General features: G+C 62.3%; 50 protein-coding genes and 1 tRNA gene (1 of these 51 running past the window's edge). 28 read left to right on the top strand and 23 right to left on the bottom strand.

The genetic code is table 11. The features are described from left to right. Positions 1–190: the start of an NAD-dependent epimerase/dehydratase family protein gene (locus tag CIW50_RS00255; RefSeq protein WP_149529314.1), read on the bottom strand. The gene continues 665 nt to the left of window position 1, outside the view; 190 of the gene's 855 nt are visible here — the first part of the coding sequence; it begins with the start codon at positions 188–190; its stop codon lies off the left edge, out of view. 158 nt (positions 191–348) lie between these two features. Between CIW50_RS00255 and garD the strand changes: the two genes are divergently transcribed. Beyond that, complete coding sequence (gene garD, locus CIW50_RS00250; protein ID WP_149529313.1) at positions 349–1,893, top strand: galactarate dehydratase; 1,545 nt, start codon at positions 349–351, stop codon at positions 1,891–1,893. A gap of 2 nt (positions 1,894–1,895) precedes the next feature. Here the strand turns inward: garD and CIW50_RS00245 are convergent, their stop codons facing one another. Next, positions 1,896–3,236, bottom strand: coding sequence for a PQQ-dependent sugar dehydrogenase (locus tag CIW50_RS00245; RefSeq protein WP_149529312.1), 1,341 nt, complete (start codon positions 3,234–3,236; stop codon positions 1,896–1,898). 127 nt (positions 3,237–3,363) lie between these two features. Between CIW50_RS00245 and CIW50_RS00240 the strand changes: the two genes are divergently transcribed. Together CIW50_RS00240 and CIW50_RS00235 are read left to right on the top strand one after the other, a co-directional pair. Continuing rightward, a complete protein-coding gene (locus CIW50_RS00240) occupies positions 3,364–4,416 on the top strand; it encodes a hypothetical protein (RefSeq protein ID WP_149529311.1) in 1,053 nt (350 codons plus the stop codon). Between the two features lie 130 nt (positions 4,417–4,546). Then, positions 4,547–5,992: an MATE family efflux transporter gene (locus CIW50_RS00235; protein ID WP_149529310.1), complete on the top strand. Its 1,446-nt coding sequence runs from the start codon at positions 4,547–4,549 to the stop codon at positions 5,990–5,992. A gap of 7 nt (positions 5,993–5,999) precedes the next feature. On the opposite strand, the gene CIW50_RS00230 is transcribed toward CIW50_RS00235, so the two are convergent. From CIW50_RS00230 to CIW50_RS00220, 3 genes are read right to left on the bottom strand one after another with little or no spacing between them, the layout of a single operon-like run. Beyond that, on the bottom strand, positions 6,000–6,527 hold the full coding sequence (locus tag CIW50_RS00230; RefSeq protein WP_149529309.1) for a hypothetical protein: 528 nt from the start codon (positions 6,525–6,527) through the stop codon (positions 6,000–6,002). After that, positions 6,524–6,925 carry an SRPBCC family protein gene (locus tag CIW50_RS00225; protein WP_149529308.1) on the bottom strand — a complete coding sequence of 134 codons (402 nt, stop codon included), beginning with the start codon at positions 6,923–6,925 and terminating at the stop codon, positions 6,524–6,526. Before CIW50_RS00225 ends, CIW50_RS00230 begins: the two co-directional genes overlap by 4 nt. 35 nt (positions 6,926–6,960) lie before the next feature. Then, positions 6,961–7,803 carry an AraC family transcriptional regulator gene (locus CIW50_RS00220; protein WP_149529307.1) on the bottom strand — a complete coding sequence of 281 codons (843 nt, stop codon included), beginning with the start codon at positions 7,801–7,803 and terminating at the stop codon, positions 6,961–6,963. Between the two features lie 146 nt (positions 7,804–7,949). Here CIW50_RS00220 and CIW50_RS00215 point away from each other — a divergent pair. Together CIW50_RS00215 and corA are read left to right on the top strand one after the other, a co-directional pair. Then, a tRNA-Gly gene (locus tag CIW50_RS00215) sits at positions 7,950–8,023 on the top strand. A 110-nt stretch (positions 8,024–8,133) separates the two neighbouring features. Next, a complete protein-coding gene (gene corA, locus CIW50_RS00210; protein ID WP_149529306.1) occupies positions 8,134–9,141 on the top strand; it encodes a magnesium/cobalt transporter CorA in 1,008 nt (335 codons plus the stop codon). A 12-nt stretch (positions 9,142–9,153) separates the two neighbouring features. Here corA and CIW50_RS00205 read toward each other — a convergent pair whose 3' ends face one another. After that, the gene (locus CIW50_RS00205; RefSeq protein ID WP_149529305.1) at positions 9,154–10,812 is read right to left on the bottom strand and encodes an FAD-binding dehydrogenase; all 1,659 of its coding nucleotides are present in this window, start codon (positions 10,810–10,812) and stop codon (positions 9,154–9,156) included. A 256-nt stretch (positions 10,813–11,068) separates the two neighbouring features. On the opposite strand from CIW50_RS00205, the gene CIW50_RS00200 reads away from it, so the two are divergent. The 3 genes from CIW50_RS00200 (at position 11,069) to CIW50_RS00190 (ending at position 12,505) form a co-directional block, all read left to right on the top strand. Beyond that, complete coding sequence (locus CIW50_RS00200) at positions 11,069–11,527, top strand: Clp protease/crotonase-like domain-containing protein (RefSeq protein WP_149529304.1); 459 nt, start codon at positions 11,069–11,071, stop codon at positions 11,525–11,527. A 177-nt stretch (positions 11,528–11,704) separates the two neighbouring features. Beyond that, positions 11,705–11,866, top strand: coding sequence for a hypothetical protein (locus tag CIW50_RS00195; RefSeq protein ID WP_246664089.1), 162 nt, complete (start codon positions 11,705–11,707; stop codon positions 11,864–11,866). 45 nt (positions 11,867–11,911) lie between these two features. Next, positions 11,912–12,505: an SCO family protein gene (locus CIW50_RS00190; RefSeq protein WP_149529302.1), complete on the top strand. Its 594-nt coding sequence runs from the start codon at positions 11,912–11,914 to the stop codon at positions 12,503–12,505. Here the strand turns inward: CIW50_RS00190 and CIW50_RS00185 are convergent. Beyond that, positions 12,496–14,469, bottom strand: a complete 1,974-nt coding sequence (locus tag CIW50_RS00185) for a glycosyltransferase (protein ID WP_149529301.1) — start codon at positions 14,467–14,469, stop codon at positions 12,496–12,498. The two genes, CIW50_RS00190 and CIW50_RS00185, sit on opposite strands and share 10 nt — an antisense overlap. A gap of 182 nt (positions 14,470–14,651) precedes the next feature. Here CIW50_RS00185 and CIW50_RS00180 point away from each other — a divergent pair, with 182 nt between their 5' ends. After that, entirely contained in the window at positions 14,652–15,482 is an 831-nt protein-coding gene (locus CIW50_RS00180) for a transporter substrate-binding domain-containing protein (protein ID WP_502707337.1), read from the top strand. 71 nt (positions 15,483–15,553) lie between these two features. Next, complete coding sequence (locus CIW50_RS00175) at positions 15,554–17,197, top strand: lysine--tRNA ligase (protein WP_149529299.1); 1,644 nt, start codon at positions 15,554–15,556, stop codon at positions 17,195–17,197. 63 nt (positions 17,198–17,260) lie between these two features. Here the strand turns inward: CIW50_RS00175 and CIW50_RS00170 are convergent, their stop codons facing one another. Then, positions 17,261–17,770, bottom strand: a complete 510-nt coding sequence (locus tag CIW50_RS00170) for an SgcJ/EcaC family oxidoreductase (protein WP_149529298.1) — start codon at positions 17,768–17,770, stop codon at positions 17,261–17,263. An 83-nt stretch (positions 17,771–17,853) separates the two neighbouring features. Further along, on the bottom strand, positions 17,854–18,483 hold the full coding sequence (locus CIW50_RS00165) for a S24 family peptidase (RefSeq protein ID WP_149530334.1): 630 nt from the start codon (positions 18,481–18,483) through the stop codon (positions 17,854–17,856). A gap of 235 nt (positions 18,484–18,718) precedes the next feature. Here CIW50_RS00165 and CIW50_RS00160 point away from each other — a divergent pair, with 235 nt between their 5' ends. Further along, positions 18,719–19,063 carry a DUF952 domain-containing protein gene (locus tag CIW50_RS00160; RefSeq protein ID WP_149529297.1) on the top strand — a complete coding sequence of 115 codons (345 nt, stop codon included), beginning with the start codon at positions 18,719–18,721 and terminating at the stop codon, positions 19,061–19,063. Next, positions 19,060–20,154 carry a quinone-dependent dihydroorotate dehydrogenase gene (locus CIW50_RS00155; RefSeq protein ID WP_149529296.1) on the top strand — a complete coding sequence of 365 codons (1,095 nt, stop codon included), beginning with the start codon at positions 19,060–19,062 and terminating at the stop codon, positions 20,152–20,154. The genes CIW50_RS00160 and CIW50_RS00155 overlap by 4 nt, the downstream gene beginning before the upstream one ends. Here the strand turns inward: CIW50_RS00155 and CIW50_RS00150 are convergent. From CIW50_RS00150 to CIW50_RS00135, 4 genes are all read right to left on the bottom strand, one after another. Further along, the gene (locus CIW50_RS00150; RefSeq protein ID WP_149529295.1) at positions 20,129–21,478 is read right to left on the bottom strand and encodes an MATE family efflux transporter; all 1,350 of its coding nucleotides are present in this window, start codon (positions 21,476–21,478) and stop codon (positions 20,129–20,131) included. The genes CIW50_RS00155 and CIW50_RS00150 overlap by 26 nt on opposite strands. A 30-nt stretch (positions 21,479–21,508) precedes the next feature. Next, positions 21,509–21,829 (bottom strand): DUF6460 domain-containing protein, encoded by a 321-nt coding sequence (locus CIW50_RS00145; RefSeq protein ID WP_116664735.1) that lies wholly within the window; start codon positions 21,827–21,829, stop codon positions 21,509–21,511. A gap of 72 nt (positions 21,830–21,901) precedes the next feature. Next, a complete protein-coding gene (locus CIW50_RS00140; RefSeq protein WP_149529294.1) occupies positions 21,902–23,578 on the bottom strand; it encodes a cisplatin damage response ATP-dependent DNA ligase in 1,677 nt (558 codons plus the stop codon). Continuing rightward, positions 23,575–24,615 (bottom strand): ligase-associated DNA damage response exonuclease, encoded by a 1,041-nt coding sequence (locus CIW50_RS00135; protein ID WP_149529293.1) that lies wholly within the window; start codon positions 24,613–24,615, stop codon positions 23,575–23,577. The genes CIW50_RS00140 and CIW50_RS00135 overlap by 4 nt, the downstream gene beginning before the upstream one ends. A 73-nt stretch (positions 24,616–24,688) precedes the next feature. On the opposite strand from CIW50_RS00135, the gene CIW50_RS00130 reads away from it, so the two are divergent. Further along, the gene (locus CIW50_RS00130) at positions 24,689–25,615 is read left to right on the top strand and encodes a class I SAM-dependent DNA methyltransferase (RefSeq protein WP_149529292.1); all 927 of its coding nucleotides are present in this window, start codon (positions 24,689–24,691) and stop codon (positions 25,613–25,615) included. 71 nt (positions 25,616–25,686) lie between these two features. On the opposite strand, the gene CIW50_RS00125 is transcribed toward CIW50_RS00130, so the two are convergent. Both CIW50_RS00125 and CIW50_RS00120 read right to left on the bottom strand, forming a co-directional pair. After that, a complete protein-coding gene (locus CIW50_RS00125; RefSeq protein WP_149529291.1) occupies positions 25,687–27,093 on the bottom strand; it encodes an outer membrane protein in 1,407 nt (468 codons plus the stop codon). 197 nt (positions 27,094–27,290) lie between these two features. Next, positions 27,291–28,640 carry an outer membrane protein gene (locus CIW50_RS00120; RefSeq protein WP_149529290.1) on the bottom strand — a complete coding sequence of 450 codons (1,350 nt, stop codon included), beginning with the start codon at positions 28,638–28,640 and terminating at the stop codon, positions 27,291–27,293. Between the two features lie 347 nt (positions 28,641–28,987). Here CIW50_RS00120 and CIW50_RS00115 point away from each other — a divergent pair, with 347 nt between their 5' ends. The 4 genes from CIW50_RS00115 to pdeM all read left to right on the top strand — a co-directional run bounded on the left by CIW50_RS00115 (position 28,988) and on the right by pdeM (position 34,940). Further along, a complete protein-coding gene (locus CIW50_RS00115; protein ID WP_149529289.1) occupies positions 28,988–30,208 on the top strand; it encodes an ABC transporter substrate-binding protein in 1,221 nt (406 codons plus the stop codon). Positions 30,209–30,313: 105 nt separating this feature from the next. Then, entirely contained in the window at positions 30,314–31,531 is a 1,218-nt protein-coding gene (locus tag CIW50_RS00110; RefSeq protein ID WP_149529288.1) for an ABC transporter substrate-binding protein, read from the top strand. 95 nt (positions 31,532–31,626) lie between these two features. Then, positions 31,627–34,209: a ligase-associated DNA damage response DEXH box helicase gene (locus tag CIW50_RS00105; protein WP_149529287.1), complete on the top strand. Its 2,583-nt coding sequence runs from the start codon at positions 31,627–31,629 to the stop codon at positions 34,207–34,209. Between the two features lie 38 nt (positions 34,210–34,247). Beyond that, on the top strand, positions 34,248–34,940 hold the full coding sequence (gene pdeM / locus CIW50_RS00100; protein ID WP_149529286.1) for a ligase-associated DNA damage response endonuclease PdeM: 693 nt from the start codon (positions 34,248–34,250) through the stop codon (positions 34,938–34,940). A gap of 19 nt (positions 34,941–34,959) precedes the next feature. Here the strand turns inward: pdeM and CIW50_RS00095 are convergent, their stop codons facing one another. Both CIW50_RS00095 and CIW50_RS00090 read right to left on the bottom strand, forming a co-directional pair. Beyond that, positions 34,960–35,493, bottom strand: a complete 534-nt coding sequence (locus tag CIW50_RS00095) for an ureidoglycolate lyase (protein WP_149529285.1) — start codon at positions 35,491–35,493, stop codon at positions 34,960–34,962. Positions 35,494–35,573: 80 nt separating this feature from the next. Continuing rightward, positions 35,574–36,437: a LysR substrate-binding domain-containing protein gene (locus CIW50_RS00090; protein ID WP_149529284.1), complete on the bottom strand. Its 864-nt coding sequence runs from the start codon at positions 36,435–36,437 to the stop codon at positions 35,574–35,576. 95 nt (positions 36,438–36,532) lie between these two features. On the opposite strand from CIW50_RS00090, the gene CIW50_RS00085 reads away from it, so the two are divergent. From CIW50_RS00085 to CIW50_RS00075, 3 genes are all read left to right on the top strand, one after another. Next, entirely contained in the window at positions 36,533–37,459 is a 927-nt protein-coding gene (locus CIW50_RS00085; RefSeq protein WP_149529283.1) for a DMT family transporter, read from the top strand. 3 nt (positions 37,460–37,462) lie between these two features. Beyond that, entirely contained in the window at positions 37,463–38,227 is a 765-nt protein-coding gene (locus CIW50_RS00080) for an MBL fold metallo-hydrolase (protein ID WP_149529282.1), read from the top strand. Between the two features lie 74 nt (positions 38,228–38,301). Next, positions 38,302–39,606 carry an NRAMP family divalent metal transporter gene (locus tag CIW50_RS00075; protein ID WP_149529281.1) on the top strand — a complete coding sequence of 435 codons (1,305 nt, stop codon included), beginning with the start codon at positions 38,302–38,304 and terminating at the stop codon, positions 39,604–39,606. Positions 39,607–39,651: 45 nt separating this feature from the next. Here the strand turns inward: CIW50_RS00075 and CIW50_RS00070 are convergent, their stop codons facing one another. The 5 genes from CIW50_RS00070 to CIW50_RS00050 all read right to left on the bottom strand — a co-directional run bounded on the left by CIW50_RS00070 (position 39,652) and on the right by CIW50_RS00050 (position 46,704). Further along, positions 39,652–40,425 (bottom strand): TIGR02186 family protein, encoded by a 774-nt coding sequence (locus CIW50_RS00070; RefSeq protein ID WP_149529280.1) that lies wholly within the window; start codon positions 40,423–40,425, stop codon positions 39,652–39,654. Further along, the gene (locus tag CIW50_RS00065; protein WP_149529279.1) at positions 40,422–41,351 is read right to left on the bottom strand and encodes a sulfite exporter TauE/SafE family protein; all 930 of its coding nucleotides are present in this window, start codon (positions 41,349–41,351) and stop codon (positions 40,422–40,424) included. Before CIW50_RS00065 ends, CIW50_RS00070 begins: the two co-directional genes overlap by 4 nt. A gap of 215 nt (positions 41,352–41,566) precedes the next feature. Further along, on the bottom strand, positions 41,567–42,211 hold the full coding sequence (locus CIW50_RS00060) for a COG3904 family protein (RefSeq protein WP_246664087.1): 645 nt from the start codon (positions 42,209–42,211) through the stop codon (positions 41,567–41,569). 294 nt (positions 42,212–42,505) lie between these two features. Beyond that, complete coding sequence (locus CIW50_RS00055) at positions 42,506–45,889, bottom strand: tetratricopeptide repeat protein (protein ID WP_149529278.1); 3,384 nt, start codon at positions 45,887–45,889, stop codon at positions 42,506–42,508. Positions 45,890–46,116: 227 nt separating this feature from the next. Then, a complete protein-coding gene (locus CIW50_RS00050; protein ID WP_349636729.1) occupies positions 46,117–46,704 on the bottom strand; it encodes a TetR/AcrR family transcriptional regulator in 588 nt (195 codons plus the stop codon). 92 nt (positions 46,705–46,796) lie between these two features. Between CIW50_RS00050 and CIW50_RS00045 the strand changes: the two genes are divergently transcribed. From CIW50_RS00045 to CIW50_RS00025, 5 genes are all read left to right on the top strand, one after another. Further along, positions 46,797–47,132: a hypothetical protein gene (locus CIW50_RS00045; protein ID WP_197738337.1), complete on the top strand. Its 336-nt coding sequence runs from the start codon at positions 46,797–46,799 to the stop codon at positions 47,130–47,132. Positions 47,133–47,216: 84 nt separating this feature from the next. Further along, complete coding sequence (locus tag CIW50_RS00040) at positions 47,217–47,603, top strand: nuclear transport factor 2 family protein (RefSeq protein WP_149529276.1); 387 nt, start codon at positions 47,217–47,219, stop codon at positions 47,601–47,603. 98 nt (positions 47,604–47,701) lie between these two features. Beyond that, positions 47,702–49,492 (top strand): acyl-CoA dehydrogenase C-terminal domain-containing protein, encoded by a 1,791-nt coding sequence (locus CIW50_RS00035; RefSeq protein ID WP_149529275.1) that lies wholly within the window; start codon positions 47,702–47,704, stop codon positions 49,490–49,492. Positions 49,493–49,671: 179 nt separating this feature from the next. Next, positions 49,672–50,880: an acetyl-CoA C-acetyltransferase gene (locus CIW50_RS00030; RefSeq protein ID WP_149529274.1), complete on the top strand. Its 1,209-nt coding sequence runs from the start codon at positions 49,672–49,674 to the stop codon at positions 50,878–50,880. 12 nt (positions 50,881–50,892) lie between these two features. Beyond that, positions 50,893–53,109: a 3-hydroxyacyl-CoA dehydrogenase NAD-binding domain-containing protein gene (locus CIW50_RS00025; RefSeq protein ID WP_149529273.1), complete on the top strand. Its 2,217-nt coding sequence runs from the start codon at positions 50,893–50,895 to the stop codon at positions 53,107–53,109. 80 nt (positions 53,110–53,189) lie between these two features. Here the strand turns inward: CIW50_RS00025 and gstA are convergent, their stop codons facing one another. Next, entirely contained in the window at positions 53,190–53,804 is a 615-nt protein-coding gene (gene gstA / locus CIW50_RS00020; protein ID WP_149529272.1) for a glutathione transferase GstA, read from the bottom strand. Positions 53,805–53,929: 125 nt separating this feature from the next. Between gstA and CIW50_RS00015 the strand changes: the two genes are divergently transcribed. The 3 genes from CIW50_RS00015 (at position 53,930) to CIW50_RS00005 (ending at position 56,562) form a co-directional block, all read left to right on the top strand. Next, positions 53,930–54,430, top strand: coding sequence for a MarR family winged helix-turn-helix transcriptional regulator (locus tag CIW50_RS00015; protein ID WP_149529271.1), 501 nt, complete (start codon positions 53,930–53,932; stop codon positions 54,428–54,430). Between the two features lie 96 nt (positions 54,431–54,526). Further along, positions 54,527–55,897 (top strand): glutamate--cysteine ligase, encoded by a 1,371-nt coding sequence (locus tag CIW50_RS00010; RefSeq protein ID WP_149529270.1) that lies wholly within the window; start codon positions 54,527–54,529, stop codon positions 55,895–55,897. Positions 55,898–56,046: 149 nt separating this feature from the next. Continuing rightward, positions 56,047–56,562, top strand: coding sequence for a PAN domain-containing protein (locus CIW50_RS00005; RefSeq protein ID WP_149529269.1), 516 nt, complete (start codon positions 56,047–56,049; stop codon positions 56,560–56,562). Positions 56,563–57,254: the final 692 nt, after the last annotated feature.

Raw genomic sequence — 57,254 nt, 5'->3', positions numbered from 1 at the left:
CGAGATGATCGACAATACGCGGGTCGCTTGCGTCGGAATGAAAGACGAGTGTCTCGGCATCCGCGGCTGAGGGTAGCGCAACGGTCTTTCCGGCGGTGCGGACGGTGCCGGCCACCGCAGTAAATCGACCGCCATGCCGGGCGATGAACTGGTTTGCGCTGTAGCCGAGCCCGAAGACAAAAAGGCGCACGATCATCTCATTTCTGCATGAACTGGGCGTAAAGCCCTTCGAAAAGCATCATTCGGGCTGCAGAGCGAGCCGGTCAAGTGCGCGACTCCGACATCTTTTATGCTACTGCTCTCCTGTGAGGCCGGGGCAGCGCCGGCAGATTTGGGAAGGACGAGGCGATGACGATCACGCTGGCAGCAGACACATATGCGCCGCGCTACATCAAACTGAATGCGCGCGACAACGTCGCCATCATCGTCAATGATTTCGGCTTGCCCGCGGGCACCATGATGACCGGTGGCCTGAAGCTGCGTAACTTTGTGCCGCAGGGCCACAAGGTGGCGCTGGAAGATATCGCAAAGGATGCGCCTATCATCCGTTACGGCGAAATCATCGGCTATGCGCTGGATATGATTTCGGCCGGCGAATGGGTTGAAGAGGCGCGTATCCATATGCCCGACGCGCCGGATCTCGACAGTCTCGAGATCGCCAATGCGGTTCCGGAACCGCAGTCGCCGCTGACCGACTACACGTTCGAAGGTTTTCGCAATCCCGACGGCTCCGTCGGCGTGAAGAACATTCTCGCCATCAGCACCTCGGTGCAATGCGTCGCCGGCACGCTCGAATTTGCGCTCAAGAAGATCAAGGCCGAGCTGCTGCCGCGCTATCCGAATGTCGATGACGTTTTCGCCGTCACCCACGGCTATGGCTGCGGCGTCGCCATCAATGCGCCGGATGCCTATATCCCGATCCGCACGCTGCAGAACATCGCGCGCAATCCCAATTTTGGCGGCGAGGTGATGGTGGTCGGCCTCGGCTGCGAGAAGCTCGCACCGGAGCGTTTGCTGCCGAAGGAAGATCCCGGCAGCATGATGCGCCTTCAGGATGAGAGCAATCAGAGCTTTGGCGACATGGTGGATACGATCATCGCCATGGCTGAAGTGCGCTTGAAAATACTGAACCAGCGTAAGCGCGAAACCTGCCCGGCCTCCGATCTCGTGATTGGATTGCAATGCGGCGGCAGCGACGCATTTTCCGGCGTGACCGCCAATCCGGCGCTCGGCTTCGCGAGCGATCTGCTGGTGCGCGCCGGCGCCACGGTGATGTTCTCCGAAGTTACCGAAGTGCGTGACGCCATCGAATTGTTGACGCGCCGTGCGGTCAACGAGGATGTCGGCCGCGCGCTGATACGCGAGATGGACTGGTACGATTCATATCTGGCACGCGGCGGCGCCGATCGCAGCGCCAATACGACGCCCGGCAACAAGAAGGGCGGTCTCGCCAATATCGTCGAAAAATCATTGGGCTCGATCGTAAAGTCCGGATCATCCGCGATCACTGGCGTCATCGGCCCCGGCGAACGCGCCACGACGAAGGGGCTGCTGTTCGCAGCAACGCCAGCCAGCGATTTCGTCTGCGGCACGCTGCAGCTCGCCGCCGGCATGCAGATGCAGATATTCACCACGGGCCGCGGCACACCTTATGGCCTGGCGCAGGCACCTGTGATCAAGGTCTCGACGCGCACCGAACTGGCAAAGCGCTGGTCGGACCTGATCGATTTCGACGCCGGCCGCATCGCCAGCGGCGAGATGACTATTGAGGAAGCCGGCTGGGAACTGTTCCAGCTGATTCTCGACGTGGCCAGCGGCCGCAAGCAAGTGTGGGCGGACAAATGGGGACTGCACAACGATCTGGTGCTGTTCAATCCCGCACCGATCACCTGATCTTATTGCAGTGCCGCTGCCTTCGCGCCCGATGGCGTCACGCGCCAAATTGTGTTGCCGACATCGTCGGCCACCAGCAGCGCACCCTTGCTATCGATGCGCAAGCCGACCGGGCGTCCCTGCGCTTCACCACTGTCATTGAGGAAGCCGGTGAGCACATCCTGTGGCTTGCCGGAGGGCTTGCCGTCGGTGAAGGGCACGAAGATCACCTTGTAGCCACTTTGCGGGCGCCGATTCCACGATCCATGCTGGCCGATGAAGGCGCCATTCTTCATGTTGGCCGGGAAGAGATCACCGGTGTTGAAGGTCAACCCGAGCGACGCGGTATGCGCGCCGAGCGCATAATCCGGCGCGATGGCTTTGGCCACCATCTCAGGGCGCTGCGGCTGCACGCGGACATCCACATGCTGGCCGTAATAGCTGTACGGCCAGCCATAGAAGCTGCCGTCCTTCACCGACGTCATGTAATCCGGCACCAGATCGCTGCCGATCTCGTCGCGCTCGTTCACGGTCACCCACAGCGCGCCGCTTTGTGGCTGCCATGATGGGCCGTTGGGATTGCGTAGACCCGATGCGAAGACGCGCTTTGCACCTGTCGTGCGGTCGATCTCAAGCACCGCGGCGCGATCCTTCTCGGCCTCGATGCCGTTCTCGCCGACATTGCTGTTGGAGCCGACGGTGGCATAGAGCTTGGTGCCGTCAGGGCTGGCGGTGAGATCCTTGGTCCAGTGATGGTTGATCGGGCCGCCGGGCAGGTCCACGACCTTGGTCGCCGCTGCGGTGATCCTGGTTTCGCCGGTGGTGTAGGGGAACGCCACGACGGCGTCGGCATTGGCGACATAGAATCTGTCACCGACCAGCACCATGCCGAAGGGCGAATTCAATCCCTCAAGAAACGCTGTCTTGGTTTCGGCGACGCCGTCGCCATCGGCGTCGCGCAGCAGCGAAATGCGGTTTGCCGTCGGCGTGCCTGCGCCGGCATGACCCATCACCTGCTTCATGACCCAGCCCCTGATGCCTTTGCCATCTTCCGGCTTCGGCGGTGCATTGCTTTCGGCCACCAGCACGTCTCCATTGGGCAGCACATAGACCGTGCGTGGATGATCGAGCCCGGTCGCGAATGCATTGACCGTCATGCCCTCGGCAGCTTTCGGCTTGCCTCCGGCAGACCAGCCGATGGCCTTGGAGACATTGACGGTCGGAATGAGCGACTTGCTGGGCTCGACAAGTTTCGGTGACGGTCCGAAATCTTCGCCGGATGCGAGGGTGGATTTTTCGTTGCATCCGGCCAGCGGCAGCGCCAGGGCGACGAGACAGGCGGAAAGCAGGAATTTCTGGCGCATGGAATGTCCTTGTGACTGAGGAACCTTAATGCGGCCAATGCAGGAACGTTCGACCTCCCTGCATGAATTTCATGTGAAGCCGGAGTGATGCGCGGCTATGGTCCGTCCAACAATCAGGGAAGAAACGATGACCGGGCCAAGAAACACGAGCGACGAAGCTACATGGACGCGCTGGCGCAGCGTTGCCGATCTCTATCACGCCTATTTCACTGGCCTGATCCTGACCACGGTCACCCGCCGCGGCACCGCCGACGCTGCGGAATTCATGTTTCGCATCTTCCGCCGGCAACAGCAGGAGCGCTTTCTGCCTGGCCTCGAGAAGCTCGGCCTGTCCGGTCTGCCCCCGGCGGTCGCGGCGGCGCAGTATCACTATCTCTCGAACTGGATCGGCGGCGTCTCGGTCGAATACATGCATGAGAGCGACCGCAAGGCCTGGATTCGCTATCCGCCGCCGCGCTGGATCTGGCGCGGCACAGCGATTTGCGGCGTGCCCGGTGAAGTCTCGCGCGCGATGCTGCGCGGCTGGCACGCCAATAACGGCGTGTCGCTCGGCAATCCGCGCATGGGCTTCGTCTGCACCAAGCAGAGCGTCGACGGGCAGGATGGGCTCGAAGGCTATTACTGCGAATACGACCATGATCTCGATATCGATCAGCGGCTGGTCTTCGCACGCCATCTGGAAGCGCCGATGTTCGATCCCGCCAAGGCGCCCGCGCTGCCGGTGGATAGCTGGCCGAAAGCACGTCTTGAAAAGGCCTATCGCAACTACGCCATGGAATATGTGCGGACCGCAGCGCCGGTGGCCGTGCAACTGTTCGGTCCCGTCGATGCCGGCTATTTGCTGCATCTCACCGGCAAGCTGATCGGCATGCAGTATTTTGACGAGGTCTCCGCGGGCTTCGGCTTGCAGCGCGGTGATGCCAAAGTCTTCGTGGAATTTCTCGGCGCCCTGTTCGCGGCGCAGGATGATGTCGTGGAGATCAGCGTGTCGGAGGGCGCCTTCCAGATCCGGCAGAAGAGCTGGAAACTGATGGACGGCGTCGCCGATAACAACTTCGCCTGCGTGCGGGCATTGGAGGGACTGGTCGAAGGCCTCGCTGCGGGCTGTGGTCGCAACATACCCGTCACGATGACGCCGGGCGCAGGCGGTGCGCTACCGTTCATCTGGACGATCAGTTAACGCCCACGCTCGCTAATACTGCAGTGCAAATCGAGTATCCCCCATGCATGCGCCGCGCATGGCATTGGCCGTGATCGGTGCTAGGAACGGGTATGCCCGGCATGCAAGACCGGAAGCTCAGGGAGAATGCATGTCCGACGCCGTCGTCGCCGAACCCCGATTGGTCGATGCCGACAAGCAGCCGCTCCCGAGCCTGAACGCGCCGGCCAGGAATCCCCTGCTGGATCATCCCATTCTGCCGACCATCCTGCGGCTGGCCTGGCCCAATGTCGTGGCGCTGACGGCCGGCACAATCGTGGTCATAGCGGAGACCTCCTATATCGGCCGGCTCGGCACCGAAGCGCTGGCAGCGATGGCGCTGGTGTTTCCCTTCGTCATGCTGACCATGACTATGTCCGGCGGCGCCATGGGCGGCGGCGTGTCCTCGGCAATAGCCCGGGCGCTCGGCGCCGGCGATCGCGAGCGGGCCGCGACGCTGGCCGGGCACGCGTTGCTGATAGGCATCTGCCTTGGACTGGTCTTCACCGTCGGCATGCTGAGTTTCGGGCCGACATTGCTGGAGGCCCTGGGCGGCCGCGGTAGCGTGTTGTCGCAGGCGGTCGGCTACATCACCATCTTCTTCGCCGGTGGCGTGATCCCGTGGCTGATGAACACTTTCGCCGCGATCCTGCGTGGCACCGGCAATATGAAACTGCCATCGGCGATCACGCTGAACTCGGCGGTGCTGCAGATCATCCTCGGCGGCACGCTCGGTCTCGGGCTTGGACCTTTTCCCCAATTTGGCATGGCCGGTGTTGCGGCGGGCTCGCTGATCGCTTTCAGCGTCGGCGCAGCGATCATGGGGTGGTATGTCTTCTCCGGCCGTGCGCGGGTGCGGCCGACGCTTAACGGTTTCAAGATTCAGCGTGGCATGTTCTTCGACATTCTTAAAGTGGGCGCGATTGCCTGCTTCTCGCCGCTGCAGGGCGTGCTGACGCTGACGATCTTCACCCACATGCTGGCGCGGTTCGGCACCGAGGTGCTGGCCGGTTATGGTGTCGGTGCGCGGCTCGAATTCATGCTGACGACGCTGGCCTTCGCCGTCGGTGTCGCCTCGGTCCCCATTGTTGGTATGGCGATTGGCGCCGGCCGCGTCGCACGCGCCCGGCGTGTCGTGTGGACGGGAAGCCTGATCTCGTTCAGCGTCGTCGGTCTGCTCGGCACGCTGATTGCGTTTTTCCCGGATGCCTGGGTCAACCTGTTCACCAATGACGTGGGCGTCCGGCTGGCCAGCCAGCAATATCTCGCCACCTGCGCGCCGATGTATGCCTTTCTCGGTCTGGCGACGGTCACCTATTTTGCGTCGCAGGGAGCCGCGAAGGTGTTGGGCCCGGTGCTGGCGCAGACCGCGCGGCTGGTCTTCGTCAGCGTCGGTGGCTGGTATCTGCTGTCGATCGATGCGTCGGCCATGAGCTTCTTCTGGCTCGCGGCGGCGTCCATGGTGTTGCTTGGCCTGTTGTCTGCGCTGAGCGTGCTGCTCACGCCTTGGGGACCGAAGGCTGGTCCCGTGCCGGAGATTCGGCCGGAGCTCGTCTGAGCAACTTCTAACTGCTGCGCGTTGCAGTGAATTCCACGTCGCGCCGCCACGTCGCGCCGTCGTCATGCGAGGTCTCGCCACGCCACAGAAACGAGCGTGGCGTGATCTGCGAAAAGCTCCAGCGGATCGGGCGTCCGTCATTGTCGCGGCCGAGCTGGACGATGTCGTCGCCTTGTTTGCGGCCGGTCATGGTGAGGAAATTTTGCATCACCGGATCGGTCCACTGGATCTGCCACGCATCGATGCGCGGATCGTAGATCCGGAGCGTGCTTCCATACGAGTAGGCATTCGCCGCAGCGTCGCCGTCGCGCAACTGGCCGCGCGGCGGCACGATCCAGACATCCTGGATGGCACGGCCTTCCAGCACCCAGCCGAAATGCCATTCGCCCTTGCGCCGGCGCTCTTTGCCGTCCGGCATATACCTGACCACATCGAGCTCCCAGGCGCCGATCAGCCAGCCATAAAGATCCATCTGGCCGGCACGATCCGGGGCAGCGCCATCGGCTTTAAGCGCATCGTGGAACGAGGCAGTCATGCAGCCGCTTTCCCGAATTGCTTCCGCATCGCTGCGAGGCCCAGATCCATCTGCTCGCTCATATAGGATGCGATCTCATTCGGAAGCACGTCGGCGATCCAGACGAACCGGCAGCGGGCATTGCCATCGGCAAATACCTGCGCCGACGCGCTGTGCTGGCTGATACGTTCATTGATGATGGCATAGACGAGGCGCTGTCGGTCGTGGTCGCAAGTGACCAGTCTTTCGCGTGCGACGCTGCCGTTGGCGAAGGTCACGATGCGTGCGTCGCCATCGAGTTTGGTGTCGGTCACGAAGCCCGGTACCAGTCGCGTGGGCAGCGCGCCGAAATCGGCCAGCGCCGACCAGACCTCGTCGGCCGGTACGTCCAGGAAAATCTCTTTGTGAATAGATGCCATGCTGTGCCTCCCGGTTGATCAGGGCGGCAGACTACTCAGTGTACGGCCAGCCGTTCTTGGAAAATCTTGCGGTCGCCGCGGGAAGCCTGTCGAAACGCGCGGGGCGAAACGCCGGCGGCGCGATGGAAGCTGCGGACGAAATTCGAGAGGTCGCCGAAGCCGACATCAAAGGCGATGTCGGTGATGGCGCGATCCTGCTCGGCCAGCAGGTTCGCGGCCCGCCGCAGCCGCGCGCGCACCAGATACTGGTGCGGCGTCACGCCGAGCACATTCCTGAACAGCCGCAGGAAGTGAAACGGGCTCAGCCCGGCCTGACGGGCGGCCGCATCGAGGTCGATCTCGTCGCTGGCATGGGCGTCGATCCACAGTGCGGCCTCGACCGCGCGCCGGCGATCCCGTGCATTGCCGTTCACACGCCTGCGCGGCTCGCCGGAGATGACGTCGACAAAGCGCGCGGCAAACGCATGACCGATCTCATCGAGTCCGAGATCGCTGTGCGCCTGTGCACTGGCTTGCGCGAGTTCGCCAAGCACCATCAATTCGGCGCGCGGCGCTAAAGCCCCTTGCTGCCAGATGGTCCTGGCGTCACCGATCGTTTCGACCAGCTCGGGCGCGAAGGCGAAGGACAGGCATTCGTCGCCGCAGCCATGATGCTCGTGATGGCAGGTATATTCGTCGCCGGGGTGTCCGATCAGCAGCGCGCCGGCGATCAGTTCATGCGATTGCCCGCGGCAGCGACAGCCGAAGCTGCCCTTGCGAACATAGGAGAGCGAATGGCCGGCGTGTTGTTCGGAAAACGGCTGGTCGCCCGGACCCGCCGTACAGCGATAGTCCGTGACCGTGATCCCGTTACCCTGGAACAGCGTGTTCGCCTGCATCTGCTGAATTTAGCCCTGACGGCGCAATGGGGCAACGGGCAACGCGCCTCCGACCGACAGGCCGCGGCGCGATGAAACTGTAACCGGCTGCCATCAATCCGCTTGGCGGATCGGCCGGTCTCGGCTAGATCAGATGGCGCGACGATGCGGGCGTAGTTCAATGGTAGAACGGCAGCTTCCCAAGCTGCATACGAGGGTTCGATTCCCTCCGTCCGCTCCAGCCCCTTCATTCATTCCAGATGGTCGGTGCCGCATGGCGATTGAACGGTTTGGCATCCCGGCCGTTCCTCAAAGGCGCCCGTTGCTGTTCGCACAACACAAGGTCCTTGAATGACGTTTCCCCTCTCAGCTGCAACCGCCGGCAATGTGCCCGGTGTTGTCGCCTCTAGCATCTATGCCAATGGCCGCCGTGTTGCGGATATCCCCGTCGAGGAGGCGGGCATCTGGGCGCAGAAGCCGGGCCATGTCGTCTGGATCGGACTGTTTGAACCGTCCCTTGAACTGCTCGAGAAACTGCGCGCGCAATTCGACCTGCATCCGCTCGCGATCGAGGATGCGCTGAAATCGCATCAGCATCCGAAGGTCGAGCAATATGGCGATGCGCTGTTCATCGTGGCGCGCACAGCCCAACTGGTTGACCGGACCGTTGCCTTCGGGGAGACGCATATCTTTCTGGGCAAGGGTTATGTTGTGTCCGTGCGCCATGGCGCCTCGACGTCCTATGCCGCGGTTCGTGAGCGATGCGAAGCCTGCCCGGCGAACCTGACGCGCGGCGAAGACTACATCCTCTACGCAATTCTCGATTTCATCGTAGACAACTATCGTCCTGTCATCGAATCCATCCTGTCCGAGATCGACGAGCTCGAGGATGGCGTTCTGCACCGCATGCTGACGCGGGCCGAATTCGAGCGGCTCTACAAGCTACGCCGCGAGCTGTTGCGCCTGCGTCGCGCGGTCGGGCCGCTGGTCGATGTCTGTCACCGCCTCGAACACATCGATATTCTGTTCATCGACGATGAAATGAAGCCGCTGTTCCGCGATGTGCTGGATCACGTCAAACGCGCCGAAGAAGATATCGACTCGCTGCGCGAAGTGCTGGCCTTTGCCTTTGAAGCCAGCCTGATGTCAGGGCAATCGCAGCAGACCGAAATTACCCGCAGGCTTGCCGCCTGGGCGGCGATCCTGGCGGTGCCGACGGCCATTGCCGGAATCTACGGCATGAATTTCGAACACATGCCGGAGCTGAAATGGGCTTACGGCTATTACGTCGTGCTGGGCGGCATCGCCGCGATCTGCGGCTACCTGTATGTCCGATTCAAGCGCAACGGTTGGCTGTGACCGGCGAAGCGGTCACGACACCGCCTTCGCGGCCGCACGCCCCGCCGTGCGGCCGGTGAACAGACATCCGCCGAGAAACGTCCCTTCCAGCGAGCGATAGCCGTGCATGCCGCCGCCACCGAAGCCAGCGGCTTCGCCGACCGCATAGAGGCCGGGCATGATCTGGCCGTTGCTGCCGAATACGCGTGAGTCCAGATCGGTCTCGAACCCTCCAAGTGTTTTGCGGGTCAGGATGTTGAGCCGCACGGCGATCAACGGGCCGTAGGCGGGATCGAGAATGCGATGCGGTTTGGCCGTGCGGATCAGGCGGTCGCCGATATATTTGCGTGCATTGTGGATGTTCATTACCTGCGCATCCTTGACGTAGGGATTGGCCATGGTGCGGTCACGCGCCTCGATCTGCGTCCGGATATCGTCGAGCTTCAGCAGATTGTCGCCGGTCAGCGCATTCATCGCGCTGACGAGGTCGTCGAGATTGTCGCGCACCACGAAGTCGATGCCGTGATCCTTGAAGGCTTCGACCGGCGCCGGCGCGCCTTTGTTGGTGGCGCGGCGCGCGGTCATCAGCCAGCTCTTGCCGGTGAGGTCGGGATTTTGCTCGGAGCCCGAGAGCGCAAACTCCTTTTTGATGATCGCCTGCGTCAGCACGAACCATGAGTAATCATGGCCGGTGGACTGAATGTATTGCAGTTGGCCCAGCGTATCGGAGCCGGGAAACAGCGGCGCCGGCAGCCGCTTGCCGGTGGCGTCGAACCACATCGACGACGGGCCTGGCAGAATACGGATGCCGTGTTTCGGCCAGATCGGATTCCAGTTCTCGATGCCTTCGACATAATGCCACATGCGATCGCGATTGATCAGCCGCGCACCGGCGGCTTCGGTGATGCCCATCATGCGACCGTCGACATGGGCGGGTACGCCGGAGATCATGCGCTTCGGCGGTTCGCCGAGACGCTTCGGCCAGTTTTGCCGCACCAGATCATGATTGCCGCCGATGCCGCCGGAGGCGACGATCACGGCCTGTGCGCGCAGCGAAAAGTCGCCGATGGCATTGCGTGAGCTACTTTCGCCGCGTTCGGCGTTGGATGGTTCGAGAATCGCCCCGGTCACACCATCGACGGTTCCGTTGGTGATGCTGAGCGCATCTACGCGGTGGCGGAACCTGAAACTCAGCAGGCCTTTCTTCTGCGCGTCGCGCGCTCGCCGCTCGAAGGGCTCGACGATGCCGGGGCCGGTGCCCCAGGTGACATGAAAGCGTGGAACCGAATTGCCGTGACCCATCGCGTCGTAGCCGCCGCGCTCGGCCCAGCCGACCACGGGAAATACGCGGTGACCCATGGCGCGCAGCCAGTCGCGTTTCTCGCCGGCGGCGAAAGCGACATAGGCCTCCGCCCAGCGTCGTGGCCACAGATCCTCGTCGCGATCGAAACCGGCAGTGCCATGCCAGTCCTGCATCGCCAGATCATAAGAGTCTTTGATGCCGAGGCGTCGCTGTTCCGGCGAATCGACGAAGAACAAACCACCGAACGACCAGAACGCCTGGCCGCCGAGATTCTGTTCGCCTTCCTGATCGACCACGACAACACGCTTGCCGGCGTCGGCAATTTCCGTCGCCGCAACGAGGCCCGCAAGCCCGCCACCGACGACGATGACATCCGCATCACCGGCCATTGTGTTTCCCCCATTTTGTTAATGGAGATTGAAGTCGGCGCGGGAACTTTGGTCAACGGAAATTGCGTGCGAAGGCGGCGCTGTTTCAGATTGATACCCGCAAGCGAACGAGGTGCATCCCGCGCGCAACACTCGATTTGAATCGCATTGGAAGCGTCATGCTCGTCTGGACAAAGACACGATCTGGCAACACGCTGACCAGGTCCTGCATCACCGGGACACTCAGATTCGGGATCGACAGGTTTTGGGGCTGGACATGAAGTTCGTTACGGGTTTGCTGGCGGCGGTCTTGCTGTTCGCGGGCGTCGGGGCAAGTCATGCGGTGGTTCGCATCTCGGACGATCGCGGCGGACGGATCGGAACCTATGTCGACAAGTATCAGGGATTGCGCACTTCCGGCGAAACCGTGATCATCGACGGCCTGTGTGCCTCGGCCTGCACGATCGTGCTCGGCGCGGTTCCGCATGACCGGATTTGCGTCACCTCCAATGCCAATCTCGGCTTTCATGCGGCCTGGGACATGGGCGCCAATGGCCGCGCGGTGACCAACCCGGAAGCCACCCAGATGCTGTATTCGATGTATCCGACGCAGATCCGGCGCTGGATTTCGAAGCGTGGTGGGCTGAAGACGCAGATGATCTTCCTGCGCGGTCGCCAGCTGATGGGGATGTACAAGCCCTGTTACATGGACGCCCACGCCTCCAGCGCGCGCTAGGCTGGTTTGATTTTTATACCATCAGCATGACGTGATCCCCCTGCGGCGCCGGGAACGCTTGCCCGCGCCATCATCTCAGCCTATCTGGAACTTGGATGGCGGCTCCTGAATGATCTCGGGCCTTGGCCGTTCCGAGATCATCTGATGGTGCAGTCTTTATCGACCCCGGAGAGCACGATGCCCGCGTCCGAGCGGCCGTCACGGCTTGCGTCGGTCATTGTCGCATCGGCCGCGACGTTCGTAGCGCTCCTTCTGGTCGGCGCCATCGGGCTGTGGGCCCATTACGGCACGGCCGTGTTTTTCGAGATGGTCAAGTCCGGCATCGCCGCCTGCATATGACCGGCTGCCAAAGGGCGATTCAAAAGACATTCCAAGGGACATTCCATGACTGATCGAACCACCCGGCCGCTGGTCATCATTGCTGCCTTCGCTGGCAGCCTCGCGGCGGGATTGCTGGTCGTGCTGTGGCTGACGGGTGGTTTCCGCAATGTCGCCGCACCGGCCTCGATCGGCGGTCCATTCCAGCTCACCGATCAGTCCGGCCAGACCGTCACCGAGCAGAGCCTGAAGGGCAAGCCGACGCTGGTCTTCTTCGGCTTCACCCATTGCCCGGATATCTGCCCGACCTCGCTGTTCGAAATGTCGGAAGTGCTGCGCGCGATGGGCAAGGACGCCGATCGTATCAATACCTATTTCGTTTCGGTCGATCCCGAGCGCGATACGGCGGCGATCATGAAGGAGTACCTGTCGAGCTTCGATCCGCACCTGAAGGGATTGACTGGCACGCCCGACGCGGTGGCGAAGGTGATTTCTGGCTACCGCGTCTATGCCAAGAAGGTGCCGACCAAGGACGGCGACTACACGATGGATCATACCGCGCTGATTTATCTGATGGACCGCGACGGCAATTTCGTCGCGCCGTTCAACCTCAAGCGTAAGCCGGAAGAAGCGGCCACGGATCTCAAACGCTATCTCTGAGGTCGCCTGCGGTTCACTGCCATCGTCCCGGTCCGATGCACGAGTCCGTGCTCGGTCTTTTCCCAGTGATAGCGCCGCGTCCAGAACTGCCACAGCGCGCGCCAGGTCGCGATCGAGAGACATCCCCAATAGATCGGCGTCAGGGCCAGGATCCAGCCGTCGCGCAGACGGCCACGGCGCATCAGGCCGGTGAGGCCGATGATGCAGGTCGCTATGAAGCCGCAGGCGATGGCCAGCAGGTGCAATGACGACAGTCGATCGCCAAACAGCAGACCGCTATCGGCAAGCAGCAGGTAGGCAATAAGCTTGACGATCAGCACCGCAAAGGCGAGCGACGTCAGGATATTGCCGCCGAAGATGATGTTGAGCGCGAGAAATCCCCGCGGGCCGGCTTCGTCCCACAGCCGCCGGGGATCGCGCATATGAACGGCCCAGGTCTGCATCCAGCCCTTCATCCAGCGCGAGCGTTGCCGCAGCCACGCGCTGAAGGCGATCGGTGCTTCCTCAAGTGTGACCGATGGAATGGTCACGGAGCGATAGCCCAGTCGCGCCAGGCGAATCCCGAGGTCGGCGTCTTCCGTGACGTTATAGGCATCCCAGCCGCCGATGCGGCGCAAGGTGTCGGTGCGGAAATGATTTGAGGTGCCGCCAAGCGGCAATGGCATGCCCAGCGCGACAAGCCCGGGCAGGAACACTGCGAACAGCCCGGCATATTCAACGCTCGCCATGCGCGAGAACAGGCTGTGCGTCAGATTGTCGAAATGCAGCCCGGCCTGAACGCAGGCGACATCATCGTTGTGCTGGCGAAACATGTTGAGCGCAGCGCGCAACTGGCCGGGATCGGGATCGTCCTCGGCGTCGAACACGGTCAGAAAACTGCCGCGCACGAAAGGGAGCGCAACATTCAGCGCCTTCGGCTTGGTCTGCGGCCCTCCAGTCTGCGCGATGAGGACCTGAACCTGCGGTCCCGGCCGGGCTCTGGCAACGGCCGCGCGGGTCCGCAAGTCGTCAGGCTCGAGAATGAGAATGATGTCGAGTTTCTCCGCGGGATAGTCGAGTTTCTGGAGCGATCGCAGCAGGCCCGGTACGGAGGCCTCTTCGCGATACAGCGCAACAACGACGGAATAGATCGGCAATTGATCGTCACGCAGCGGCGGCAACTGTCGCTCTGGCTGCGGCGGAACCAGCACGCAAGCAAGCCTGAGGAGCGAGAAGGTGAGAAACCAGACCGCCGCCAGGCCGCCGATCAGGTCCATCGTCAGCGCCGGATACAGAAGCGCGAGGACCGCGCATGCCAGCAGCAGAATCGCAGGCCGCAATCCCTTGCGCCAACCGACGGCTGACTTGGCTGACATAGCCGGTTGCTTCTGTAGCAGGCCTTCGGCGGCGATATGCGACAACGCGTCGCCGGTTTGTTCGGTCAGATATTGATGCAGGTGACGTCGCGTGGTCAGGCGAATGCGCGCAACGAGCGATGGATGCGTCGTAGAGAAGTGCGTCAGGCGCCGTGCCGTAAAGGCACGCGGCGTGACGATCCAGTTGAGTGTGTCACCCTTCCGGAGGGGCAGGATGCCGAACTCTGCGATCCCCGGAAGCTCGGCATCCGCCAGGGGACAGTGAGCGCGCCCGACAGTCGAGAGATCATCGAAGCCGATGCCAAGGTGGCTCGCCAGATGCGCGACATACTTCTCCTCGCTGATGACACCCCATTGGATCAGGATCTGATCGGCCCCCAGATTGAGGTCGCGGCTCCGGCGCTCCGCGGCCTGCAACAGGGGCAGCGGGAGGATACCGCGCAGGCAGTCGAGCTCGCTGGCCGTGTTTTCGCGGTGGTCTGGCTCTCCGGGGTTAGGTGTGGCGGAGGAGGATGCCCAGCCGGGCGATAAGTGAGGCGGGTGTAGCGCGGCGGCCGGCTGGCGCCAGACGCGCGGCTGATCACCCTGGAAAGATTGCTGCACGCCCATGCAACGCCCTCACACCACAAACGCTACTCGCGTCTTACGCCGGATGGTCTATAAGACCGCGATCCGGAAGCACCTGTATGCAACCACAGATGGTTAATTCCAGCAACCAAATACCTCTGACGAAGTGTCGCGCAACTGCGCTGACGCTCAAGCTGACTCTTGGCATGCTGCTGGGCGCGTGGATGTCGTTGTTTTCGGCGACGGCCGGTTTCGCGCAGACTTCGGCACCGGCCGTGAGCCAGCCGGGCCCGCAGGCCGTGCCGGGCTTCTGGGATCCGCGGCGCCGTCCGGACCGGCCCGACCTGTCGCGCATCACCGTGATCCGCTTCCTGACCGAGACCGACTATCCGCCGTTCAATTTCACCGGTCCCGACGGCAACCCGGCCGGCTTCAACGTCGATCTCGCGCGCCTTCTTTGCGAGGAGATCAAGGTCACCTGCACGGTGCAGATGCGCCGCTTCGAGACGCTGCTCGATGCCATTTCCAGCAACCGCGGCGACGCCATCATTGCCTCCATGGCGGTGACACCTCAGATTCGTGCCCGCGTCGATTTCACCGATCCCTATTACCGCGCGCCGGCTCGCTTCGTGGCCCGCAAGAATGCTGTGATGCCGGAGATTCGCCCGGAATATCTCGAAGGCAAGAAGGTCGGCGTGATCGCCGGCTCGACCCATGAGGCCTATCTGAAGGCGATGTTCACCGATGCGGTGCTGGTGCCTTTCCCGAGCGACGATGCGCTACGCCAGGCGCTGAAACGCAGCGAGGTCGATTTCATCTTCGGCGATGCGATTTCGTTCGCTTTCTGGATCAACGGCAGCGACTCCACGGACTGCTGCGCCTTCAGCGGCGGCCCCTTCATTGAAAGCCGTTTTTTCGGCGAGGGTGTCGGCATTGCGGTCCGCAAAGGCAATGACACGCTGCGCCAGGCGCTGAACTGGGCCCTGTTCCGGGTCTGGGAGAAAGGCCGCTACACGGATTTATGGCTGCGTTATTTCTCGGTCAGCCCATTCTAATTCCTTTCATTCGCGGTTTGGCATTTCGGTGCGGAGCCGCTAGGTTCCGCGGCCCGGAGGCCCAAAACACGATGTCCACGCTAGACCCCACCATGAGCCCGAGCGAGCTGCGCACGCTTGCCGAGACTTCCAACGCCTGGCCGTTCGAGCAGGCTAAGGCACTGGTGGCGCGTCTGAAGAAAACGCCGAAACAGGAAGTGCTGTTCGAGACCGGCTACGGTCCGTCGGGCCTGCCGCATATCGGCACCTTCGGCGAGGTCGCGCGCACCACCATGGTGCGCCATGCGTTTCGTGTGCTCACCGAGGACAAGATCAAGACCCGGCTGATCGCCTTCTCCGACGACATGGACGGCCTGCGCAAGGTGCCGGACAATGTGCCGAACAAGGACATGTTGGCGGCGCATCTTGGCAAGCCGCTGACGCGTGTCCCGGATCCGTTCTCGAACGAATATCCGTCCTTCGGTGCGGCCAACAATGCCCGGCTGCGCGTCTTCCTGGATCAGTTCGGCTTCGACTACGAGTTCGCCTCGTCGACCGAGTACTACACATCCGGCCGGTTCGATGCGACTCTGCTGAAGATGCTTGCGGTCTATGACAAGGTCATGGACATCATCCTGCCGACGCTGGGCCCGGATCGCCGTGCGACTTATTCACCGTTCCTCCCCATCAGCAAGACGACGGGTGTGGTTCTGCAGGTGCCGATGATTCGCCGCGACGTGGCTGCCGGCACCGTCACCTATGTCGATCCCGACACCAACGAGGAAGTCGAGACGCCGGTCACCGGCGGCAATGTGAAGTGCCAGTGGAAGGCCGACTGGGCGATGCGCTGGGCTGCGCTCGGCATCGACTATGAAATGGCCGGCAAGGATCTCATCGATTCCGTGAGGCTGTCGGGCAAGATCTGCGCGGCGCTCGGCGGCACGCCGCCGGAAGGCTTCAACTATGAGCTCTTCCTCGACGACAAGGGCGGCAAGATTTCGAAATCGAAAGGCAATGGCCTGACCATCGACGAATGGCTGCGCTATGCCTCGCCGGAATCGCTGTCGCTGTTCATGTATCGCGAGCCCAAGGCGGCGAAGCGGCTATTCTTCGACGTGATTCCGCGCAATGTCGACGAGTACCAGCAGTTCGTTGAAGGCTATGCGAAACAGGATCCCAAGCAGCGCCTGTCCAATCCGGCGTGGCACATCCATGCCGGCGATCCACCGGTGGCGGACATGCCGGTCACGTTCCAGCTGCTGTTGACACTGGTGTCGTCGTCGAACGCCGAGAATGCCGAGACCCTGTGGGGTTTCATCCGGCGCTATCGTCCGGGCATCTCCGCGCAGACACATCCGCGACTCGACGCGATGGTCGGCTATGCCATCAATTACTATCGGGACTTCGTGGCGCCGACCAAGACGTTCCGCGAGCCCACCGATGTCGAGCGTGTGGCATTGCAGGATCTACGCGATGCGCTGTCGCGCTTGCCGGCGGAGGCAACGCCTGAAGACATCCAGAACGTGGTCTACGAGATCGGTCGCCGTGAGCCGTTCCTCGACCACAAGAAGCTCGCCAAGGATGGTCGGCCTGGCGTATCGCTCGACTGGTTCAACATGCTGTATCAGGTGCTGCTCGGCCAGGAGAAAGGTCCGCGCTTCGGGTCCTTCGTCGCGGTCTATGGCGTGCAGAATGCGATCAACATGATCGACGGCGCGCTGGCGCGCTCGGCCTGAGGCTCATACCAGACGAAACATCAAAGGCGCGCTTCCTGATGGAGCGCGCCTTTTTCTCGATGGTTATTTCGGCGCTGCCGTCGCTGTCGCCGGCGTGACAGGCTCCGGCATGGCCGACGAGTGGTGATGCGCGATCAGCCATTTCTTGTCGCGGTAGACATACACATAGCTGTAGCGGGCCTTGACGATTTGCGTATCGCCGGGGGACTTGCCGGACAGCGTGAAGGTGTAGGTGCCGACGTCGGATGCCATGTTGCAGCCGATCTTGACGGTCCGCGTGTCGATCTTGCCTTGCGGGTGCTTTTCCAGGAAGTGGACGAAGTAATCCTGAATGCCGGCGTTGTCGGTGCGCGGTGCGTTGGATACTGTCGGCAACAACACCGCGTCGGATGCGTAGTTGGCGGTGACCTTGGCGGGGTCGAGCGTCGCGAGCGAGCTATTCCAGCGGTCGAACAGGGCTTCGACCTGCTTCGTCGTGACGACTGCGCAGTTCATGGGCTTCGCATGTGCGAGAGAGCCTGCGCTGACCAGCGCCAACGCGATCGTGCCGATAGCGATTGTTCTGGTCGTCATGGCTTCACCCAAAGCTGCGAGTTCCGGATAGGGAACTCGCATAGATCATTCGGGGGCCAGACGCCAGTCCTGAGTGTGTTTGATTACTGGCTCGCCCAGACGATGCGAGCGATCCATTCGACGTCGCTCGCCGGAAACGAGCGGTCGACGTGGTTCGGATTGAGCGACTGCAGTTCGATCAGCTTGGTAGTCCGGCGCTTCAGCTCCTTGACCATCACCTCGCCATCCTTGGTCTTGACCACGACGCGGTCGCCCTTGCGGATCTGCGCTTCCGGCGAGACGACGATGATGTCGCCATCGCGATAGGCGGGCTTCATCGAGTCGCCCATGATCTTCAGCGCATAAGCGTGTTCGTCATTTACCGAAGGCAGGCCGACTTCATCCCAGCCCTTGCTGCCGGCGGGGAAACCTGCGTCATCGAAGTAACCGCCATGGCCGGCCTGCGCGAAGCCGAGCAATGGCACCGACTGCACGATGCGCTTGGTGCCTTCGATCAGGTTGACGAAACTGTCGATCGGCACGCCGGTAGCGGTCAGTGCTTTCGAAACCGACTCGGTCGATGGCCAGCGCTCGCGGCCGTCATTGGTGATACGCTTCGATTTGTTGAAAGTGGTGGCATCGAGCCCTGCTTTCTTCGCTAGGCCGGAGGGTGACAGGCCGTTGCGCTCCGCGAGGCGGTCGAGGGCGTTCCAGATCTGGGTGTGCGAAAGCATCATCGGTTTCAGTCCGTTGGCCCGGATTTCTGCGGGGCGGTGAATCGTGGCGAAATCTAGGAATTATTGCCGTGAATGCGCGGATTTCGCAACAGGCATTTGAAAAAAATGTGCAGCCTTGAAGTGGAGGGGGGCGGCCGATACGGTCGGTTGCCGACTCCAGCCACCGAAATCCGCGACTGGGCGTCCGCGCACATCGAAAACAGCTGATTCAACAATTTGGAAGTCCGGGCGGTTGCGCACCATCTATAAAATCTGTCCGGCTTCGAGCTGGCGCGAGGCCGAGCGCCAAGGCACCTATCGCGGCAGCGCCGATGATGCCCGGGATGGCTTCATCCACTTTTCCACCGCAACGCAGCTCCCCGAGACGCTCCGGAAGTACTATTTAGGCCAGACCGGCCTGTTTCTGATCGCTGTGGACGCAGACGCACTCGGCGATTTTCTGCGCTGGGAGCCATCCCGCGGCGGCGATCTTTTCCCGCATCTCTATGGAGAGCTCGATCTCGGCGCCGTCACCGCCATCATGGACCTGCGCGCGCGCTCTGACGGCAGCCACGACATTCCGGAGCTCAAATCGTGATCCGTGCTTTCGATGCCTTTTCCCTGCCGATGTTGCGTCTGCTTGATGCCGAAGACGCGCATCGGCTCGCAATCCGCGGGTTGCGCATGCTGCCCTATGCGCGCCCGCGACCGGATGATCCGAAGCTCGCAGTCCGTGCATTCGGTCTGAATTTCCCCAATCCGGTCGGGATCGCTGCCGGCTTCGACAAGAATGCCGAAGTGCCGGACGCGCTGCTGCGTCTTGGCTTCGGTTTTGCCGAGATCGGCTCGGTGACGCCGAAGCCGCAGTCCGGCAATCCGCGCCCGCGCATCTTTCGGCTGGAGCGTGACGAAGCGGTCATCAACCGGCTCGGCTTCAACAATGACGGTGCGGAGGTCGTGCTGCGTCGGCTGGCTGCACGTGCGCAGAATGGCGGTATCGTCGGCGTCAATGTCGGCGCCAACAAGGATTCGCTTGATCGCACGCAGGATTATGTGCGGCTGATCGAGACCTTTGCGCCGGTGGCGAGCTATTTCACCGTCAACGTATCATCGCCGAACACGCCGGGCCTGCGCAATCTGCAGCAGGCCGCCGAACTCGACGATCTCCTGGCACGCGTGATCGATGCGCGTGAACGCGTCCGCAAGAATGCGGGAGATTCCCCGGTGCTGCTGAAGATCGCGCCCGATCTCAGCCTCGCCGATCTCGACGATGTCGTGCATGTCGCGCGCTCGCGCCGTGTCGACGGCATGATCGTCGCGAACACCAGCATCGGCCGCCCCTCGACATTGCGCGAGCAGACGCGTGCGAAGGAACAGGGCGGATTGTCAGGCCGTCCGCTGTTCAGGCTGTCCACCCGAATGGTGGCGGAGACCTTCGTGCGCGTCGAAGGTGCGTTCCCGCTGATCGGTGCCGGTGGCATCGACTCGGGCGGCGCTGCACTGACCAAGATCCGCGCAGGTGCGAGCCTGATCCAACTCTATTCCTCGCTGGTCTATAAAGGCGTCGGTCTGGTCGAGAGCATCAAGGCTGACCTGTCCTCGACGCTGTTGCGTACCGGCCGTGAAGCGCTGTCGGAAATCGTCGGCGCCGATGCGGCGACCATCACCGCGGAAGACTGGCCGGGGTAAGCCAAGTCTGCTGCGGAAACGACTGTCGCAGCAAAGCTGGATGACGCAGCGCCTGCAACGCGCCGCGCGACAGCATGAACACCAGAAAGGCTAGCCATAGTCCGGTATTGCCAAGGCTGGCCAGTGCGAACCATGCGGCGATGTAAATCGCCAGCGCCAGCAGCATCAGGTTGCGCATGTCGCGCGACCACGATGCGCCGATATAGATGCCGTCATAAGCATAAGCGAGGACGCCACAGGCGGGCGCCAGCGCCGCCAGCAGCATGTAGTTCCGCGCAGCGAGCCGGACTTCGGGGCTGGTGGTGATGAAATCGATCAGCGCGCCGCCGAACAGCACGAATAGCAACGTGACAGCGATGCCGAATGCCGTGCTCCAGATCAGGACGAGCTTTACGGCTCGGGAAAACTGCTTGCGGTCGCGAGCGCCGGTGCCCTGACCGCAGAGTTGCTCGGCGGCGGTGGCGATGCCGTCGAGGAAGAACGAGCCGATCATGACGAAGTTGTTGAGCACTGCATTGGCAGCCAGGGTCAGGTCGCCTGCACGGGCGCCCTGCGCCGTGAAGAAGAGAAATGCAGCAATCAGTGCTGCCGTACGGATCATGATGTCGCGATTGACAGCGAACAACCGTAGTAGCCGGATGCGGTCGAACAGGATCGCGCGCGGCACATCGAGGCGGCCGCCCAGGATTTTCCACATGGCGATGAGGCCGGCGAGAAAGCCCGCGGTTTCCGCGATCACCGTGGCCAGTGCCGCGCCGCTGACGCCAAAGTCGAATTGCAGAACCAGCAGGGCGGTGAGCGCTATATTGGCGAGATTGATGCCGACCTGCAGTGCCAGAGCGATCCCGGTCCGCGCCTGGCCGACCAGCCAGCCGAGAATGACATAGTTGCCGAGCATCAGCGGCGCGGACCAGAGTCGGATGAAGAAATACTGGCGTGCGGCGGATGTGACGGCGTCGCTGCCGCCCATGATGCTGAACACCAGCGCCGCCAGCGGTGTCCGCAAGATAATCAGCGTCAGCCCGATCGCCGCTCCGAGCATCAACGCGCGCAGCAGGATAGCGCGCACCTCGATCCGGTCACCGGCGCCAAGCGCCTGTGCGGTGAAGGCAACCGTCGCCATGCGCAGAAATCCGAACAGCCAGAAAATGCAGTCGAACGCCACGGAGGCCAAAGCCACACCGCCGAGCAGGTGCGGGTCGCCAAGCCTGCCGATTGCCGCGGTCGAGACGATGCCGATCAGAGGCGTCGTCAGATTGGCCAGCATGGCCGGACCAGCAATGGCAAGGACGCGCCTGTTGGTGACGGACAATCCCGACGACATCAATGCAGCCTGAAGTGGATGACGCGCGTCTCAGCGGCCGCGGGGGGCGCTGAACAGCCGCATGATCAGCCAGATCGGCACGACGATCACGGCGCCGAGCAGGAAGTAGCGCCAGAGGCCATTGATGGCATCGAAGCCGAGGTCATAGACCCACTGGAACAGACGGCGGATGCTGGTGACGATGTTCCACGGATCGAAGCCGATGGCGGCGAGCACGACACCGACCAGGATCGACAGCAGGATCAGCCGGCCGAGCACCGCCAGCGGCGATCCACCCAGAAAGCGGGACAGGCCGTCATTGCTGGCCGGCAAGCCTTTGCTCTGGAAGTCCTGGCTCTCATTTGGCTGCATCGTGGTCTCCTGCGCGCAAATCGCGCGCCCATCATAGGTGGTCCCACGCAAATGGGGAACCGGCTTGCGCCGTCAAGACGTGGCAGGCTCGGCCGGCGTAATTGTGGTCTCAGACTTTAGCATGCGCTCCAGCGTTTCCAGTCGATCGGCTTCAGCCGGCGGTTTGTCCCAGCGCAGCCGGCTGATGCGCGGAAACCGCATCGCGACGCCCGATTTGTGCCGCGACGAACGTGCCAGGCCCTCGAAGGCGACTTCGAGCACGAGACCCTTGTCTGGTTCATGGGTAACGTGGCGCACCGGCCCGAACTTCTCCGTGGTATTGCGGCGGACGAAACGGTCGATCTGCAGCAACTCCTCGTCGGTGAAGCCGAAATAGGCCTTGCCGACCGGCACGAGCTGATCACCGTTCTCGCCTGCGGTCCAGACGCCGAAGGTGTAGTCCGAATAATAAGACGAGCGCTTGCCGTGGCCGCGCTGCGCATACATCAGCACGGCGTCGATCACGTGCGGATCGCGCTTCCATTTCCACCACTGGCCCTTGGGGCGCCCGGGCAGATAGGCAGAATCGCGCCGTTTTAGCATCACGCCTTCGACGGCGTCGGCATCCTCGCCGGCACCTGCGCCGGCGGGATCGGCACGGGCTGAGGTGAGAGCGTCCCACGTCGCGAACGGGATCTGAGCGGACAGGTCGATCCTGTCGTCATCAAGCTCTGCGATGAATGTTTCAAGCTTCGCACGCCGCTGCTCGAACGGCAGTTCGCGCAGGTCTGTTTCGCCATCGCTGAGCAGGTCGTAGGCGCGCAGATGAATCGGATAGTCCTTGATCAGCTTCGGCGTCACATTCTTTCGGTTCAGCCGTTGCTGCAGCACGTTGAACGACTGCACGCGGCCCTCGCGCAGTACCAGTAATTCGCCATCGATAGCGCCGGGCAATCGCAGCGATGGCGTGAGATCCGGGAAACTTCCGGTGACGTCTTCGCCTGTGCGCGAATAGAGCCGCGTGACGATCTTGTCGTCATCGCCTTTGCCGCTGACTGCCTGAATCCGGATGCCATCCCATTTCCATTCCGCGACGAAATCCGACGCATCGAGATTGGCGAAGTCGGACTCCTCGATGGCATGTGCCAGCATCACCGGGCGGAACGGCGCGGGATTGCGATTGACCGGCTTGTCAGCGCGGCCTTCGAGCCAGGCGAACAATTCGCCATAGGGCGGCGCGAGGCCGGGCCAGATCAGCTCGACGTCATGCGGATCCTTGTCGCCGAGCGCGGCAGCTGCGGTCTTGGCGAGGCGCGCAGATACGCCGATCCGCATGGCGCCGGTGACGAGCTTGAGCAGAGCCCAGCGCCCGGTCTCGTCCAGCTCATCGAGCCACCGCATCAGTTGCGCCGGCAGTTCTGCCTTAGCGAGCGTGCGCAGTGTGGTGACGACTTCTGTGAGTGTGGGTGGTGGTGGATTGTTGTGTGCGATCTCGGGCGATTTCGGCCACATCAGTGCCACCGTCTCCGAGAGATCGCCGACATAGTCGTAAGACAGCTCAAACAACACCGGATCGGTACGCGATGCGATCAGATCGCGGATCAATCCCGCTTTGGCATGCTTGAACGACAGCGCGCCAGTCAGCGCCGCCAGTGCATAGCCGCGATCCGGATCCGGCACTTCGCGGAAATAACCAGTGATCAGCCGCAGCTTGTTGTTGCGGCCGGGCTCATAGGCCAGGCGATCGAGCAGTTCAGCGAAACGGTTCATGCCTCGGCGCTTTCGCCGGGAGGGAGCGTTTCCTCTTCTTCCTCGTCGCCATAGCCGACCAGTGCCAGTGGCCGCGCGGTTAGGCCTTGTGTCTGGCACCAATGCACCAGCGCGTCTTCCTGGCCATGGGTGACCCAGATTTCGCCGGCGCCGGTCGCGCCGATGGTTGCGATCAGGCCGTCCCAGTCCGCGTGATCCGAAATCACCAGCGGCAGCTCGACACCGCGTTGCCGCGCGCGGGCGCGTACGCGCATCCAGCCGGATGCAAAGGCGGTGACTGGATCGGGAAAGCGCCGCGTCCACACATCCGACGTGGCCGATGGCGGCGCCAGCGTGATGGTGCCGGCGAGGTCGGCTTTCCTGACGCCCTTCACCGGACGCAACTCGCCGAGATCGATGCCGCGACTCTGATAGTAGTGCGTGATCTTCTCCATCGCACCGTGCAGATAGATCGGTGCGTCATAGCCGGCCTGACGGATCAGTTTGATCACGCGCTGCGCCTTTCCCAAGGAGTATGCGCCGACCAGATGCGCGCGCTCGGGAAACAGCGCCACGGAGGCCAGCAGCTTCTTCACTTCGTCGGCGGTATCGCCATGGCGGAATACCGGCAAACCAAATGTCGCTTCGGTGATGAACACGTCGCAGGGCACGACCTCGAACGGCGTGCAGGTCGGATCATGGGCATCCTTGTAATCGCCCGACGCGACGATGCAGATATCCTTGCAGGTCACCGCCATCTGCGCCGATCCCAGCACATGGCCGGCGGGATGGCAGGACACCGTGACGTCGCCGAGCTTGACCGTCTCGGCATAGGCAATGGTCTGCGTGCTGCAGGCGAAATTGTCGCCATAGCGCAGCCGCATCATGTCGAGGGTTTCCTGGGTGGCCAGCACGTGGCCGTGGCCCGGTCGCGCATGGTCGGAATGGCCATGGGTGATGACCGCGCGATCCACTGGTCGGACCGGGTCGATATGGAAGCCACCCGGCTTGCAATAAAGACCGGCGGGGACGGGCATCAGGATGTCTTGCGGACGCATCTCGACTATATAGGCGGGGTTGGGATCGGTTCGAGTCTGCCTGCGAACGCACCTCCGTCGTATCGGTTCCCATATGCCCAGCCGTGTCTTCAAGTCATCGGGCGATATGGTCGCCGACCGCCGCTTCGATTACGGCCGCGATCTGCAATTGCGCGGCGATCTGGCTGCGGCGGCAGACCTGTTCACGCAGGCGACCGAGCAGGCGCCAGGCTTTGTGTCCGCCTGGTTCGCGCTGGGTGATGTCAGTGAAAGGCGCGGCGATCGGGACGGCGCAATTGGTGCATTCAGGCGCGCAAAAGCCGCGGATTCTTGCGACTTTCATGGGGCAGGCTTGAGACTGATGCGGCTAAATGGCGACCCGCTTGCGGCAATGCCGCCGGGCTATGTCACAGCGCTCTACGATCAATACGCCCCGAAATTCGAGGCCTCACTGGTCGGCGATCTCGGCTATCGCGGTCCGGATCTGCTGTTCAAGGCGGTGCTGGCGACGTGCGTCGCTCAAGGCAGGCCGGCCTCCTTCCATTGCGCCATCGATCTCGGTTGCGGCACAGGTCTCGCCGCCCGCGCCTTCGCTGCATTGACCGACGAGATCATCGGCATCGATTTATCTCCGGGCATGATCCAGCAGGCGCGCGCGACGGGACTCTATCACGAGCTCGAAGTCGCAGACGCTGCAGCCGGACTGACGCATCGGCCGGACGTGAGTGTCGACCTGATTCTGGCCGCGGATATGATGATCTATCTGCACGATCTCGCACCGTTGATTGGCGAAGCAGGTCGCGTGCTGAAGCCGGGCGGAGTGTTCGCGTTCACGGCCGAGACCCATGATGGCGCGGGCGTCATTCTCGGCGCTGGCCTGCGCTACGCCCAGAGCGAGGCGCATTTTCGTGAATTGCTGTCCGATGCAGGCCTTGTGGTTGAGCATGTGGATCATGGCTCGATCCGCAACGAGCGCGAGATGCCGGTGCCAAGTCTGGTGATGGTCGCGTCTAGGCCGTGACGGCTGTACCGAGGCAAACAAAAAACCCGGCCGCAAGGCCGGGGTTTTCGATTGAGCGGATGTCGCTGTGATCAGTACTTGGCAACGACCGGGCTGTTGAAGTGATAGTTCAGCCCGGTGCGGAAGATGTGCTCGGTGACGCTGGTCGTGATGGTCGTGGTGTTGATCAGGCTCGAGGTCGAACCGAGATCGACATAGAGATATTCGGTCTTGCTGGTCCAGTTTGGTCCGAACAGGCCGAGCAACGTGAAAGGCGTCTCGATGCCGGCGCCTGCGGTCCAGCCGCTCAGCGTGGTCGATGCATTGAGCTGCATGACACCGCCTTCGCTGGCCTTGGTCTTGACGCCGCCATAGGCGTAGCCGCCGGTCGCATAGAACAGCGTTGAACCGACCGAGTAGCCGAGGCGGCCGCGAACGGTGCCGAACCACGGCAGTCTGGCATCGAACGGGACGTCGCCGAGGCCAATGGCCGTCTTGTTGTCGCGCTGGCTGGAGGCCTGGATGTCGGTTTCCAGACCGTAGACCCAGTTCGCCATCTGCCAGTTGTAACCAAGCTGCACGCCGCCATTGATGCCATCGGGGGCGAGGTTGAAGGCATCGTAGGAGGGGAAGTCGCCAAGGCCGTCACCGGCTTTGGAGACCGTGGTGCGGTCGCGTCCGATGCCGGAGCCGACATTGCCGCCGAGATACCAACCGGTCCAGTTCGCGGCAGGTGCCGGCACATAGGTGCTGTTGTTGCCGCCGATGCGATAGTTCAGGCCGACGCGAAACAGATTCTCGCGCACTTCCGTGGTGGTGGTTTGAGGAAAGGTGCCGAGGACCATCACCTGGTCGGTCTTGTTGCCGAGGTTGAGATAGAGGTACTCGATCTTGCCGGTCCAGTTGCCGCCGAGAGATGCCTCGACGCCGCTGCCGACGGTCCAGCCGCTCTGGACACGGCTCGTAGCCAGGGCAGGAAAGCCCAGGGAGGAGGTGGTGGTGGTGACGTTGCCGTAGGCATAGCCGCCGGTCACATAGCTGAGCACCGGACCCGTTGCCAGACCGACGCGGCCGCGCACCGTGCCGAACCAGTCGATTTTCTGGCTGTAGGTGTCCTGCGGCGTCAGCGGAAAGGCACCGTTGTTCAGTAACGGATAGCTGTCCTTCAACTCGCCGCCCTGGATGTCGGCCTCGAGGCCGTAGACCAGCGGGCCGAACATCGAACCGGTCTGCCAGTTGTATCCGATCTGGCCGCCACCGAATCCGCCAGCGGGCTGCAGATAGGTCGAGGTGGCTGAACCCGGAGTGATGGGGTCGTTGTTTTGCAGCCGATCCCGGCCGACGCCGTAGCCCGCGTTCACGCCCATGTAGAATCCGGTCCAGTCATGAACTGCTGTTACTGGCACCTTGTAGTAGGGGGCCTTCACGGCCATGTCGGCGGCTTGCGCACCGGCGGTCAGGGACAACAGCGCCGCGGTCGTGAGGCAGAGGCTTTTCATGAAGGGATCCAGTTCAGATTTCTGGTCGAACTATGAAGCGGTAACTAGATGCTGTCTGTAGCCGCGCGACCAGAAATTGCGGTACCTAGATATTGCCTCCCTCGTGGTTAATTTTCCCCAAACAGCGTTGTCCGATGACACAAACAAAAACCCCGGCCGCGAGGCCGGGGTTTTCGATTGAGCGAATGTCGCTGTGATCAGTACTTCGCAACGACCGGGCTGTTGAAGTGGTAGTTCAGGCCCGTGCGGAAGATGTGCTCGGTGACCTTGCTCTCGGTGACGACGCCGGGAACGATCGTGGTCGAGGCCGAGCCGAGATCGACATAGAGATATTCGGTCTTCGAGGTCCAGTTCGGTCCGAACAGGCCGAGCAGCTTGAACGGGGTCTCGATGCCAGCGCCAGCGGTCCAGCCGCTCTTGGTGGTCGAAGCGTTCGCAACTTCGACACCCAGTGCGTTGATCTTGGTCTTCACGCCGCCGTAAGCGTAACCGCCGGTGGCGTAGAACAGGGTCGAACCAACCGAGTAGCCGAGGCGGCCACGAACCGTGCCGAACCAGGGCAGCTTCTGATCGTAGTTGACGAGGCCGAGAGCGACCGCGGTCTTGTTGTCACGCTGGCTGGAAGCCTGGATGTCGGTTTCGATACCGTAGACCCAGTTCGATGCCTGCCAGTTGTAACCGATCTGGGCGCCGCCGTTGATGCCGTCCGGAGCGAGGCTGAACCGCTCGGGAGCAGGGGCGACGCCGGTGAGCGTGGTGCGATCGCGACCGGTGCCGGAGCCGATGTTGCCGCCGAGATACCAGCCGCTCCAGTTCGCCGCAGCGACCGGGGTGTAAACGCTGTTGCCGCCGATACGGTAGTTCAGACCGACGCGGAACAGGTTTTCACGCAGCTCGGTGTTGGTGAGCTGGGTGGGCGTGGCGAACGCGTCGGAGCGGTTGCCGAGGTTCAGGTAGAGATATTCGATCTTGCCGGTCCAGTTGCCGCCGAGCGCAGCTTCCACGCCGCTGCCGATGGTCCAGCCAGTCGCCATGCGGTTGTCCGAGAATGCCGTCACGCCGCCTTCGGTGATCGTGGACTTGACGTTGCCGTAAGCGAAACCACCGGTGAAGTAGCTGAGGACCGGACCGGTTGCGAGGCCGACGCGACCGCGAACGGTGCCGAACCAATCCGACTTCTGACCGTAGACGGTCTGCAGCGGGCCAACCACATTGGCGCCACCGCCGGTGAGGCCCGAACCCTGGATGTCAGCTTCGAGGCCGTAAACGATCGGCCCGAGCAGCGAGTCGCCCTGCCAGTTGTAGCCGATCTGGCCGCCACCGAAGCCGCCCTGCGGGGCGATATACAGCGAGTCGCCGGTGTAGCTGTGGGTGGTACGATCACGGCCGATGCCGACGCCGGCGTTCACGCCGATGTAGAAGCCGGTCCAGTTATAGACCGAGACAAGCGGTGCCTTATAATAAGGGGCCTTGACGGCCATGTCGGCGGCCTGCGCGCTGACGGCGGTGCCGATGATCGCGGCGCTGGCAAGAAGAATACGTTTCATGGTCGACCCCAGTTCAAATTTGAACCGGTAGAATAGGGGAGTCGGGTCGGGTTGGCTGTATCCGGGCGGCCACACTGTCCGACATTGCAACCGCAGGAGCGCCGGCCAAAAAAGCCGGTTAAATAAGCGTTTAGGTGCCGGTGCGCGGTTGCGTATTACGCCACGTTTCTGTGCGCTGACGCCTCGTCAATAGCCCCAACCCACGGAAAACACGCGGCAACCTGCCGGGGATTGCCAACCCTGCCGTGTCCGCAGAGGATGTGAGCAAGCCCGTACAGCCACGATCAACGCGGCGGCGGGTCATAAAAACACACCCGCACAAGCGGGTCTCAGGGAGAAAACACCAGATGCTTTCGCGCCACAGTTCCGTCTTCAGGACCGCAACCCTCGCTGCCGCGGTCTTCGTTTTGGCCCATCCGGCCTTTGCGGCGGACAAGAAATACGATCCCGGTGCCAGCGATACCGAGATCAAGCTCGGCCAGACCATCCCCTATAGCGGCGCCGGATCGCTTTACGGCGTGATTGGCCGCACCCAGGCCGCCTATTTCCAGATGCTGAACGAGAAGGGCGGCATCAACGGCCGCAAGATCAATTTCATGTCGCTGGACGATGCCTACAGTGCGCCGAAGGCCGTCGAGGCCACCCGCCGGCTCGCCGAGCAGGACGAGGTGCTGGCGCTGTTCGGCTCGCTGGGCACTGCGCCGCAGTCGGCGGTGCAGAAGTTCCTTAACAGCAAGAAGATCCCGCAGCTCCTGCTGAACACCGGCGCGTCGCGCTGGAACAACCCGAAGGAGTTCAAGTGGACCACGCCGGGCCTGCCGATCTATTCGACCGAGGGCCGCATCATCGCGCGCTACCTGATGCAGGCCAAGCCGAATGCCAAGGTCGCGATCCTTTATCAGAACGACGAGTTCGGGAAGGATTTCATGAATGCGTTCAAGGAGATTCTCGTCGAGGCCGGCGGCACGGCGAAGGTCGCAGCCGAGGCGTCCTATGACCTCACCGATCCGACCATCGATTCCCAGCTGATCAATCTCGCCAAATCGGGTGCGGATACATTCTTCAACATCTCCACCGGCAAGGCGACGTCGCAATCGATCCGCAAGGTTGCGGAGCTTGGCTGGAAGCCGCTGCATCTGCTGGTGTCGACCTCAAGCGGTCGCTCGATCATCAACGCCGCCGGCGCCGAGAACGCCAAGGGCATCGTTGCGATGACCTATACGAAGGAAGTCGGCAGCGAAAAGTGGAAGGACGATCCGGACGTGATTGCCTTCCAGGAGCTGCGCAAGAAGTATCTGCCCAATGTGGATCTCGATAACACCATCGCGTTTCAGGGCTATTCGCAGGGCGTGACCATGGCGGAAATCCTGCGCCGTTGCGGCGACGATCTCACCCGCGAGAACGTGCTCAAGCACGCCACTAATCTGGAAGGCTATCGCGCACCGGTGTTCCTTCCGGGGATCACCTATGGATTTACGCCGACCGACTACACCACCATCAAGGCGCTCTATGTCGGCACCTTCAACGGCACCGACTGGGATCTGTCGGATAAGCCGGTGAGTCAGTAAGCGCGTATTTTAAAGTAATGACCATCCTCGGTGATAGGCCGGGGATGGAGACGACCAATCGGACTCGCAAAGAGCCGGATCAAAAATCATCAGGGAGAGAACGCTATGAACAAGGGATTATTTGCGTCTGCGGCGCGGGTCGCCGTCGTCGTGTTGCCACTGACTGTGACGGCCGCTGTTGCCGCTGACAAGAAGTACGATCCGGGCGCCAGCGATACCGAGATCAAGATCGGGCAGACCATTCCACATAGCGGCCCCGGTTCGCTCTATGGCGTGCTCGGCCGCGTCGGCGAAGCCTATTTCCAGAGCTTGAACGAAAAAGGCGGCATCAACGGCCGCAAGATCAAGTTCCTGACGATGGACGATTCCTACAGCGCACCGAAGGCGGTCGAGGCGACGCGTCGCCTCGTTGAGCAGGATGAAGTGCTGGCACTCTATGGCTCGCTCGGCACAGCGCCGCAGACGGCCGTGCACAAATATCTCAATTCCAAGGGCGTGCCGCAGCTGCTGCTCAACACAGGCGCATCGAAGTGGAACGATCCGAAGAACAACAAATGGACCATGGCTGGCCTGCCACTGTATCCGACCGAGGCGCGTATTCTCGCCAAGTATGTCGTCAGCATGAATCCGAATGCGAAAGTCGGAATCCTCTATCAGAACGACGATTTCGGCCGGGATTTCCTCGGGCCGTTCAAGGATGAACTCGCGAAAGCCGGCGGCACCGCGAAGGTGATCGCCGAGGTGACCTACGATCTCACCGATCCCACGATCGATTCGCAGCTGATCAATCTCGCCAAATCCGGCGCCGATGTTTTCTATAACATCACCACCGGCAAGGCGACGTCGCAGTCAATCCGCAAGGTGGTCGAGCTCGGCTGGAAGCCGCTGCAGTTGTTATCTGCAGGCTCCACCGGCCGATCGATCCTGGAGGCGGCCGGGTTGGAGAATGCCAAGGGCATCGTCTCGATTGCCTATGGCAAGGACATAGGCTCGCCGCTTTATGCCAAGGATCCCGACATCGTGGCGTTCGAGGCTTTGCGCGCAAAATATCTGCCGACGGTCTCCGCGGATAATTCGATCGCCTTCTTCGGTTATGGCCAGGCCGTGTCGATGGCCGAGATCCTGCGTCGTTGTGGCGATGATCTCACCCATGCGAACGTGCTGAAACAGGCCATCGGCCTGAACGGATTCCGCGCTCCGCAAATGCTGCCGGGCGTGAGCTACAGCTATACTAATGAGGCCTATGTTCCGATGGCGACGCTGTATACCCAGCGGTTCGACGGCAAGGACTGGATCATCTCCGACAAGTCGGTGACGCAATAGCGTCTTCAGTCTCGCCGTCATTGCGAGCGCGGGAAAGCCGGTAAGCCAGCTTTCTTGACCTCGCAATGCCGACGATAAATGCCTAACTCTGTCGCGTGCCGCCTCGTAAACCCGTTGCCAAACCCGACCTGCTGCCCGATCACTTCCTGCGCTGGTTCGCCATGCGCGGCTGGTCGCCGCGCGAACATCAATTGGCGCTGCTGCAGAAGGCCAGGGACGATCGGTCGGCGCTGCTGATCGCGCCGACCGGCGCGGGCAAGACGCTGGCCGGCTTCCTGCCGACGCTGGCAGAACTGAGCGGTGCTCAGGGCGAGCAATCCGGTAGCAAAGTGATCTCTACCGGCCGTAGCGTCCAGCGTGGGCAAGGGCTGCACACGCTTTATATCTCTCCGCTGAAAGCTCTCGCCGTCGACATTGCGCGCAATCTGGAAACGCCGATCGCGGATATGCTGCTGCCGATCAAGATCGAGACCCGCACCGGCGACACGCCGGTGTCGCGCCGCGCGCGGCAGAGGCGCTATCCGCCGGACATCCTGTTGACCACGCCGGAACAGCTTGCGTTGCTACTGTCGTCCGACGATGCGCCATATCTGTTTTCGTCGCTCAAGCGTGTCGTGCTCGACGAGTTACATGCGCTGGTGACGTCGAAGCGCGGCGATCTGCTCTCGCTCGGGCTCGCCCGGCTGTGGAAACTCGCGCCGGACATGCGCGTTATCGGCCTGTCGGCAACCGTCGCCGAGCCTGAATCACTGGCGCGCTTCCTGGTGCCGCAGCCTGTTGGCGAGAGCGTCTCTGCCGATATCGTTGTCGCCGGCGGCGCGGCCGAGCCGGTGGTCGAAATGCTCGACACGAAGGAACGCCTGCCATGGGCCGGCCATTCCGCGCGCCATGCGCTCGGCGAGATCTACGATCTCATCAAGGCCAACAAGACCACGCTGGTCTTCGTCAATACCCGCAGTCAGGCCGAGATGCTGTTCCAGGATCTCTGGCGCATGAATGACGATGGCCTCGCCATCGCGCTCCATCATGGCTCCCTCGACGTCGCGCAGCGCCGCAAGGTCGAGGACGCGATGTCGGCTGGCAAGCTGCGCGGCGTGGTCTGTACGTCTTCGCTCGATCTCGGCGTCGACTGGGGCGATGTCGATCTTGTCGTCAATGTCGGCGCGCCCAAGGGCGCGTCGCGACTGATGCAACGGATCGGCCGCGCCAATCACCGCATCGACGAAGCCTCGCGCGCCGTGCTGGTTCCGGCCAATCGGTTTGAGGTGCTCGAATGTCGTGTCGCCATCGATGCCGTTGCCGAAAATGCACAGGACACACCGCCGTTGCGGACCGGCTCGCTCGATGTGCTAGCGCAGCACGTGCTCGGCTGTGCGTGCGGCGCTCCGTTTCGTGCCGACGATCTTTATGACGAAGTGCGCTCGGCGGCGCCCTATGCCGAGCTGTCGCGTGTCGACTTCGACGACACCGTGGAATTTGTGGCGTCCGGCGGCTATGCGCTGAAAATCTATGAACGTTTCGCCCGTATCAAGCAGGACGCCTCGGGCAAATGGCGCGTCACCAATCCCAAGGTGCGCCAGATGTATCGCATGAATGTCGGCACCATCGTCGAGGATACGATGCTGAAGGTGCGGCTGCTGCGCGGAGGCAGCGGAAAGAGCAAAAAGGGTGTCACTGGTGCGCTGGCGCGCGGGGGACGCATGCTCGGCCAGATCGAGGAATATTTCATTGAAGGTCTCGTTGTCGGCGACACATTCGTGTTTGGCGGGGAAGTCGTGTGCTACGAATCCCTGGTCGAGGATCAGGTCTATGTTTCGCGCGCCCATGACAAGGACGCGAAAGTGCCGTCTTATATGGGCGGCAAGTTTCCGCTCTCGACCTATCTCGCGGAACGCGTGCGCAAATTGCTGGATGATGAGCGCGCCTGGAAAGGCTTGCCCGATCAGGTGCGCGAATGGCTGTCGTTGCAGGCTCATGTCTCGCATGTGCCCGGCACGCGCGAACTGATGGTCGAAACCTTTCCGCGCGCCGATAAGCATTACCTCGTCTGCTATCCGTTCGAAGGCCGCCTCGCGCATCAGACACTGGGCATGCTGCTGACGCGCCGTCTTGAACGCGCTCGTGCGCGGCCGCTCGGCTTCGTCGCCAATGAATATGCACTGGCCATATGGGGCCTTGGCGACATGTCGCATATGATCAGGCAGGGCAGGCTCGATCTCGCGGCTCTGTTCGATCCCGACATGCTCGGCGACGATCTCGAAGCCTGGCTCGCGGAATCGGCGCTGATGAAGCGCACGTTCCGCACCTGCGCGGTGATCTCGGGGCTGATCCATACGCGTTTCACCGGCGAGGAGAAATCGCGCCGTCAGGTGCTGTTCTCCACGGACCTGATCTACGACGTGCTGCGCAAGCATCAGCCCGATCATGTGCTGCTGCGTGCCGCGCGTGCCGACGCGGCGACGGGATTGCTGGATATTCGGCGATTGAGCGACATGCTGACGCGTATTCAGGGCCGCATCATTCACCGGGAGCTCGACCGCGTCTCGCCGCTGGCGGTGCCGGTGATGTTGGAAATCGGCCGTGAAGCGGTATACGGCGAGGCATCGGACGAGCTCCTGGCGGAAGCCGCCGAGGAACTCGTGAAAGAGGCGGCGGGATTCGAAGAGACAGAATCGTAGGGGTTTTGCGAATCTCGCATTCGTCTTAAAAGAGCACCATGCAAGCTGAAATCGTCACCGCCGATATGAGCACCGTCAGCATCGCTGGCGTCACGCTAGCTGCGGACCTGTCGGGCGCCTTGTATTGGGAAGAGCAGAAGCTTCTCGTGGTGTCCGACCTGCATCTCGAAAAGGGATCGAGCTATGCCAATCGCGGCGTGCTGCTGCCGCCCTATGATACGATCGCAACGCTTGGTCGCCTCGGTGCGGTGATCGCGCGTCACGATCCGCGCACGGTGATTGCTCTCGGCGACAGTTTCCACGACCGTGACGCCCATGAGCGGTTGTCACCGGCCAATCGCGACCTGCTGGCTGCATTGCAGATGCGCCGTGACTGGATCTGGATCTCAGGCAATCACGATCCCGCATTGCCGCCGGAGCTTGGCGGCACCGTCGCGGAAGAAGTCGCCATCGGCCCGATCACCTTCCGTCATGAGCCGACTGGTGCTGCCGGCGAGATTGCCGGTCACTTGCATCCAAAAGCGCGCGTCAGCACGCGCGGTCGCGCCGTCGAACGTCGTTGCTTTGCGAGCGACGGTACGCGCGCGGTGATGCCGGCCTTCGGCGCCTATACCGGCGGGCTCAACATCCGCGATGCGGCATTCGCGCGAATCTTCCAGACCCTTGGTTTCGTCGCTCACGTGCTCGGCGACCGCCGCATGCACGCGATCGCTGCATCGCGCTGTTGCTAGAGCGACATTTCATACATCGTCATACTGCCTGGATCAGGCGAACCTGCGGGATTTCCAGGATGGCAGACTCCTTTGCGGGCTGTCTGTTGACGAGATGGTCAATGAGGTCCTCAGTCGTTGAGCCACGGGTCAGCATCAGGCAGGTCGCATTGTCGGCGCGCGTTGCGTGCCAAACGCCGGGTCGCATGCAGATTCCGACACCGGGAGACAAGCGATAAGCTCGGAGTGTCGACAGGTCAGGCGTCTGGTTTGCGTTACTCAAGCAAAGGACCTGAACGATCTCTTTTGTGAGAGGCACGACCGCCTGCTGGGTCAGGTGATGGACTTCGAGCTTTGAGACAAGCGGATTGTTGTCACGATACTCCACCCACAAGACCTCGGTGTTGCCTCCCGTGCCAGGGTCAAAGAAATGTTCGTGCCAGAAATCGCTCGCCGGGCTTCGAAAACCGACCGCGTCTTTTTTGAGCGGATCGGTTTTGCCGAGCACCCACCCGAAGGGCTCGAACGAAGCGGAACTCAGAGCCTCGACAGTCACAGCGTTGGATGTCGGCATGGAGGGCTCCCTGGGCGCGTGTCTGAAGCATGGCTTCCATGGCCTTGCAAACCGACGAGTATTTGAAGGAAAGAGCGGCCTTACGCCGCCTTCGCCTGCACCGTATCGCAGAACTCGGCGAGGTGGTCGGCAAGCCGCAGCGTTGCCGGGCTCGCGTCGGGAGCGGCCATCAGCGTCACTTCAGTCTGGTCGATCGGCGCGAAGCCTTCTTTCGCGGTCAGGATGCGATGGTCGGCCTGGATAGCCATGTCGGACAGAATACTGAGGCCAAGTCCGGCGGCGACCGCGGCCTGGATGCCGGCGAGGCCGGAGCTCGTATAGGCCATGTGCCAGCTGCGGCCTGCTGCCTCAATGGCATGGATCGCGCGGGTCCGGTAAAGGCAGCCGGCGGGAAAGCCGATCAACGGGACCGACCGGATGGCAGGGTCGATCGGATGCGCCTTGCTCGTGACCCAATGGATCCGCTCGGGCCATACCGCAATGCCACCTTTCTCACCGGCGGCGCGCTTGAACAGTGCCAGGTCGAGTTCGCCGCGTTCGAGATCGCGGCGCAAATACGTGCTCTGGTCGGCGCGCACGTCGAGCCGCAAGCCGGGCCGCGACCGCGAAAAATTCGCCAGCAATTCGGTCAGGCGATAGGCCGCGAAATCCTCGGGGATGCCGAGCCTGACAGCGCCTTCATTGGTCGGCCGGGCCAGCACGTCGCGGGCTTCCTCCGCCAGCGACAGCAGCCGTCGCGCATAGGACAACAGCCGTTCGCCGGCTTCGGTCGGCGTCACGTCCTTGCCGGTGCGGTTCAGCAGCGGCTGGCCGATATCCTCTTCCAGTCGCTTGATTTGCTGGCTGACGGTGGATTGGGTGCGGTGAACGCGCTCGCCGGCGCGGGTAAAGCCGCGGGCATCGACCACCGAAACGAAGCTGCGCAGGAGTTCGAGATCCAGCATAGGCTGTCCATTCGATTTTCAACTGACACCAAGTATATCATTTAATTTCCAAATGAGAAGGCAGGCGCTTAGACCAGCGGCAAAGGAGATTTCCGATGTCCATCGCGCCGTCAGTCGCGGTTCCCCGTGCCGCCTTCAATCCACTGCCGATCTATATCGGCATCTTCTGTCTGCTCTGGAGTTTCTCCTTCGTCGCAGGGAAGATCGCCGTCACCGATTGCCCGCCGCTCATTCTGCTCGCCGCGCGGTTCTCGATTGCGGGTGTTCTGATCCTTGGCATTTCTGCCCTGCGCCGGAATGCGTGGTCGCTGTCCTGGCGCGATGTCGCGGCCTACGCCGTCATCGGCCTCGCCAATAACGCGTTGTATCTCGGCCTCGGCTATACCGGCCTGCAAACCGTCTCCGCCGGTCTCGGCGGCCTGGTCGTCAGCGCAAACCCGGTATTTACGGCCGTGTTCGCAGCACTGTTGCTGAAGGAGCCGCTCACCGGACGCAAGGTCGCCGGGCTCTTGCTTGGCATCGCTGGCGTCACGTCGATCGTCTGGCACCGCATATCGGTGGGCACCGACAGCGCGCAGGGCATCGTATTCACGCTGGCATCGCTCGCATCCATCGTGACCGGGACGATCCTGTTCAAGCTGCTGGCACCGAAGGGCAGCTTGTGGCTCGGCAACGGCGTGCAGAATCTTGTGGCCGGCGTAGTGCTGATTCCGGTGGCGCTCACGTTTTCCGATATTGGCGCGATCGTGCCGAGTGCGCGATTGATCGGTTCGTTTGCATTCCTGACATTGGGCGGTTCTATCCTCGGTTATCTGCTGTGGTTTCATCTCCTGAAGACCTGCGGCGCCACCGCTGCCAGCGCCTATCACTTCCTGATGCCGCCTCTCGGAATGCTGTTCGCGTGGATGGTGCTCGGCGAGCATGTCGAAATTCGTGATCTTCTGGGGATCGTCCCGGTCGCCCTCGGTATCTATCTCGTCACCAGACCAGCCGCTTCACCAGCACCTCTGCGACAGGAGTAGTTCATGTCTCTCACCATCACTTTGATTGGCGGACCCACCGCGCTGATTGAATTCGGCGGCTTCCGGCTGCTCACCGATCCGACTTTCGATCATCCGGGCGCCTACAAGCTGCCGCATGTCACGCTGGAAAAACTCGTCGGTCCCGCGATCTCCGCTGCGCAAGTCGGCGCGGTCGACGCGGTGCTGCTCAGTCACGATCAGCACTCCGACAATCTTGATAATTCCGGGCGCGATTTCCTGCGTCACGCGCCGCGCGTGCTGACAACCATTGCGGGCGCCAAGCGCCTCGGTGGGGATGTCGAAGGTCTCGCGCCATGGGACAGCACCGAGCTCGCCGGCAAGGATGGTCGATCGCTGACGATCACCGCGACGCCCGCACGTCATGGCCCGGCCGGCATCGAGCCGCTGTCGGGCGATGTCATCGGATTCGTGCTGAGCTCGAACGCACCGGAGAGCAGGCCGATCTACATTACAGGCGACACCGTCTGGTTCGATGGCGTCGCCGAGGTCGCGCGGCGTTTTCCGGCCGGCGTGGTGCTGCCCTTCGCCGGCGCGGCGCAAACCCGCGGGCCATTTCACCTCACCATGGACACCAACGACACGATCGAGACGGCGCGCGCGTTTCCCGATGCGACGATTGTGCCGGTACACACCGATGGATGGGCGCATTTCAAACAGACCGCCGGCGATCTGCGCGCATCCTTCGACACGCTGGGCTTCGGTGCCCGTTTGCGTATCCTCGAACCAGGCGTGCGGACCTTGATCTAGCCCATTGCCAGTCCCTGATTCGGAACGTTAGCTGCCAGTGGTACGTTGCCGTGCCGTCAGAGCGCAGGTGGAAGATGTCGGACGAGTCAGCCACGAAGCCGGACGAACCGACGACGGAAGCCTCTGTTCCCAGGAGTTTCCTGAAAGCACTCGGCCCCGGTCTGATTACCGGGGCCTCGGACGACGATCCGTCGGGGATCGGCACTTACAGTCAGGCCGGCGCGCAACTGGGTTACGGCATTGGCTGGACCATGCTGCTGACTTTCCCGTTGATGGCGGCGATTCAGGAGATCTCGGGCCGCGTCGGTAGCGTCACAGGTCGCGGCATTGCCGGCAATGTCTGCCGACATTATTCGGCACCGCTGCTGCATCTTATCGTCTCGCTGCTGTTCATCGCCAATACCATCAACATCGCGGCTGATCTCGGCGCGATGGCCGACGCCACCAAGCTGCTGATCGGCGGCCCCGGCATTGTCTATGTCGTGTTGTTCGGCGTGCTCTCGGTCGGTGCGCAGATCTTCTTCGACTACAGACGCTATGTCTCGGTGCTGAAGTGGCTGACTCTGTGCTTGTTTTCGTATGTCGCCGCGCTCGCCGTCGTGAAGGTGGATTGGAGCGCGGCCCTTATGGGCATCCTGGTGCCGCGCTTCACCTGGAGTGGGGACTATCTCACCACTGTGGTCGCCATTTTCGGCACGACCATCTCACCCTACCTGTTCTTCTGGCAAGCCTCGCAGGAGGCCGAGGACGAGCGCATCGATCCCGACAAGTCCCCGCTGATCGAAAAGCCGCTCGGCGCCGCCATGGAGTTCTGGCGCATCCGCGCCGATACCGTGGTCGGAATGGCGTTCTCCAACCTGATCGCATTGTCGATCATCATCACCGCGGCAGCGACACTGAATGCCACCGGCAAGACCGACATCGAAACCTCGGCGCAAGCGGCAGAGGCATTGCGCCCCATTGCTGGCGCATTTGCGGAATGGATCTTCGCGCTGGGTATCGTTGGTACCGGCCTGCTGGCGGTTCCCGTGCTGGCAGGTTCGACCGCCTATGCGGTCGGCGAAGGCCAGCGCTGGCTGGTCGGCCTTGATCGCAAGCCGCGCGAGGCGGTGGCGTTCTACTCCGTGCTGGCGCTCTCCGCGGCGATCGGCATCGCGCTGAACTTCACCTCGATCAACCCTATTTCGGCGCTGTACTGGAGCGCCGTCATCAACGGCGTGTTGGCCGTGCCGGTGATGATACTCCTGATGGTGATGTCACGGCGGAAGGATGTGATGGGTGACTTTGTCATCAAGGGGCCGCTGTACTGGCTCGGCTGGTTGTCCACGGCGGCGATGCTGATCAGTGTCGTAGCTATGGGCGTGGGTGTGTTCTTGTAGGATGGTTTTCGCTCCGCTCTACCGCATCCTGCGGTCTGCGAGCTTTCAATCCCGCCTGAACACGATCGAGGCCGCCCAGCCCGACATCAGCGCCATCGCTGCGGTCAGCAGCCCGTAGATGAAGCCGTGATTGCGCGCGGCATTGGCGACGAACTGCTCGAAGCCGACCTTGACGATATCGAATGCGGTCTCCGCTTTCGAGATCAGCGCACCGTCCGCGAACAGCTTGATCTCGACATCGTAGGTTCCGATGGGGACTTCGGCGGGCAGCGGAATGCTGGTTCGGAACAGCGTCGGTGTCAGGAATGTCACCGCGGAGGTCTCCTCGCGATACAGTCCATGTTCCTTGCGCAGTCGCACAAAGGCGCTCCGGAACGGGTCGGTGGCCACAACGTCGGCATAGTCGGTGCCGACGCGCTGGGTCAGCAGGACGTTATTGATTCCGAGCTGCTGGCGGCGCTGCACGTCGGCCGGTGCAATGGCGTCGATCGGCCGGTTGGAAAACACGGAGAGATAGGACGGCACCTGCAGGAATTGGCGCGAATCGGTGTTGATCCAGATGCCGAAGCGACGCTCCTTGCGCCGGGTCATAAGATCGGCGCGCGGCCCATTGACGGTGACGACGAGATTGTAGTTGTTGCGGGCGGGCGGTGTCTTGTCGTCTTTCTCGACCGCGCCGAACAACACCAGTTCCTCGCCGGCATAATTCGGCGTCACGGTCACGCGATGGTTCGACACTGAGACGATCAGTTGCTCGGCGCGGGCCGGGGCGACTGCTCCGAGGCCAAGTGCAACGATGATCAGGAGTGCGCGCGTCATGGGGCGGCGCCTCCGGTCTCGCGGATCGTGAACAGATCTTCGGGACGTATCACCAGTTCCACGGCGAAGCGTACGCCGACCGCCAGGATCAGCAGACCCAGCAGCAATCGCAGATGTTCGCCGCGGATCTTCTGTCCGGCGCGGGCACCGAATTGTGCGCCGGTGACGCCGCCGACCATCAGGATGAGGGCCAGCACCGCGTCGACCAGATGGTTGGTGACGGCATGCAGCAATGTTGCGATCACCATGGTGACCAGGGTCAGCACCATGGATGTACCGATCACAGTCGAGGTCGGAATGCGCAGCCAGTAGATCAGGATCGGGATCAGGATGAAGCTGCCGCCGATGCCCATCACGGCACCGATGAATCCGATCAGCAGACCTACGGCGATCACCGGGATCACCGAGAGATAGATCTTGGAGCGCTTGAACCGCATCTTCAGTGGCAGACCGTGAACCCAGCTATGGCTGCCGGAGCGTCGCAAGCTCACGGGATCGCCGCGCCGCATGCGCAGCAGCGCGCGCAGGCCCTCCCAGAACATCAACCCGCCGACGGCGGTGAGCAGGATCACGTAAGATAGCGATATGGTGAGGTCGAGCTGGCCGAGATTGCGTAGCAGCGTGAAGACCCAGACGCCGAGCGCGGTGCCTACCACGCCGCCGGTCAGGAGGACGGTCGCAAGGGCGGGATCGATGGCGCGGCGTCGCCAGTAGGACAGCGCGCCGGAGAAAGACGAGGCGGCGATGTGGCTCGCCACTGACGCGACTGACACCGCGGGGGCGATGCCCACAAAGATCAGCAGCGGCGTCATCAAGAAGCCGCCGCCGATTCCGAACATGCCGGAGACGAAGCCCACTGCAGCGCCCATCGCCAGGATGAGCAACACATTGACCGGAATGTCGGCGATCGGGAGATACAGTTGCACGCGCGTTCGCTTCGGAATTCTGGCCCTGAGTTGGGCCGAAACCGCTCATGGCGTGGTTCTGGAGGCGGCGCGGATTGCGAGCCGCGTCCCCGTCTTAGACGATATCGTCCGTTGATGGGATTAAAGAATCCGGTAAAGACGCGGTTTTCCGCCTCTACCGATGATGCACCTTTCAAGGTGGTAAATTTTGTGGGGCCAGGCGCTGGCCGACGACATCACGACTTCCTGGCAGGATCGGTGACGAGGTTCATGGCGGCGGCCTCGCCGGTGCCGAGCCAGCGGATTTTCTCGGTGGCTGACATGGCCTCGACGACCGACGAGGCCACGCCCATCTTGGTCATGTAGCTCAATACATAGCCCATGGTGCGCTGCGCGGACGCGACAGGATCTGCCCCCGGCTTGGGCGACACGAAGCGGTGCACGCCCAGCCGCGAGCCCTCGACGCCGATGCGGGCCTTGCCGCCGGCATAGATCATCACGCAGGCGCTGGCGCAGTAGGATGGTTCGATGCGGCCCGCCGAATCCATCGTGCCCACGGCGGTGTTCAGCCCGCGCGCACGGATGATCTCGCCCATGATGATGGCCTGGCCGACATTGCCGCCGGGAGACGACAGCAACACGGTATCGCCGGGGCCGAGCTTGGCGTGATCGAGCTTTTCGCGAAACCAGCTCGCCGTAGCCGGGCCGATCTCGCCCGTCATCGCCAGAGCCGGACGGCCACGGCCTGAATTGTCCGGGTCGAGACTTACGACCTCGGACGATGCCATGCTCGGCGAGAGATAGAGGTCTTTCCAGTAGGCCCAGGCTTCCGGTTTGGAGAGTTCCTGATAGGCCTGCGCGCCGATGCCGCCAAAAATCACGATGGCGAATGCGACCGATGGCCAATTGAACCATTTGCTACGCGGAGGCTCCGGCGGTAGCTGCGGCGGAGGAGGCGATGGGGTAGACGGTTCGGCGGGGCGTGCAGCCCAGGGGTTAACCGTAGGGATTCCCGATGGGCGTTCTGCGCGCCCTTGTGAGTCGTCATTCCGAAAAGACAAACCGATTTCCTCGCATTTCAGTCCGGCCCGACGCGCGCTTCACCGCATCGAGTCTGATGAAGGTTTGTTGAGGAAATAAGACCGCCGGTTCGATCCGGCGGTCAAAAATCTGGTCTAGCGCGCAGCCCGCTTGCCGATGGAAGCCTTCGCCCCGGCCTGTGCCGGCGATGCATCCCAGCCACCGGCGGGAGCTGCAACATTAATCGCGTCTTCCGGCTGGCCTTCCGGCGTAAAGGTCTGGACCGCCAGCTTGGCGGCGGCCAGCGACTGCGGATCGAGGCGCTTGGCGATATCGTCGCGCTTGCGGCCAGCATCGACGTCGCCCTGTGCGGCAGCGAGGCTGAACCACTTGAAGCTCTCGGCGAGGTTCTGTTCGACGCCGATGCCGCGGGCATAGAGGATGCCGAGGTTGAACTGGCTGTCGGCGACGCCGCGATCGGCCGCCTTGCGGAACCAGTATGACGCGCTCTTGTAATTGGCGCCCTTGGTGCCGCCATCGGCGTCGAGGACGGCGAGATTGTGCATCGCCTTGGCGTTACCGCGGTCGGCGGCCAGGACATAGTAGCGACGGGCGACGTCGAGATCCTTCTTCGCGCCAAGGCCCTTCTCGAACAGCGTGCCGAGACGGAACATTGCCGGCACGACGTTGGCTTGCGCCGCGCGGTCATACCACTTGGCGGCTTCGTCGTAGTTCTGCGCCACGCCCTTGCCCTCGGCATAGCGGACGCCGATTTCGAACGCGGCCGAGGCGTCGCCCTTGAGCGCCGCGTTGCGCAGTACGGTGCTGCCAATGGTCTCGGGCAGGCGCTCGCCGGCGGGGATCGAGGCTGTGGTGATCTTCTGGCCACTGGATGGCAGCACCGGCCCGGCGGCGCTGGCCTGCGGCACGGCAATGCTGCCGGTCACATCGGGCGACACATATGGCACGGGTGCGGCCTGCGGTACTGGCTGTGGTGCGGGTTCGACGGCGGTGGGCGGCGCGATCAGCGACTGCTTGCCGATCGGGGTCGGCGAGGTCATGGATGGAGCAGCCGGCGCGGCAGGCTTGCTCTGGATTTCGGCTGGTTCAGGCATATTGAGCTGCAATGGCGGTGCAGAGTGAATGTTCTCGGCCACTGGCGCTGGCGAACCGCTGTCCAGCAGCGTCATCGCCATCTTGAACGAGCCGAGCACGATCACGACCACGCTGGCGCCGACCAGCAGCGAGCGGATCTTCGAACCGATCGTGGTGGACGACTTCTCGCCATCGGCGCGGTGGGGGGCGAGTTTGGCCGCCTTCGGGCCTTTGGACTTGTCGTTGCCGGTTGCTGCAGCCGCCTGCGCGGCGCGACGTGCGGCTGCGATGAAGCTCGACGCAGTCGCCTGTTCAGGCGCATCGACGGCGATTTCACTGATGGCTTCTTCCGACGCGGCGATGCGTTCGGATGGCGATGCGCCACGGCCCTGCGGACGCGTGCCGGGTTCAAGCGGATGATCCGGCGGCAGTGCCGGATCGACCGTCGGGCGCGGCGAGGGACGCTCTGCGGCGGGCGCGGGCGGTGTGGCAGGTTTTGCCGCCGGCGGCGGATCGAGAATGTCGCTGATCGCCTTCGGCACCGGGAAGATGGCTGCCGGTTCGTGCGAGATTGCGGTCGCTGCAAAGTCGCGCGGCGCGGCATCGAAATGAACCTGCGATGGGCGCACCTCAACCTCCGACGGCGCAGCCTGTGGCTTCACCGGATTCGGCATTTGCGGGCGCGGCGGGGCCGGTGCTGAGACCGCGGGCGCAGTCGCTACGGGGCGCGGGGTCGGAGCCGGTGTGGCGACCGGAGCTGATTGCTTCGGCGGTGCAGCGCTGACTGTGCGCAGATCGCCTTCGATCCTGGCGAGGCGATCGACCACATGGCCGAGCGTAGAGTGCACGACTTCGAGCGAGTCCTGCGTGTGGCGATCGGTTTCCGACTGGCTGAAGCGCATGTCGGAGAGTTCGCGCTTGATCGTATCGACCAGGCCGGGATCGACCGATGGCGCCTTGCTGCGGGGATTGTCCAGCGCGGCGAACATCGACTGCTGGCGTTCGAGGTGGCGCAGGATGTCCTGCAGCCCGTCCTCGACGCGGCCGAGATTGTTGCCGCGGGTATCGGTGATGTTTTCCATCCGCTCGAGCAGATAGGAAACGCGCTGTTCGAGATGCGCGAAGGCCGACGACGAGTCATTGCCCACCGGCATATGGTCGAGACGCTCGGACAGCGCCTGCAATGCCGTTTCCAGATGATCGGAGCTGGCCATGACGGCCGGGCGCTCGCGATTCTCCAGCGCTGCCGTCAGCGTCATGATGCGCGCCTCGAGCGCGGCAAAGGAATCGCTGTTGTCGGCGCGGGCGAGCTGATCGACCTTCGACGACAGCGTCTGCAGATCGTCGCTGAGACGGCCGAGGGCTTCGTTAGAGGCGACGTTGGACACGATGGCGCGCAGCGCGGCGATCGCGCCCTGCAACTGCTCCATGGTGCCGGGATCGTTGCTCGAGCGCACGATCATGTCGATCTTGCCACCGAGATTACGGATCGCCTCGTCGAAGCCGGCGAGCTGTTCGGCCGGCGTCAGCGTGGTCAGTGTCTTGTGGATGTCGGCCAGTGCACGTTCGAGATTGGCCAGCACATCGCCATCGATGCCGCTGCGGCGGTTATCGTCGATGCGGCGGCCGAGTTCGCGGATTTCATTCTCGATTGATTCAATCGCGCGGCGCGGCATCGCTTCGGTGATGACGTTGCGGATCTCGGCTAGTTCGCCGCGGAAGGCCGCGATCGACTGCTCGATATTGTTGTCGGGGCGCTGCAGCGCATCGATCTTGGTCGTGATCTGAAACAACTGCCGCTCCAGGCCGGACATATCCGGCATGAAGCTCTGCGGCGGCGCGGCAGGCTGCGCATAAGGCGGCTGCGCGAAGGACGGCGCAATGGGTGGTGCGCTGCGAGGGGCCATGCGCGGCGTGCCGTCGAGTTCGTCCTGACGGGCGGCGATCTCGGCGATCGCGAAATCCAGCGAGAACGGATCGATCGGCGGCGAGGCGCTATAAACCTGATTGGCGGCGCGCTCGACCATATCGATGCGCGGCTGCTGCGGCGGCATGTGAGGCTGGCGATATGCGGGCTCGCTGATCTGCGACAAACGTGCATCAAGCCGAGAGATCGCGTCATTGAGTTGGCGCGCGACGCCGGGCTCGCTGCTGCGCTGTGCAGGCTTCGAGAACAGTTCGATCTGCCGGGCAATGGCGTCGAGCCGCTCGTGGATCTCGACGACATCGGCCGCGTCACGCTGCGGCAGCGCTGCGCGCGGGGTAAGAGGGCGTTCCTGGTCGCGAGGGCGTGCGTTGGGCGAGTTGTAGCGCGGAGGAGCTTCGCCGATGGTCGAGTTCAGCCAGTCTCCGAGCGACATGCCGGCACGGCGCGCCGCAGCTTCGGCCCGCTCGCGAACCGATGGCTCAATCCCGTCAACACTCCACGATACGCGCGAATTCATGCTTTGGTCCGGTTCCGAGCTTGACGCCCACCAGCGCCTGCAGCCTCCCCCGCGCGTCCCATCGTGAAGACAATCGTAACGGGCGCGGGTCGTCTGCCTCTGATCCGGACTTTTCAGGGTTAGGGTAAATAACGGGTTAAGGATCGGGCTCGACCAGCCTTAAAAGTTAACCCGGCGATACACTTGCGTCGGTTTGCAGGTAGGATCGGATGGCTCCGGCTCCGGCGTCAGCGCGTAAACAGCGCACTCAAATCGTCGACATCCAGTTCGGTGATGGCGCTGTGGCGTGGGTCCATCACCGCGGACTGGCCGATATAGGCCCAATAGAGAAATTCGGCCCGCGGCAGCGCCCGCTGGCTTTCCACCCCGGCCTCGATCAGCCATTTCGCCATATAGCCAACCCGTCGGGCATCCACCGAGGCGACCATTTTGGCGACATCTGCATCGGTCGAGGCCATCGCGCGGATGGCACGGTCCAGGCTGCGATCTTCGTTGAAAGCGAGCTTCATGAGATGGGTCAGACGTGCGGCTCCAGCGACCGAGGCGTCGATCCCCTCGATCACCTGATCGGTCGTCCGCTCCTGCCAGCGTTGCAGAAGCTGTAGTCGAAATTCAGATATATCTTTGAAATGCCAATAGAAACTTCCGCGCGACACATTCAGCCCGGTGGCCAGCGCACCGACTTTCAACGCGTCCGCACCTTGCCGCGCGAGGATCCTCAGCCCGTGATCGAGCCAGGCCGAACGCGTCAGGCGGTCCTTGGTCAGTTGGTCATCCATTCCCCAACCATACACATGTGTATTGACGAAATCCACGCTCCGGCGTTAATCTCCATGCAGAGGTGTATGGAATGGTCTGGCAGAATGCAGCGCTCGGGATGGCAGGAGTGATCGGGGCTGGCGTAGCCGTGTTCCACGGCATCCTGATCCAGCGTCTGATGGTCGCGCCATTCGAGGCCGTAGCAATGGCGGACAGGCGCTTTTCCGGCACAACGCGACGCCTGGTGGCTCCGCTGCTGCATTTTAGTACGGTCGTCTGGTTTCTTGGCGGAATAGCGTTGGTTTTCGCCGCCAATGTGTTGGACCGTGATGCCCGGCTCGCGATCAGCCTGCTGGTCGGTGGCACTTATTTGTTTGGGGCCGTGTTCAATTTCTGGGCGACGCACGGCCGTCATCCGGGCTGGATGCTGATGGCGGCGGCGGTCGCGCTGATCGCGTTCGGCACGATTGCATCAGGTGTTTGAGGTGAACATGCCATCCGCAAACCGTTGCTGTCTGTCCCGCATCCACTTCTCGCAATTGTCACTTGCCTCGTGCGGAGATCGCAAATGAGCGTGACCGGCCTCGATAGATGGTACAGCTTCATGCGGTCTCATGATCGGGCGATGCTGTGGGACCTGCTGCATCCGGATGCCGTGTTCGAAAGCCCGGTCGTGCATGCGCCGCAGCGGGGCCGTGAGATCGTGTTCAAGTATCTGACGACTGCAGAGAAAGTGCTGGGTGGCCCCGGCTTCGCTTACAAAGGCGAATGGCGCAGCGACAACGGCGCGGTGCTCGAATTCGAGAACGAGATCGAAGGCATCAAAATCAATGGCGTCGACATGATCACCTTCGCCGATGACGGACGCATTACCCACTTCAAGGTGATGGTCAGGCCGCTCAAGGCCATCAACCTGTTACACCGGTTGATGGGCGAGGAATTGGCGCGGCAATGAGCCGCCAGCTGCTTGCTTCATCTCCAATAACAATTGCGTAAATCTGACACGGCGGCGCCGTATCATCCGATCAATCGAATTCAAACCGAGAGAATTCCATGCCCAGCTACAAAGCCCCGCTCGAAGACGTCGGGTTCCTGCTCAACGACGTGTTTCAGTTCGATCGCTACAACAATCTGCCCGGCTTTGCTGACGCGTCCGCCGATGTGCGCGAAGCGATTCTGGGCGAAGCCGCCAAGCTCAGTGAAGAAGTGCTGCAGCCGCTGAATCGTGTCGGCGATCTCGAAGGCTGCAAGCGCAATGATGATGGCAGCGTGACCACGCCGAAAGGCTTCAAGGAGGCCTACAAGCAGGTCGCCGAGGGCGGCTGGCTCGGCCTCTCGGCTCCCGCAGAATTCGGCGGACAGGGCCTGCCGGTGACGCTGTCGCAGACCGTCGCCGAATTCCAGATCTCCGCCAATATGGCGTTCTCGATGTATGGCGGCCTCACCATGGGCGCGACCGCAGCGCTCATCGTGCATGGCAAGCCCGAGCAGAAGTCGATGTTCCTGCCGAAGATGGTCGCCGGCGAATGGACTGGCACCATGAATCTCACCGAGCCGCATTGTGGCACGGATCTGGGTCTTTTGCGCACCAAGGCCGCGCCGCAGGCGGACGGCAGCTACAAGATTTCCGGCACCAAGATCTTTATCTCCGCCGGTGAGCACGACCTTGCCGACAATATCATCCATCTGGTGCTGGCCCGCATCGAGGGCGCACCAGCCGGCATCAAGGGCGTGTCGTTGTTCGTTGTACCGAAGTTCATGGTCAATGCCGACGGATCGCTCGGTGCGCGCAACGGCGTGATGTGCGGCTCGATCGAACACAAGATGGGCATCCACGGCAACTCCACCTGCGTGATGAATTACGACGGCGCCACCGGCTGGCTGATCGGCGAAGAGAACAAGGGCATGCAGGGCATGTTCGTGATGATGAACGAAGCCCGTCTCGGCGTTGCCGTGCAGGGTCTTGCGCAGTCGGAAGTCGCCTATCAGAACGCCGTGGCCTATGCGAAGGACCGTTTGCAGGGCCGTTCGCTCACCGGGCCGAAGTCGCCGGACAAGCCGGCCGATTCCATCATGGTTCATCCCGACGTGCGCCGCACGCTGCTGACCATCCGCGCCTTCAACGAAGCCGCCCGCGCCATGGTGGTGTGGACCGCGCTGAAGAGCGACGTCGCGCATCGCTCCGACGATCCGAAGGAGCGTCAGGCCGCCGACGATCACATGGGCCTGATGACCCCGGTGCTGAAGGGCGTGCTCACCGATGGCGGCTTCGCCAATGCGGTGTCGGCGCAGCAGATGTTCGGCGGCCACGGCTATATCGCCGAATGGGGCATGGAGCAGTTCGTTAGAGATGCGCGCATCGCCATGATCTATGAAGGTGCCAACGGCATTCAGGCGCTCGATCTCGTCGGCCGCAAGCTGCCGCGCGACGGTGGCCGTGCCGCGATGGCATTCTTCGGCGAGGTCGCGGCCTTCGCCAAGGAGCATGGTGGTGACGAAGCCATGAAGCCTTACCTCGATCCACTCTCGAATGCGCTCGGTCATCTGCAGCAGGCGACCATGTGGCTGATGAATAATGCCATGATGAAGCCCGATAATGCCGGTGCCGGCGCCACCGATTACATGCAGCTGTTCGGCCTTACCGCCTTCGCCTATATGTGGGCGAAGATGGCCAAGGTCGCGCAGGACAAGATTGCCGCCGAAGGCGCGACATCCTATCTGACGACCAAGCTGGTCACCGGCCGCTTCTTCATGGAGCGGATGTTGCCTGAAACCGCACTCCATCTCGCCCGCATCCAGACCGGCAGCGCGACGACAATGGAGCTTCCTGCGGAAGCGTTCTGATAGTCTCTACTGCACTGCCACCACACACTTGGACTGTTATCCCCGCGAAGGCGGGGATTCAGTAGACACAGACTTCGCAGAGAAAGCGCAGACGTCGGAGTCTACTGGACCGCCCGGTCAAGCCGAGCGATGACAGCGTTTAAAGCCCGAACAACACGGCCAATCTCAAGGGAGACACCATGCCCGAGGCATATATCTACGATCACGTTCGCACGCCGCGCGGCCGCGGCAAGGCCGATGGCTCGCTGCATGAGGTGACGGCGCTAGCGCTCGCTACTGCACCGCTGAAGGCGCTCAAGGAGCGCAACAACCTCAAGCCGGGCACCATCGATGACGTCATCCTCGGCGTGGTCGATCCGGTCGGCGAAGCCGGCGGCGATATCGCGCGCATGGCGGCCCTCTCGGCCGGCTATGGCAATGACGTGCCGGGCATCCAGATCAACCGGTTCTGCGCTTCCGGCCTCGACGCCGTGAACTTTGCCGCGGCGCAGATCATGTCTGGCCAGCACGAAATGACCATTGGCGGCGGCGCCGAGAGCATGAGCCGCGTCGGCATTGGTGCTGCCGGTGGCGCATGGCCGGTCGATCCGTCGATCGCCGTTCCCGCCTATTTCATGCCGCAGGGCGTGTCGGCCGATCTGATCGCAACCAAATACGGTTTCTCCCGCGATGACGTCGATGCCTATTCGGTGCAGAGCCAGCAGCGCGCTGCCAAGGCCTGGGACGAAGGCCGCTTCAAGAACTCGGTCATTCCGGTGAAGGACATCAACGGCCTCACCATTCTGGCCAAGGACGAGCATATGCGCCCGTCCACGACGATGCAGTCGCTGGCCGCGCTGCAGCCGTCCTTCGTGACCATGGCCCAGATGGGCGGCTTCGATGCGGTGGCGATCCAGTCGCATCCGGAAATCGAAGGCGTCAACTACGTCCATCACGCGGGCAACTCGTCGGGTATCGTCGACGGTGCGAGCGCCGTGCTCCTCGGCAACGAGGCGGCCGGCAAGAAGGCGGGCTTGAAGCCGCGCGCGAAGATTCGCGCCTTCGCCAATATCGGCTCCGAGCCGGCGATGATGCTCACCGGTCCGGTGGACGTCACCAAGAAGGTGCTGGAGCGTTCCGGCATGAAGCTGTCGGACATCGATCTGTTCGAGCTCAACGAAGCCTTCGCCTCGGTAGTGCTGCGCTTTATCCAGGCCTTCGATATCGACAATGAGAAAATCAATGTCTGCGGCGGTGCTATCGCCATGGGCCACCCGCTCGGGGCCACCGGCGCGATGATTCTCGGCACTGTGCTGGACGAACTCGAGCGCACCAACAAATCGACGGCCCTCGTCACCCTCTGCATCGGCGGCGGCATGGGCACCGCCACCATCATCGAACGCGTGTAAGGAGCGGCCAACATGACCTTCAAGAATTTCAAGGTTGAGACCGACGCCGACGGCATCGCCCTCGTCACCTGGGATATTTCCGGCCGTTCGATGAACGTGCTCGACGTAGCGACCATCAAGGAACTCGGGGCGATCGTCGATCAGACCACTGCGGATGCCGCCGTGAAGGGCGTCGTCATCACCTCCGGCAAGGAAGCTTTCTCGGCCGGTGCCGATCTGTCGATGCTTGAAGGCATGGGCAAGGTGTTTGCCGAGACCAAGGCAGCCAAGGGCGAGGAAGCCGCGCAGCAGATGCTGTTCGACGAGAGCCGCAAGCTGTCGCTGACGCTGCGCAAGATTGAAACATCGGGCAAGCCATGGGTCGCGGCCATCAACGGCCTTGCGCTCGGCGGCGCGTTCGAACTGACGCTGGCCTGCCACTATCGCGTTGCTGCAGAAAACCCGAAGACGCGCCTCGGCCTGCCCGAAATCAAGGTCGGCCTGTTCCCCGGCGGCGGCGGCACCCAGCGCCTCGCGCGCATGCTGCAGCCGCAGGACACGATGCAGATGCTGCTGAAGGGCGAGGCGATCAATCTCGTCAAGGCGAAGGCGATGGGCATCGTCGGCGCGATCGTACCGGCCGCTGATCTCATCACCGCTGCGAAGGAGTGGATCAAGGCTGGTGGAAAACCCGTGGCGCCCTGGGACGAGAAGGGTTTCAGGCTGCCCGGTGGTCCCGTCTACTCCAAGCAGGGCATGATGATGTTCCCGGCTGGCAACGCGATCTATCGCCGCGAGACCTTCGACAATTATCCGGCCGCGCGTGCGGTGATGCAGTGCGTCTATGAAGGCCTGCAGGTGCCGATGGATGCGGCGCTGCGCGTCGAGTCCCGTCAGTTCGCGCATATCCTGCAGACCAAGGAAGCGGCGGCGATGATCCGCAGCCTGTTCCTGTCGATGCAGGAGCTCAACAAGGGTGCGCGTCGCCCGCAGAACGTGCCGCCGACCAAGGTCAAGAAGCTCGCCGTCATCGGCGCTGGCTTCATGGGTGCGTCAGTCGGCTTCGTCTCGGCACGTGGCGGCATGGACGTGGTGCTGATCGACCGCGACCAGGCCAGCGCCGACAAGGGCCTCGGTCATTGCATCGCGGCCATCGATGCTCTGATCGCGAAGGGCCGCGCCAAGGAAGCCGACAAGACCGCCTTGATGGCCAAGATCACGGCAACGGCCGATTTCGATGTGATCAAGGACTGCGACCTCGTCATTGAGGCCGTGTTCGAGGACCGCGCCGTGAAGGCCGAGATCTATAAGAAAGTGCAGTCGCTGCTGAAGGATGGCGCGATCATCGCGTCGAACACCTCGACGCTGCCGATCAACTCGCTGGCCGAAGAGTTCGCCGACCAGTCGAAATTCATTGGCATTCACTTCTTCTCGCCGGTCGAGAAGATGATGCTGGTGGAGGTCATCGTCGGCAAGAATACCGGCGACGTCGCGCTGGCGACTGCGCTGGATTATGTCCGCGTCATCGGCAAGACGCCGATCGTCGTGAATGATAGCCGCGGCTTCTTCGCCAATCGCTGCGTGCTGCGCTTTACGGCCGAAGGCCTCGAAATGCTGCTTGAGGGCGTGCCGCCGGCGATGATCGAGAACACCGCCAAGATGGCCGGTATGCCGGTCGGGCCGCTGTCGCTGTCGGACGAGATCGCGCTCGATCTGGTGCTGAAGATCATGAAGGCCACCGAAGCCGATCTGGGTTCGCAGGCCGTCGATCAGGCGCAGAAGAAGCTGATCGTCGAGATGGTGGAGAAGCAGGAGCGCTTCGGTCGCAAGAATGGCAAGGGCTTCTACGAGTATCCGCCGAAGGGCAAGGGCTCGAAAGCTCTCTGGAAGGGCATCGCCCCGCTGCTGCCGAAGCCGGTCGATCCCGACACGCTGGATATCGAGGAGCTGAAGCAGCGCTTCCTGGTCGTGCAGGCGGTGGAAGCCGCGCGCACGGTCGAGGATCACGTGATCGTCGATCCGCGCGAGGCCGATGTCGGCTCGATCCTTGGTTTCGGCTTCGCGCCGTTCACCGGCGGTGCGCTGAGCTATATCGACTTCATGGGAACCAAGAAGTTCGTCGAACTCTGCCACAAGCTCGAAGCCAAATACGGCTCCCGCTTCACGCCACCGAAGCTGCTCGAAGACATGGCCGCCAAGGGCGAGACGTTCTATGGCCGCTTCCCGCCGAAGAAGCTGGCTGCAGCGTAAGCGGACCTTACCTTTTCACAAACAAAAGAGGGCCGGATCATCGATCCGGCCCTTTCGCATTCTCACTTGATGCAGTCGGCTTACGCCGCCTTCATCAGGCCTTCCTTCTCCAGCGCAGCCTGCACCTGCGGGCGGGCCGCGACGCGGTCCTTGTAGGCCATCAGGTTCTTGAACTCGGAGAGGTCGATGCTCATCCGGTCGGCCCATTTCAGCATCACGAACAGATAGCCGTCGGCGACGCTGAAATCCTTGCCGAGCAGGTAGTCCTTACCCGCGAGCTGGCCATCGAGATATTTGAACTTGCCCATCAGGCGCGTCCTGAAGAAGCCCTTCACCTCGTCGTCGAACACCGGCTGGAACAGGGGGCTGAAGTTCTTGTGCAGCTCGCCGTTGATGAAGCCAAGATACTCCTGCAGCTGGCGGCGTGCGTCGCTGCCGTTGGCAGGCGCCAGATTCTTGGCGGCAGCCTGGTCGGCGATGTACTGCACGATGACCGGACCTTCGGTAACGAGGTCACCGCTGTCCAGGCCGAGCGCGGGCACCTGGCCCTTTGGGTTGATGGCGAGATAGTCATCGCCATTTTCCAGCTTCTTGGCTTTGAGGTCGACCTTCACGAGATCGTAAGGCAGGCCGGCTTCGAGAAGTGCGATATGAGGCGAGAGCGAGCAGGCGCCTGGCGAATAATACAGCTTCATCGAAAATTCCTCCCTGAAGACATTGGTTTAACCACGCGGGTGACTAAATGCATCTGCATGAAAGAGTCAAGATTGATGCAGCTGCATCAAATGGGCTAGGGTGCCGCCACCATTTGGACTGAGTCATGAAACGTAAACCTTCCACCGAGGCGACAGCCGCCTGGATCCGCCTGATGCGAATCCAGAGCCGGGTGCTGGACGGCGTCGAGCAGGACCTCAAGCGCGCCGGCTTTCCGCCGCTCGCATGGTACGACGCGCTGGCCGAGCTGTCGCGCTCGCCGACCGGCGAGATGCGCCCGGTCGAGCTCGAAAAGCAGATGCTGATACCGCAATATTCGACATCGCGGCTTATCGATCGTTTGGTCGACGAAGGTCTGGCTGCACGCCGCGAATGCAAGATGGACAAGCGCGGCCTGTTCGTCGAAATCACGGCTGCCGGGCGCGAGTTGCATAAGAAGATGGGCTGCGCCTACTCAACAGCGATCGAGAAACATGTCGGCTCGAAACTGTCCGACGCAGATGCAGCAAAACTGTGCGGCCTGCTCGACCGGCTCGGCTGCGCGTGCCAAGAAGCGGCACCGACAGTGACGTCGCCGGCCGCCAGAGACGCCGCGCCGGCGCGATGAACCTTAAATTTTTGCCTGCGTTCGCAGCCCGCATGGGCCGCGGGCGTCCCCGACACCGCGCGCAACTGATTGCAGCGCTTTTCATTCGGAATTTTCATGGCGCGTGACCAAATCGATATGACGCCGCTGCAGTCGCGCGACGAACTCGTGGCGTGGCTGGCGGCGGGTGTGAAGCCGCCATCGGAATTCCGCATCGGCACCGAACACGAAAAAACGCCGTTCACGTTGCAGGGTCACAACCCCGTGCCTTACGAAGGCTCGCGGGGCATCGGTGCGGTGCTGGACGGCATGAAGCATCTGCTCGGCTGGGAACCGATCATGGAAGCCGGCAATATCATCGGCCTCTATGATGTCACCGGCGGCGGCGCGATCTCGCTGGAGCCCGGTGGCCAGTTCGAACTGTCCGGCGCGCCGGTGGAGACGGTTCATCAGACGCAATCCGAATTGATGGCGCATCTGGCGCAGGTGCGCGAAGTGGCGACACCGCTCGGCATCGGATTTTTGGGCCTCGGCCTCACGCCGTCCTGGTCGCGTGCGCAGATCCCGGTGATGCCCAAGGGCCGCTACAAGATCATGACCAACTACATGCCCAAAGTGGGCCAGTATGGTCTGGATATGATGTACCGGACCTGTACCGTGCAGACCAATCTCGACTTCTCCTCCGAAGCCGACATGGTCAAGAAGCTCCGCGTCTCCGTTGCGCTGCAGCCGATCGCCACGGCTTTGTTCGCGAATTCGCCGTTCACCGAAGGCAAGCCGAATGGCTTCCTGTCGTTCCGGTCCGAAGTCTGGCGCGACACCGACAATGCGCGCTCGGGTATGATCCCGTGGGCGTTCGAAGACGGCATGGGTTTCGAGCGTTGGGTTGATTATGCGCTTGATGTGCCCATGTATTTCGTCAAGCGCGGCGACAACTATATCGATGTGTCCGGTTCGTCTTTCCGCGATTTCTTCGCGGGCAAGAATGAGAAGATGCCCGGCGAGCGGCCGACGCTGTCGGATTGGGCCAATCATCTCTCGACGATCTTCCCCGAAGTCCGTCTAAAGCGTTATCTCGAAATGCGCGGTGCCGATGGTGTGCCGTCGGATCGCTTGCCGGCACTGTCTGCGTTCTGGGTCGGCCTGCTTTACGATGACAGCGCCCTCGATGCCGCCTGGGACATCGTCAAGCACTGGACTGCCCAGGAGCGCCAGGCGCTGCGCGATGACGTGCCGAAGATGGGCTTCAAGGCCAAGGTCAAGGATCGCTATCTGTTCGAGATCGCCAAGGAGTGTCTGCTGCTGGCCCATGGCGGCTTGCGCCGCCGCGCCAGGCTGGATGCGCATGGCCGCGACGAATCCCGTCATCTGGAGGCGCTCGATCAGATCCTGGATGCCGGAAAGACTCCGGCCGAACAGATGCTCGACAAGTTCCATGGTGCCTGGGAAGGCTCGGTTGCACCGGCCTATAAGGAATACTGCTTCTAGATCAGCCGCTTGGCCGAGCTGAAAATCCGTTCATCCACGGTACAGGTGGCCGGCGTTCCAATGGCACTCTTCTTCACGCCGTTGCAAACCGCTGAAAGTCATCCCGCATGCCGAGGAACCTGTTCAGAGCGTGTCTGACAGCCTTCGCCATGCTGTTGCTGGCAGCCATTACGCCTGCCGAGGCGCAAACCAATTTCGATCGCCCCGGCGGTGATTATTCGCGCTCGGTCTCGCAGTCCGGCGATCCCGCCGAATGCGCACTGATCTGCGAGCGCGACAAGAAGTGCCGCGCCTGGAGTTTCAATTACCCGAGCGACAATTCCGAAAACGCCGTGTGCTGGCTGAAAGACAAGGTGCCGCCACGGATCGAGAGCTATTGCTGCGTCTCCGGCGTGCGCGGCGCCGGCGTTATCGAGCCCCGCACCGGCCCGGTGGAAACCTCGACCGATCGCTTTGGCGGCGACTATCGCTCGTTCGAGATCAAGAATGACGACAAGGCCGAGCGTGGCGATGCCTGCCGCGATGCCTGCCAGGGCGACAACAAATGCCGCGCCTGGACCTTTGCGCGCCCCGGCTATGCCGGAAAGAACGCCCGGTGTTTCCTGAAGAACGACATCAAGCCGCCGCGCCGCAAACCGGGATTTATCTCGGGCGTGGTGCGGTAACACGTGGCGACAGCAACGAGGAAGCTTAGCCCTTGTGCTTGTCGTGTCTGCAGGCACCCAGACATTGTGCCCTCGCCGATTTCCGATCAGCGATCAACCCGACATCACTCTGTCAACTAGCCTGCCATATATGTGGCAGAACTCCGCGGGCGCACTGCAGCCGGAAAACGCATCTGCATTAAAATGCGCAACATCGTGTGCAGCGCGAAGTGTGATGGATGCAGCAACGCAGAAACACACCGAGTGCATTTGGTCGTTCTTGCCGCGAAGATTTCCGCGTGCGCATCAGCCGAAGGGCTGCAAGGCCCGTAAACAAAGGCATTTCCGCGTGTCACGCTTGTGGGTAATTGCGAGAGTTGCGTCGTGCGATCACGCGCGCATGAAAAGAAACATCGAATAATTTTGCTGCGTCGCATTTTTTTCAAAAAAGCTGTTGCGTCTCTCGAAACCCCGGCCTATAGGTTCACTCCCTTCGGGGCGCTGCACACAGTCTTTCGAGACGCAGCCTGATGACTTCCACTAGGAATGATCAGAACGAAATTTTCTCCCTACCGGGGAGGGCAATGCTTCGGCGTTGGGCTGTTTGACAAGTTAAATTGAAGAAAGAGAAACGTGGACGGCGGAGTCCTTGCGGATCTCGTCTGATGAAGCTTCGGCTTCTGAAGCGAGGTCGGACGAAAGACTTCGGCGGT

It is taken from the genome of Tardiphaga sp. P9-11 (genome assembly GCF_008329525.1).
Taxonomy (GTDB): domain Bacteria; phylum Pseudomonadota; class Alphaproteobacteria; order Rhizobiales; family Xanthobacteraceae; genus Tardiphaga.
This window is presented reverse-complemented; position numbering and strand designations above follow the sequence as displayed.

Excerpts from the sequence above, each read along its gene's own strand:
- garD (WP_149529313.1), top strand. The coding sequence starts at position 349 with ATGACGATCACGCTGGCAGCAGACACATATGCGCCGCGCTACATCAAA.
- CIW50_RS00245 (WP_149529312.1), bottom strand. The coding sequence starts at position 3,236 with ATGCGCCAGAAATTCCTGCTTTCCGCCTGTCTCGTCGCCCTGGCGCTG.
- CIW50_RS00240 (WP_149529311.1), top strand. The coding sequence starts at position 3,364 with ATGACCGGGCCAAGAAACACGAGCGACGAAGCTACATGGACGCGCTGG.
- CIW50_RS00235 (WP_149529310.1), top strand. The coding sequence starts at position 4,547 with ATGTCCGACGCCGTCGTCGCCGAACCCCGATTGGTCGATGCCGACAAG.
- CIW50_RS00230 (WP_149529309.1), bottom strand. The coding sequence starts at position 6,527 with ATGACTGCCTCGTTCCACGATGCGCTTAAAGCCGATGGCGCTGCCCCG.
- CIW50_RS00225 (WP_149529308.1), bottom strand. The coding sequence starts at position 6,925 with ATGGCATCTATTCACAAAGAGATTTTCCTGGACGTACCGGCCGACGAG.
- CIW50_RS00220 (WP_149529307.1), bottom strand. The coding sequence starts at position 7,803 with ATGCAGGCGAACACGCTGTTCCAGGGTAACGGGATCACGGTCACGGAC.
- corA (WP_149529306.1), top strand. The coding sequence starts at position 8,134 with ATGACGTTTCCCCTCTCAGCTGCAACCGCCGGCAATGTGCCCGGTGTT.
- CIW50_RS00205 (WP_149529305.1), bottom strand. The coding sequence starts at position 10,812 with ATGGCCGGTGATGCGGATGTCATCGTCGTCGGTGGCGGGCTTGCGGGC.
- CIW50_RS00200 (WP_149529304.1), top strand. The coding sequence starts at position 11,069 with ATGAAGTTCGTTACGGGTTTGCTGGCGGCGGTCTTGCTGTTCGCGGGC.
- CIW50_RS00195 (WP_246664089.1), top strand. The coding sequence starts at position 11,705 with ATGCCCGCGTCCGAGCGGCCGTCACGGCTTGCGTCGGTCATTGTCGCA.
- CIW50_RS00190 (WP_149529302.1), top strand. The coding sequence starts at position 11,912 with ATGACTGATCGAACCACCCGGCCGCTGGTCATCATTGCTGCCTTCGCT.
- CIW50_RS00185 (WP_149529301.1), bottom strand. The coding sequence starts at position 14,469 with ATGGGCGTGCAGCAATCTTTCCAGGGTGATCAGCCGCGCGTCTGGCGC.
- CIW50_RS00180 (WP_502707337.1), top strand. The coding sequence starts at position 14,652 with ATGTCGTTGTTTTCGGCGACGGCCGGTTTCGCGCAGACTTCGGCACCG.
- CIW50_RS00175 (WP_149529299.1), top strand. The coding sequence starts at position 15,554 with ATGTCCACGCTAGACCCCACCATGAGCCCGAGCGAGCTGCGCACGCTT.
- CIW50_RS00170 (WP_149529298.1), bottom strand. The coding sequence starts at position 17,770 with ATGACGACCAGAACAATCGCTATCGGCACGATCGCGTTGGCGCTGGTC.
- CIW50_RS00165 (WP_149530334.1), bottom strand. The coding sequence starts at position 18,483 with ATGCTTTCGCACACCCAGATCTGGAACGCCCTCGACCGCCTCGCGGAG.
- CIW50_RS00150 (WP_149529295.1), bottom strand. The coding sequence starts at position 21,478 with ATGTCGTCGGGATTGTCCGTCACCAACAGGCGCGTCCTTGCCATTGCT.
- CIW50_RS00145 (WP_116664735.1), bottom strand. The coding sequence starts at position 21,829 with ATGCAGCCAAATGAGAGCCAGGACTTCCAGAGCAAAGGCTTGCCGGCC.
- CIW50_RS00140 (WP_149529294.1), bottom strand. The coding sequence starts at position 23,578 with ATGAACCGTTTCGCTGAACTGCTCGATCGCCTGGCCTATGAGCCCGGC.
- CIW50_RS00135 (WP_149529293.1), bottom strand. The coding sequence starts at position 24,615 with ATGCGTCCGCAAGACATCCTGATGCCCGTCCCCGCCGGTCTTTATTGC.
- CIW50_RS00130 (WP_149529292.1), top strand. The coding sequence starts at position 24,689 with ATGCCCAGCCGTGTCTTCAAGTCATCGGGCGATATGGTCGCCGACCGC.
- CIW50_RS00125 (WP_149529291.1), bottom strand. The coding sequence starts at position 27,093 with ATGAAAAGCCTCTGCCTCACGACCGCGGCGCTGTTGTCCCTGACCGCC.
- CIW50_RS00120 (WP_149529290.1), bottom strand. The coding sequence starts at position 28,640 with ATGAAACGTATTCTTCTTGCCAGCGCCGCGATCATCGGCACCGCCGTC.
- CIW50_RS00115 (WP_149529289.1), top strand. The coding sequence starts at position 28,988 with ATGCTTTCGCGCCACAGTTCCGTCTTCAGGACCGCAACCCTCGCTGCC.
- CIW50_RS00110 (WP_149529288.1), top strand. The coding sequence starts at position 30,314 with ATGAACAAGGGATTATTTGCGTCTGCGGCGCGGGTCGCCGTCGTCGTG.
- pdeM (WP_149529286.1), top strand. The coding sequence starts at position 34,248 with ATGCAAGCTGAAATCGTCACCGCCGATATGAGCACCGTCAGCATCGCT.
- CIW50_RS00095 (WP_149529285.1), bottom strand. The coding sequence starts at position 35,493 with ATGCCGACATCCAACGCTGTGACTGTCGAGGCTCTGAGTTCCGCTTCG.
- CIW50_RS00090 (WP_149529284.1), bottom strand. The coding sequence starts at position 36,437 with ATGCTGGATCTCGAACTCCTGCGCAGCTTCGTTTCGGTGGTCGATGCC.
- CIW50_RS00085 (WP_149529283.1), top strand. The coding sequence starts at position 36,533 with ATGTCCATCGCGCCGTCAGTCGCGGTTCCCCGTGCCGCCTTCAATCCA.
- CIW50_RS00080 (WP_149529282.1), top strand. The coding sequence starts at position 37,463 with ATGTCTCTCACCATCACTTTGATTGGCGGACCCACCGCGCTGATTGAA.
- CIW50_RS00075 (WP_149529281.1), top strand. The coding sequence starts at position 38,302 with ATGTCGGACGAGTCAGCCACGAAGCCGGACGAACCGACGACGGAAGCC.
- CIW50_RS00070 (WP_149529280.1), bottom strand. The coding sequence starts at position 40,425 with ATGACGCGCGCACTCCTGATCATCGTTGCACTTGGCCTCGGAGCAGTC.
- CIW50_RS00055 (WP_149529278.1), bottom strand. The coding sequence starts at position 45,889 with ATGAATTCGCGCGTATCGTGGAGTGTTGACGGGATTGAGCCATCGGTT.
- CIW50_RS00040 (WP_149529276.1), top strand. The coding sequence starts at position 47,217 with ATGAGCGTGACCGGCCTCGATAGATGGTACAGCTTCATGCGGTCTCAT.
- CIW50_RS00035 (WP_149529275.1), top strand. The coding sequence starts at position 47,702 with ATGCCCAGCTACAAAGCCCCGCTCGAAGACGTCGGGTTCCTGCTCAAC.
- CIW50_RS00030 (WP_149529274.1), top strand. The coding sequence starts at position 49,672 with ATGCCCGAGGCATATATCTACGATCACGTTCGCACGCCGCGCGGCCGC.
- CIW50_RS00025 (WP_149529273.1), top strand. The coding sequence starts at position 50,893 with ATGACCTTCAAGAATTTCAAGGTTGAGACCGACGCCGACGGCATCGCC.
- gstA (WP_149529272.1), bottom strand. The coding sequence starts at position 53,804 with ATGAAGCTGTATTATTCGCCAGGCGCCTGCTCGCTCTCGCCTCATATC.
- CIW50_RS00015 (WP_149529271.1), top strand. The coding sequence starts at position 53,930 with ATGAAACGTAAACCTTCCACCGAGGCGACAGCCGCCTGGATCCGCCTG.
- CIW50_RS00010 (WP_149529270.1), top strand. The coding sequence starts at position 54,527 with ATGGCGCGTGACCAAATCGATATGACGCCGCTGCAGTCGCGCGACGAA.
- CIW50_RS00005 (WP_149529269.1), top strand. The coding sequence starts at position 56,047 with ATGCTGTTGCTGGCAGCCATTACGCCTGCCGAGGCGCAAACCAATTTC.